33 protein-coding genes, 1 tRNA gene and 3 rRNA genes (2 of these 37 only partly in view) are annotated in these 57,671 nt (G+C 68.5%); 16 read left to right on the top strand and 21 right to left on the bottom strand.

The window, feature by feature from the left end; genetic code table 11:
- The 3 genes from DC008_RS25940 to DC008_RS25930 form a co-directional block, all read right to left on the bottom strand.
- Nucleotides 1-1,276: the 5' end (the start) of a DNA translocase FtsK gene (locus DC008_RS25940; RefSeq protein ID WP_244221418.1), read on the bottom strand. The gene continues 1,472 nt to the left of window position 1, outside the view; the window shows 1,276 of its 2,748 coding nt (coding positions 1-1,276); its start codon is at nucleotides 1,274-1,276; its stop codon lies beyond the left edge, outside the window.
- A 147-nt stretch (nucleotides 1,277-1,423) separates the two neighbouring features.
- Nucleotides 1,424-2,104 carry a response regulator gene (locus tag DC008_RS25935; RefSeq protein ID WP_108709002.1) on the bottom strand — a complete coding sequence of 227 codons (681 nt, stop codon included), beginning with the start codon at nucleotides 2,102-2,104 and terminating at the stop codon, nucleotides 1,424-1,426.
- Between the two features lie 244 nt (nucleotides 2,105-2,348).
- Entirely contained in the window at nucleotides 2,349-7,823 is a 5,475-nt protein-coding gene (locus DC008_RS25930) for a HAMP domain-containing protein (RefSeq protein WP_108709001.1), read from the bottom strand.
- A gap of 377 nt (nucleotides 7,824-8,200) precedes the next feature.
- On the opposite strand from DC008_RS25930, the gene DC008_RS25920 reads away from it, so the two are divergent.
- Nucleotides 8,201-10,945, top strand: a complete 2,745-nt coding sequence (locus tag DC008_RS25920) for a SpoIIE family protein phosphatase (protein WP_108709000.1) — start codon at nucleotides 8,201-8,203, stop codon at nucleotides 10,943-10,945.
- Between the two features lie 58 nt (nucleotides 10,946-11,003).
- On the opposite strand, the gene DC008_RS25915 is transcribed toward DC008_RS25920, so the two are convergent.
- The 8 genes from DC008_RS25915 to thyX form a co-directional block, all read right to left on the bottom strand.
- Nucleotides 11,004-11,079 (bottom strand) — tRNA-Thr (locus DC008_RS25915).
- Between the two features lie 75 nt (nucleotides 11,080-11,154).
- Nucleotides 11,155-11,817, bottom strand: a complete 663-nt coding sequence (locus DC008_RS25910; protein WP_108710855.1) for a DegT/DnrJ/EryC1/StrS family aminotransferase — start codon at nucleotides 11,815-11,817, stop codon at nucleotides 11,155-11,157.
- Between the two features lie 113 nt (nucleotides 11,818-11,930).
- Nucleotides 11,931-12,047, bottom strand: a 5S ribosomal RNA gene (rrf, locus tag DC008_RS25905).
- Nucleotides 12,048-12,132: 85 nt separating this feature from the next.
- A 23S ribosomal RNA gene (locus tag DC008_RS25900) occupies nucleotides 12,133-15,255 on the bottom strand.
- Between the two features lie 314 nt (nucleotides 15,256-15,569).
- Nucleotides 15,570-17,095: ribosomal RNA gene (locus DC008_RS25895) — 16S ribosomal RNA — on the bottom strand.
- The 16S, 23S and 5S rRNA genes sit together here, the layout of an rRNA operon.
- Nucleotides 17,096-17,589: 494 nt before the next feature.
- Nucleotides 17,590-19,275, bottom strand: coding sequence for a ribonuclease J (locus DC008_RS25885; RefSeq protein WP_108708998.1), 1,686 nt, complete (start codon nucleotides 19,273-19,275; stop codon nucleotides 17,590-17,592).
- Between the two features lie 153 nt (nucleotides 19,276-19,428).
- On the bottom strand, nucleotides 19,429-20,328 hold the full coding sequence (gene dapA, locus DC008_RS25880) for a 4-hydroxy-tetrahydrodipicolinate synthase (RefSeq protein WP_108708997.1): 900 nt from the start codon (nucleotides 20,326-20,328) through the stop codon (nucleotides 19,429-19,431).
- 214 nt (nucleotides 20,329-20,542) lie between these two features.
- Complete coding sequence (gene thyX, locus DC008_RS25875) at nucleotides 20,543-21,283, bottom strand: FAD-dependent thymidylate synthase (protein WP_108708996.1); 741 nt, start codon at nucleotides 21,281-21,283, stop codon at nucleotides 20,543-20,545.
- 226 nt (nucleotides 21,284-21,509) lie between these two features.
- Here thyX and DC008_RS25870 point away from each other — a divergent pair, with 226 nt between their 5' ends.
- Both DC008_RS25870 and DC008_RS25865 read left to right on the top strand, forming a co-directional pair.
- Nucleotides 21,510-21,746, top strand: a complete 237-nt coding sequence (locus tag DC008_RS25870; protein ID WP_055623174.1) for a hypothetical protein — start codon at nucleotides 21,510-21,512, stop codon at nucleotides 21,744-21,746.
- 91 nt (nucleotides 21,747-21,837) lie between these two features.
- The gene (locus DC008_RS25865; protein WP_108708995.1) at nucleotides 21,838-22,392 is read left to right on the top strand and encodes a hypothetical protein; all 555 of its coding nucleotides are present in this window, start codon (nucleotides 21,838-21,840) and stop codon (nucleotides 22,390-22,392) included.
- A gap of 59 nt (nucleotides 22,393-22,451) precedes the next feature.
- Here the strand turns inward: DC008_RS25865 and DC008_RS25860 are convergent, their stop codons facing one another.
- The 6 genes from DC008_RS25860 to eccD form a co-directional block, all read right to left on the bottom strand.
- Nucleotides 22,452-22,904, bottom strand: a complete 453-nt coding sequence (locus DC008_RS25860; protein ID WP_108708994.1) for a tetratricopeptide repeat protein — start codon at nucleotides 22,902-22,904, stop codon at nucleotides 22,452-22,454.
- Nucleotides 22,905-22,917: 13 nt separating this feature from the next.
- Nucleotides 22,918-23,670, bottom strand: a complete 753-nt coding sequence (gene dapB / locus DC008_RS25855; RefSeq protein WP_108708993.1) for a 4-hydroxy-tetrahydrodipicolinate reductase — start codon at nucleotides 23,668-23,670, stop codon at nucleotides 22,918-22,920.
- A 29-nt stretch (nucleotides 23,671-23,699) separates the two neighbouring features.
- Nucleotides 23,700-25,079 (bottom strand): M16 family metallopeptidase, encoded by a 1,380-nt coding sequence (locus tag DC008_RS25850; RefSeq protein WP_108708992.1) that lies wholly within the window; start codon nucleotides 25,077-25,079, stop codon nucleotides 23,700-23,702.
- Entirely contained in the window at nucleotides 25,076-27,295 is a 2,220-nt protein-coding gene (locus DC008_RS25845) for a polyribonucleotide nucleotidyltransferase (RefSeq protein WP_108708991.1), read from the bottom strand. Before DC008_RS25845 ends, DC008_RS25850 begins: the two co-directional genes overlap by 4 nt.
- A 338-nt stretch (nucleotides 27,296-27,633) precedes the next feature.
- Nucleotides 27,634-27,921 carry a 30S ribosomal protein S15 gene (gene rpsO, locus DC008_RS25840; protein WP_030046008.1) on the bottom strand — a complete coding sequence of 96 codons (288 nt, stop codon included), beginning with the start codon at nucleotides 27,919-27,921 and terminating at the stop codon, nucleotides 27,634-27,636.
- A gap of 196 nt (nucleotides 27,922-28,117) precedes the next feature.
- Nucleotides 28,118-29,575, bottom strand: a complete 1,458-nt coding sequence (gene eccD, locus DC008_RS25835; RefSeq protein ID WP_108708990.1) for a type VII secretion integral membrane protein EccD — start codon at nucleotides 29,573-29,575, stop codon at nucleotides 28,118-28,120.
- Between the two features lie 266 nt (nucleotides 29,576-29,841).
- On the opposite strand from eccD, the gene eccCa reads away from it, so the two are divergent.
- The 7 genes from eccCa to DC008_RS25795 all read left to right on the top strand — a co-directional run bounded on the left by eccCa (nucleotide 29,842) and on the right by DC008_RS25795 (nucleotide 43,693).
- The gene (gene eccCa / locus DC008_RS25830; protein WP_108708989.1) at nucleotides 29,842-33,786 is read left to right on the top strand and encodes a type VII secretion protein EccCa; all 3,945 of its coding nucleotides are present in this window, start codon (nucleotides 29,842-29,844) and stop codon (nucleotides 33,784-33,786) included.
- 149 nt (nucleotides 33,787-33,935) lie between these two features.
- On the top strand, nucleotides 33,936-34,322 hold the full coding sequence (locus tag DC008_RS35500; RefSeq protein WP_164492380.1) for a hypothetical protein: 387 nt from the start codon (nucleotides 33,936-33,938) through the stop codon (nucleotides 34,320-34,322).
- Nucleotides 34,323-34,453: 131 nt separating this feature from the next.
- Nucleotides 34,454-34,774 carry a DUF397 domain-containing protein gene (locus tag DC008_RS25820; protein ID WP_055623182.1) on the top strand — a complete coding sequence of 107 codons (321 nt, stop codon included), beginning with the start codon at nucleotides 34,454-34,456 and terminating at the stop codon, nucleotides 34,772-34,774.
- 123 nt (nucleotides 34,775-34,897) lie between these two features.
- A complete protein-coding gene (locus tag DC008_RS25815; RefSeq protein WP_108708988.1) occupies nucleotides 34,898-36,859 on the top strand; it encodes a hypothetical protein in 1,962 nt (653 codons plus the stop codon).
- 90 nt (nucleotides 36,860-36,949) lie between these two features.
- Nucleotides 36,950-38,281, top strand: coding sequence for an SUKH-4 family immunity protein (locus DC008_RS25810; protein ID WP_108708987.1), 1,332 nt, complete (start codon nucleotides 36,950-36,952; stop codon nucleotides 38,279-38,281).
- Between the two features lie 858 nt (nucleotides 38,282-39,139).
- On the top strand, nucleotides 39,140-41,122 hold the full coding sequence (locus tag DC008_RS25800; protein ID WP_164492379.1) for an SUKH-4 family immunity protein: 1,983 nt from the start codon (nucleotides 39,140-39,142) through the stop codon (nucleotides 41,120-41,122).
- A gap of 378 nt (nucleotides 41,123-41,500) precedes the next feature.
- Complete coding sequence (locus DC008_RS25795; protein ID WP_108708984.1) at nucleotides 41,501-43,693, top strand: SUKH-4 family immunity protein; 2,193 nt, start codon at nucleotides 41,501-41,503, stop codon at nucleotides 43,691-43,693.
- 60 nt (nucleotides 43,694-43,753) lie between these two features.
- Here the strand turns inward: DC008_RS25795 and DC008_RS25790 are convergent, their stop codons facing one another.
- Together DC008_RS25790 and DC008_RS25785 are read right to left on the bottom strand one after the other, a co-directional pair.
- Nucleotides 43,754-44,179 (bottom strand): hypothetical protein, encoded by a 426-nt coding sequence (locus DC008_RS25790; protein WP_108708983.1) that lies wholly within the window; start codon nucleotides 44,177-44,179, stop codon nucleotides 43,754-43,756.
- A 281-nt stretch (nucleotides 44,180-44,460) separates the two neighbouring features.
- On the bottom strand, nucleotides 44,461-44,679 hold the full coding sequence (locus DC008_RS25785; RefSeq protein ID WP_108708982.1) for a hypothetical protein: 219 nt from the start codon (nucleotides 44,677-44,679) through the stop codon (nucleotides 44,461-44,463).
- A 568-nt stretch (nucleotides 44,680-45,247) separates the two neighbouring features.
- On the opposite strand from DC008_RS25785, the gene DC008_RS25780 reads away from it, so the two are divergent.
- The 6 genes from DC008_RS25780 to DC008_RS25755 all read left to right on the top strand — a co-directional run bounded on the left by DC008_RS25780 (nucleotide 45,248) and on the right by DC008_RS25755 (nucleotide 56,293).
- Nucleotides 45,248-49,672 (top strand): toxin glutamine deamidase domain-containing protein, encoded by a 4,425-nt coding sequence (locus DC008_RS25780; protein WP_244221510.1) that lies wholly within the window; start codon nucleotides 45,248-45,250, stop codon nucleotides 49,670-49,672.
- Between the two features lie 79 nt (nucleotides 49,673-49,751).
- A complete protein-coding gene (locus DC008_RS25775; protein ID WP_164492378.1) occupies nucleotides 49,752-51,923 on the top strand; it encodes an SUKH-4 family immunity protein in 2,172 nt (723 codons plus the stop codon).
- Nucleotides 51,924-51,990: 67 nt separating this feature from the next.
- On the top strand, nucleotides 51,991-52,263 hold the full coding sequence (locus DC008_RS25770) for a hypothetical protein (RefSeq protein ID WP_164492377.1): 273 nt from the start codon (nucleotides 51,991-51,993) through the stop codon (nucleotides 52,261-52,263).
- Between the two features lie 100 nt (nucleotides 52,264-52,363).
- Nucleotides 52,364-52,522: a hypothetical protein gene (locus tag DC008_RS36355; protein ID WP_341867301.1), complete on the top strand. Its 159-nt coding sequence runs from the start codon at nucleotides 52,364-52,366 to the stop codon at nucleotides 52,520-52,522.
- 117 nt (nucleotides 52,523-52,639) lie between these two features.
- A complete protein-coding gene (locus tag DC008_RS25760; RefSeq protein ID WP_108708977.1) occupies nucleotides 52,640-54,889 on the top strand; it encodes an SUKH-4 family immunity protein in 2,250 nt (749 codons plus the stop codon).
- A gap of 252 nt (nucleotides 54,890-55,141) precedes the next feature.
- On the top strand, nucleotides 55,142-56,293 hold the full coding sequence (locus DC008_RS25755) for an SUKH-4 family immunity protein (RefSeq protein WP_123954038.1): 1,152 nt from the start codon (nucleotides 55,142-55,144) through the stop codon (nucleotides 56,291-56,293).
- A gap of 93 nt (nucleotides 56,294-56,386) precedes the next feature.
- Here the strand turns inward: DC008_RS25755 and DC008_RS25750 are convergent, their stop codons facing one another.
- Both DC008_RS25750 and DC008_RS25745 read right to left on the bottom strand, forming a co-directional pair.
- Nucleotides 56,387-56,671 carry a hypothetical protein gene (locus DC008_RS25750; RefSeq protein WP_108708975.1) on the bottom strand — a complete coding sequence of 95 codons (285 nt, stop codon included), beginning with the start codon at nucleotides 56,669-56,671 and terminating at the stop codon, nucleotides 56,387-56,389.
- A 23-nt stretch (nucleotides 56,672-56,694) separates the two neighbouring features.
- Nucleotides 56,695-57,671: the 3' portion of a hypothetical protein gene (locus DC008_RS25745; RefSeq protein WP_108708974.1), read on the bottom strand. The gene runs 139 nt beyond the window's last position; 977 of the gene's 1,116 nt are visible here — the last part of the coding sequence; its start codon lies off the right edge, out of view; its stop codon occupies nucleotides 56,695-56,697.

Below are 57,671 nucleotides of genomic sequence, written 5' to 3'. Positions count from 1 at the left end.
CGGACAGCTGCAGCTGCTCCGCGCGCGGGGGCAGATCGCGGATCTCGTCGGGGACCGGCGCGGCCTTGGTGAGGTCGGGGACCTCGCTCTTGGTGAGATCGGCGGCCTTCGGCTTGGGCAGCCGGTCCTGCTGGGGCCGCGCGGCCGGGACCGGCGTCGGCACGGGCGTGGTCTCCTCGCGGTCGCCCACGCTGACGCCCTGGGTGAGGTCGGCGACGATCGGCGAGGGCGGCATCCCGTGCATCACGGCCCCGTCGAGCGCGGCCGCCGCGGCGGCGGCGACGTCCACGGCGTCCATGGGACGGTCCATCTCGGGCTGGGGCACCGCGGAGCGCCTGGGACGCCCGCGACGCCGCGAGAGGGCCTCCTGCTCGGCGTCCTCGGGGTCGTACGGCTCACGGGCCCGGCCCCGCTTGCGCCCGCGCGCGGCGGGCAGCGCCTCGCGCCACTGCTCGTCGTAGCGCTCGTCGTCCTCGGTGAAGTCCTCGTCGTCCTCCGGGTCGGGCAGCAGCCCCAGCTTCACCCCGAGCAGCCGCAGCCGCTGCGGGATGGCGTTGACCGGGGTGGCCGTGACCACCAGCAGACCGAAGACCGTCAGCAGCACCAGCAGCGGTACGGCGAGGACGTCGCCCATGGTGTACGTCAGCGGGGTCGCCGCGCCCCAGCCGATGAGCCCGCCGGCGTCCCTTATGGCCTGCATGCCAGCGCTGCGGGCCGGCGATCCGACGGCGATGTGGACCTGCCCGAGCACGCCGATGACGAGCGCGGACAGGCCGATGACGATCCGGCCGTTGGCCTCGGGCTTCTCGGGGTGCCGGATGAACCGCACGGCGACGACCGCGAGCAGGATCGGCACCAGCAGGTCGAGCCGGCCGAAGGCGCCGGTCACGATGATCTCGACGAGGTCCCCGACGGGGCCGCGCAGATTGGACCAGGTCCCGGCGGCGACGATCAGGGAGAGGCCGAGCAGCAGGAGGGCGACGCCGTCCTTGCGGTGGGCGGGGTCGAGGTTCTTCGCGCCCTGCCCTATGCCGCGGAACACCGCGCCGACGGCGTGCGCGAGCCCGAGCCAGACGGCGCGCACGAGCCGGTACACGCCCCCGGTGGGGCTGGGCGCCGGCTTGGCCGGGGGCGCGGCTTTCCTGGCCGCGGCCTTCTTCGCCGGCGCCTTTTTCGCGGGGGCTTTCCTGGCGGCGGCCTTCTTCGCCGGAGCCTTCGCCGAAGCGGCCGCCTTCTTCGCGGGCGGCTTCTTGGCTGCGGAGGAACGTGAGGCCATGGAGGTGAGGTTACCGGTGGAGGAGACAGTGGACACGTGTGCCCACTGCTTCACCCGTTCGTGTCGCCCGTGCGGAGGCGGTGAACTGACGCCGGCTCACACATCGGGACATAGCGCCACCGGTCACCAACGGGGCCCGTCTCGCGGTCAGTTCTGCGACGACACCGACGACGCGCTGCCGGCGCCCGGCTCCAACGCGTCCAGCGCCCGCCGCAGTCCCGTGAGTTTGCGTTCGAGATGGGCCGCGGTGGCCACCGCGGCCGCGTCGGCCGAGTCGTCGTCGAGCTGCTTCGAGAGCGCCTCGGCCTGCTCCTCGACGGCGGCCAGGCGCGCGGACAGCTCGGCGAGCAGCCCGGCGGGCTCCTTGGACTCGGCACCGGCGGCCTTGCCGCCGCCCTCCAACTGCAGTCGCAGGAGTGCCGCCTGCTCGCGCAGCTGGCAGTTCTTCATGTACAGCTCGACGAACACCGAGACCTTGGCCCGCAGCACCCACGGGTCGAACGGCTTCGAGATGTAGTCCACCGCGCCCGCCGCGTATCCGCGGAAGGTGTGGTGCGGACCGTGGTTGATCGCGGTGAGGAAGATGATCGGGATGTCCCGGGTCCGTTCCCGTCGCTTGATGTGCGCCGCGGTTTCGAAACCGTCCATTCCCGGCATCTGGACGTCCAGCAGAATGACCGCGAAGTCGTCCGTCAGCAGTGCTTTGAGCGCTTCCTCCCCGGACGATGCCCGCACCAGGGTCTGATCGAGCGCAGAGAGGATCGCCTCCAGCGCCAGCAGATTCTCCGGCCGGTCATCGACCAGGAGGATCTTGGCCTTCTGCACCATGGCCCGCCCTCCTCGCCCCGGCAGTGCACCGGGCTCCGCCCCAGGGGACGGCTCCCTTACGCCGCCCGCCCTCGTGCCGGTCATGGTAACCGCACCCCGCCTGTCGCCACACCCTGTCACCGCGATGTCACTGTGCACGTAGCAGAAACGTAGCGGGAGACCAGAAGGTTCCCCGAATCCCGCACTTCTACACAGCTTCGAGCACCCTGAGTCAACAAATTCACGGCACCCGGGTTCGTTCCTGTCACTGCTCCCTCATCCACTGGTTCATCACCGTGAGCAGATGATCGGGGTCCACCGGCTTGGTCACGTAGTCCGAGGCGCCCGACTCGATCGCCTTCTCCCGGTCGCCCTTCATGGCCTTCGCGGTGAGCGCGATGATCGGCAGCCCGGCGAACTGCGGCATCCGCCGGATCGCCGTGGTCGTCGCGTACCCGTCCATCTCGGGCATCATGATGTCCATCAGGACGACGGCCACGTCGTCGTGCTGCTCCAGGACCTCGATGCCCTCCCGGCCGTTCTCCGCGTACAGCACCGACAGCCCGTGCTGCTCCAGCACGCTGGTCAGCGCGAAGACGTTGCGGATGTCGTCGTCCACGATCAGGACCTTCTCGCCGCCGAAGCGGATGCCCCGCCGCGACCGGGCCGACGGACCCTCCTCGGCGACCGCCGGCCGCAGCTCCGGCTGCGTCGGCCGCTGCTCCAGCTCCGCCGCCCGGCGCCGACGCCGGAAGAGCGCCGCGGCGCCGTTCTGGGTCTCCCGGTACGACCGCACCTCGGCCGGCGTCTCGATCTCGGCGTCCGACAGCTCCGACAGATCGGCCGCCGACGCCACCAGGTCACCCGGGTCCAGCGGCGGCAGCTGCTGCTGGTACCCCTGCGGAGGCAGTTCGCTGGGGTGCAGAGGCAAATACAGCGTGAACGTCGAGCCGCGCCCCGGTTCGCTCTGCGCGTGGATCTCACCGCCGAGCAGCTGGGCGATCTCCCGCGAGATCGACAGCCCCAGCCCCGTACCGCCGTACTTGCGGCTCGTGGTGCCGTCGGCCTGCTTGAACGCCTCGAAGATCACCCGCATCTTGCTCGCCGCGATCCCGATGCCCGTGTCGGTCACCGAGAACGCGATCAGCGGGGCGTCGGCCTCGGTCAGCGACCCCGCCTCCAGCAGCTGCTCCCGGATCGACGGCGGCACATCCGAGCCCGCGGGCCGGATGACCAGCTCGACCGACCCGGAGTCGGTGAACTTCACGGCGTTCGACAGCAGGTTCCGCAGCACCTGGAGCAGCCGCTGCTCGTCCGTGTGCAGCGTGGCCGGCAGCTCCGGCGACACCCGTACGGACAGGTCCAGGCCCTTCTCCGCGGTCAGCGGCCGGAACGTCGCCTCGACGTAGTCGACGAGCTGGACGAGCGCGATCCGTGTCGGCGAGACGTCCATCTTGCCCGCCTCGACCTTCGACAGGTCCAAGATGTCGTTGATCAGCTGGAGCAGGTCGGAACCGGCACCGTGGATCGTTTCGGCGAACTCGACCTGCTTCGGCGAGAGGTTCCCCTCGGCGTTGTCGGCGAGCAGCTTCGCCAGGATCAGCAGCGAGTTGAGCGGCGTGCGCAGCTCGTGCGACATGTTGGCGAGGAACTCGCTCTTGTAGCGCATCGACACCGCGAGCTGCTCGGCGCGCTCCTCCAGGACCTGCCGCGCCTCCTCGATCTCGGTGTTCTTCACCTCGATGTCGCGGTTCTGCTGGGCCAGCAGCTCGGCCTTCTCCTCCAGTTCGGCGTTGGACGCCTGGAGGGCCTTCTGCCGGTTCTCCAACTCCTCCGACCGCTCCCGCAGTTGCTCGGTCAGCTCCTGCGACTGCCGCAGCAGCACCTCGGTCTTGGTGTTGACCGAGATGGTGTTGACGCTGGTCGCGATCATCTCGGCGATCTGGTTGAGGAAGTCCTTCTGGATCTGCGTGAACGGTGTGAACGAGGCCAGCTCGATCACACCGAGCACCTTGCCCTCGAACAGCACCGGCAGCACGATCACCTGCGCGGGCGGCGCCTCACCGAGCCCGGAGGAGATCTTCAGATAGCCGCTGGGCGCGTTCTCCACCAGGATCGCGCGCTTCTCCAGGGCGGCCGTCCCGATCAGCCCCTCGCCGGGCCGGAACGAGGTCGGCATCGACCCCATCGAGTAGGCGTACGACCCCAGCATCCGCAGCTCGTACTGGTCCTCGCCCTCGGCGCTGATGTCCTTGCCGTCCACCAGGGGCATCGCCAGGAAGAACGCGCCGTGCTGCGCCGAGACGACCGGCGTCAGCTCGCTCATGATCAGCGAGGCCACGTCCTCCAGGTCCCGGCGGCCCTGCATCAGCGCCGAGATCCGGGCGAGGTTGCCCTTGAGCCAGTCCTGCTCCTTGTTGGCGATCGTGGTGTCGCGCAGGTTGGCGATCATCTTGTTGATGTAGTCCTGCAGCTCCTGGATCTCGCCGGACGCGTCGACGTCGATCTTCAGGTTCAGGTCGCCGCGGGTCACCGCGGTCGCCACGCGCGCGATGGCGCGCACCTGCCGGGTCAGGTTCCCGGCCATCTCGTTCACGGACTCGGTCAGGTCCCGCCAGGTGCCGTCGACGTCACGTACGCGTGCCTGGCCGCCGAGCTGCCCCTCGGTGCCCACCTCGCGGGCGACGCGGGTGACCTCCTCGGCGAACGACGACAGCTGGTCGACCATCGTGTTGATCGTGGTCTTCAGCTCCAGGATCTCGCCCCGGGCGTCGATGTCGATCTTCTTCGTCAGGTCGCCCTTGGCGATGGCGGTCGTGACCATGGCGATGTTGCGGACCTGACCGGTCAGGTTCGACGCCATCTGGTTCACGGACTCGGTGAGGTCCTTCCAGGTGCCGGCCACGCCCGGAACGTGCGCCTGACCGCCCAGGATGCCGTCCGTGCCCACCTCACGGGCCACCTTGGTGACCTGGTCGGCGAACGAACTCAGCGTCTTCACCATCGTGTTGAAGGTGTCCGCGAGCTGCGCGACCTCGCCGCGCGCCTCGATCGTCACCGTCCGCGTCAGATCGCCGTTGGCGACGGCGGCCGCGACCTGCGAGATGTTCCGCACCTGCATGGTGAGGTTCTTCGCCATCAGGTTCACATTGCCGCTGAGGTCCTTCCAGATGCCCGTGACACCCGGGACGTGCGCCTGACCGCCCAGGATGCCCTCGGTGCCCACCTCACGGGCCACCCGGGTCACCTGCTCGGCGAACGACGACAGCTGGTCCACCATCGTGTTCACCGTCGTCACCAGTTCGAGGATCTCGCCCTTGGCGTCGACGGTGATCTTCTTCGACAGATCGCCCTTGGCGACCGCCGTCGTGACCTCGGCGATCTGGCGCACCTGGATGGTCAGGTTGTTCGCCATGAAGTTCACGGACTGCGTGAGGTCCTTCCAGGTGCCGGAGACACCCTGCACCTCGGCCTGACCGCCCAGCTCACCCTCGGTGCCCACCTCGCGGGCGACCCTGGTGACCTCCTCCGCGAACGACGACAGCTGGTCCACCATCGTGTTCAGCGTGTTCTTCAGCTCCAGGATCTCCCCGCGCGCGTCCACGGTGATCTTCTGCGAGAGGTCACCGCGCGCCACCGCCGTCGCGACCTGCGCGATGTTGCGCACCTGGGCCGTGAGGTTGCCGGCCATGCCGTTCACGGAGTCCGTGAGATCCCGCCACACACCGGCGACACCGGGCACCTGCGCCTGACCGCCGAGCCGGCCCTCGGTGCCCACCTCACGGGCCACCCGGGTCACCTGGTCGGCGAAGCCGGACAGCTGGTCGACCATCGTGTTGATGGTGTTCTTCAGCTCGAGGATCTCCCCGCGCGCGTCCACGTCGATCTTCTGCGACAGGTCACCGCGCGCCACCGCCGTCGTCACCTGGGCGATCTGCCGCACCTGCGACGTCAGGTTCCCGGCCATGAAGTTGACGGAGTCCGTGAGCTCCTTCCAGGTGCCCGACACCCCCGGTACGACGGCCTGACCGCCCAGGCGGCCCTCCGTACCCACGTCCCGGGCCATCCGCGTCACCTGGTCCGCGAACGACGACAGCTGGTCCACCATCGTGTTCACGGTGTTCTTCAGCTGGAGCATCTCACCGGAGACGTCCACCGTGACCTTCTGCGACAGATCGCCGTTGGCGACCGCCGTCGTCACCTGCGCGATGTTCCTCACCTGCCCGGTGAGGTTCCGGAACGCCGTGTTGACGGAGTCCGTCAGGTCCTTCCACGTCCCCGCGGCCCCCGGCACCTGCGCCTGGCCGCCCAGCTCACCCTCGACACCGACCTCACGGGCGACCCGGGTCACCTCGCTGCCGAACGACGACAGCTGGTCCACCATCCCGTTGACGGTGTTCTTCAGCTCCAGCATCTCGCCGGCCACGTCGACCGTGACCTTCTGCGAGAGGTCACCACTGGCCACCGCGGTCGTGACGGCCGCGATGTCCCTCACCTGAATGGTCAGATTCCGGAACACCGTGTTGACGGAGTCCGTCAGGTCCTTCCAGGTGCCGGCCGCGCCCGGCACATTCGCCTGACCGCCGAGCTGCCCCTCCGCGCCGACCTCGTTGGCCACGCGCGTGACCTCGTCCGCGAAGATCCGCAGCGTCTCGGTCATCTGGTTGATCGTGTCCGCGAGCTGGGCGACCTCGCCCCGCGCCGACACCGTCACCTTCTGCGACAGATCACCGTTGGCGACCGCCGTCGTCACCTGTGAGATACCCCGCACCTGGGCCGTCAGGTTCCCAGCCATCAGGTTCACCGAATCGGTGAGGTCCTTCCACACACCCGCCACACCGGGCACCTGCGCCTGGCCGCCGAGCTCACCCTCGGTGCCCACCTCGCGGGCGACGCGCGTCACCTCGGACGAGAACGACGACAGCTGGTCCACCATCGTGTTGACGGTGTTCTTCAGCTCCAGCATCTCGCCGGCCACATGCACCGTGACCTTGCGCGACAGATCGCCCTTGGCCACCGCCGTCGTCACCAGCGCGATGTCCCGCACCTGCGCGGTCAGCCGGTACGCCATGGTGTTCACGGAGTCCGTCAGGTCCTTCCAGGACCCGGACATACCGCGCACCCGCGCCTGCCCGCCGAGCTTGCCCTCCGTGCCCACCTCGCTGGCCACACGCGTGACCTCGTCGGTGAACGTCGACAGCTGGTCGACGAGATTGTTGACGGTGCGGCCGACCTTCAGGAACTCGCCCCGCAGCGGATGCCCCGTGCCGTCCGGGGCCTGCGTCCGCAGCTCCATCCGCGGCGACAGATCACCCTCGGCGACCGCCGACAGCACCCGCCCGACCTCGGAGACCGGCCGGACCAGGTCGTCCACCAGCGCGTTCGAGTTGTCGATCGCGACCGCCCAGGAGCCCTCACAGGCCCCGGTCTCCAGCCGCTCGGTCAGCTTGCCCTCCCGGCCGACCATCCGGCGCACGCGAGCCAGCTCACCCGTGAGGTGGAGATTGCGGTCGGCCACCTCGTTGAAGACGGCCGCGATCTCCGACATCACGCCGTCGCCGGACACCGTGAGCCGCTTGCGGAAGTTCCCGTCGCGCATCGACACCAGGGCCGCCATCAGGCGGTTCAGGGCCGCCGTGTCCACGGCGGTGGTACCGCCGCGGCTCTTGCGTTCGCTCCTCAGGGACTGTCCGCCTTTCGCGCGCGTCTTCGTGCCCCGCGTCGCTGCGCCAGACTCCACTGTGTCCCTCCCGCAGGGGTCGACCATCACTGTCGTGCTCGGTGCTGCTGCTTCCGCGTACCCGTTGTCCACCGGGTGGCCCGCCCGGACCGACCGGGCCGCCCACGGGCTGCTGCCCACCGGACGCGCCTCACACTCGGCCTGCCCGGACCTTCATCAGAAGCCTGCCCAGTGTTTCACCCCGGCTGAACCCGGCCATAACAGTTCGGCAGCTTCGCACATCGTCCGCACACCCTCCGGACGGAAACACTGCAGACCGGCATCCGCAGGGACCGCGAAGGTAAGTAACCTTGCATGCGGCTGTCCAGCCGCGCCGGTCCGTCCGGCCTGGGCGGTGGCAGGAGGAGCACGAGCGGGCAACGGAGGGGCAGCCGGACATGACCACCGGACTGATTCCGGGGGCACCGACCCCGGACGGGCCGACGGGCGGACAGATGCCGCACCAGCGGCGCGACCCGGCCCGCCGCGAAGCCCTGCACGTCGACGACCCGACGAGGAGTTCTGTGATCACCGCGCGCGCGGCAGCCAGCTTCGAGCCTGTCGGGCGGTCCGTCGCGAGCGCCCGCTCCTTCGTCCGCGACACCCTCCAGGGCTGGGGCTTCGCCGACATCGTCGACGACGCCGTGGTCCTCACCAGCGAGCTGGTGACCAACGCCGTCGTCCACGCGGGCACCTCCGCGGACGTCCTGTGCCTGCGCAGTGAGGACGGCGTACGGATCGAGGTGGCCGATCGCTACCCGGAGCGCGAGATCCCGCTCCAGGGCTCCCCCGTCAACATGGGCAGTCCCGACCGCGAGGGAGGCCGCGGCCTCCAGCTGTGCGCGGCGCTCGCCGGCCGCTGGGGCGTCGACTACTCCCCCACGCACAAGCAGGTCTGGTTCCAGCTCGACCTGCCCGAGCGCCCCGTCGGCACCCGCGCCGCCGGACCCTCGCTCCCCCTCGACCTCCTCCCGCTCGCCGACGGCCGCGTCCGCGTCGCCGTGGTCCAGATCGACCGCACCGGCGCCATCTCCTCGTGGAACGAGGACGCCGAGGACCTCTTCGGCTACGCGGCCGATCAGGTCGTCGGCAAGCCCCTCACCGACTTCGCGGCCTGGCCGCACACCCCGGGCACCAGCACCGGCATCGCCGAGGCCCTCCAGCTCTCCCGCTGGGAGGGCAGCTACGGCATAAGGGGCGCCGACGGCCGCGTCACCCCCGTGTACGCCTCCCACCTCCGCGTCCGCGACACCGAAGGCGAGCCCTCCACGGTCTGCCTCCTGGTCCGCAACCACGAGCGCGCCGTCCTCCAGACGCCCCTGCGCATGCCGGCCGGCGACGCCGCATCCGAGTCCTCGAGCACCGACCCGTTCGAGGTGTTCATCGGCTCCCCCGCCCCGGACGACCTCGACGGCCTGCTCCAGCGCACCGTGGAGCGCGCCCGCGACATGCTCGACGGCGACTCCGCCTTTCTGCTGCTCGCCACCGACGACGAGACGGAACTGGAGGTCCGGGCCTCCACCGGCCTGCCCTCCGCCCGTCAGCGCTTCGCCCGCGTCCCGGTCGAGGCCGGCCCCGGCCGCTACGGCTCCGCCCGGATGCCCGCCGTCCACGAGGACCTCACGATGGTGCCCGGCGCCGTCCCCCTGCTGCGCGGCACGGGCATGCGCTCCGTCGTCACGGTTCCCCTCAAGGTCGAGGGCCGCCTCACCGGCTCCCTCGGCGTCGCCGCGGAGGCACCCGGCCGGTACTCCAACGAGGAGGCCCTGCGCCTCCAGTTCGCCGCCGACCGCATCGCCCTGGCGGTCGAGTCCGCCCGCCTCGGGGAGCTCGAACGCCTGCGCAGAGGCTCCCTCAGCTTCCTGGTCGAGGCGTCCGACCTGCTCGCCGGCACCCTGGACCGCGACCAGACCCTGGCGCTCATGGCCCAGATGACGGTCCCGACCCTCGCCACCTGGTGCGCGGTCTACACGATCGCCGACCAGGCCTCCGAGCCGTACCTGTCGTACGTCCTGCACGAGGACGAGGAACTCATCGACGGCATCAAGTCGTTGCTGTCGAAGATCCCCCCGCCGGACCCGGTACCCACCCCCGGCGCCCGTGTCTGGTCCGCGCCCGCCGAGTCGGCGCACCAAGCCGCCCTGCGCACCTCCATGCGCAGCCTCGGCCTCGGAGAGCCCGTCGGCCGCGTCAGCGCGGGCATCGGCCCCACCCTCGCCACGGCCTCCGCCGTCGGCGGCGAGACGGTGGTCCTGCCCCTGGTCGCCCGCAACCGCGTCATCGGCATGCTGACGCTGGGCAAGCCGACCGACGAGCACTTCCGCCAGGAGATCCTCGAGCTCGCCGAGGACCTGAGCCGGCGGGCCGCCCTCGCCCTGGACAACGCCCGCCTCTACTCCGAGCGCACGGCCATCAGCCAGTCCCTCCAGCGCAGCCTGCTGCCGCCGGAGCTGCCGCAGATCGACGGCGTGGAGGTCGAGGTCATCTACCGCGCGGCCGGCGAGGGCAACGAGGTGGGCGGTGACTTCTACGACCTCTTCCCCATCAGCGACGGCGCCTACGGTTTCGCCATCGGAGACGTCTGCGGCACCGGCCCCAACGCCGCCGCGGTCACCGGCCTCGCCCGGCACGCCCTGCGCCTGCTCGCCCGCGAGGGCCTCAGCGGCCCCGCGGTCCTGGAGCGCCTGAACTCCGCGATCCTCGACGAGGGCGCCCGCAGCCGCTTCCTGACCCTCCTCTACGGCGAGATGCGGCCGCAGGAGGACGGCAGCGCGGAGCTGAAGGTGGTCTGCGCCGGCCACCCGCTCCCGCTCCGCCTGCGCCAGGACGGCACCGTCGAACCGGCCGCCGAACCCCAGCCGCTGCTGGGCGTCATGGAGGACCTGGAGCTCTACGAGCAGACGGTCACCCTCGACCCCGGCGACGTTCTGCTGTGTGTCACCGACGGCGTCACCGAACGCCGCGAGGGCACCCGCATGCTGGGCGACGACGGCCTCGCCGATGTCCTCACGACGTGCACAGGCCTGACGGCCGGCGCGGTCGCGGCGCGCATCATGCGCGCGGTCGAACGCTTCGCCTCCGACGCCCCGTCCGACGACATGGCGATCCTGGCCATGCGCGTCCCCGGAATCCACCAGGACTGAGGGAACAGGAAACAAGGGCATGAAAAAGGCCCCGCCCGAAGGGGCGGGGCCTTTCCAGTGGAGCCCCCAAACGGAATCGAACCGTTGACCTTCTCCTTACCATGGAGACGCTCTACCGACTGAGCTATAGGGGCCGGCTGCCTTGCGGGGTTTCCCTCGCGGCAACGAAAGAGATCCTACCCCGAACGCGCCCGTGCTCCCAAATTCCGTCAGAAGGCCGGCTGAAGCAGTCCACCGAGCGCATTGCAGGCCGCCACCACACGCTGCATGTCCCGCTTGGTGAGGGCGGCGTCGACCGGCAGCGCCAAGGTCTCGTCGGCGGCCCGCTCGGTCTCGGGCAAGGCCACACACCGCCGGTACGCGGGCAGTCGGTGCACCGGCGTCTTCACCGGCACCCGGCACTCAACTCCCTTGTGTCGCAAGGCCCATGCGAACGCGTCCCGGTCGGGCCGCCCGTTCCCCGGCACCCGCACCACATACTGCTGATACGTGTGCCCGTCACCCCCGTCGGGCGTCAGCACACCCTTCAACTTGGCGTCCAGATAGGCCGCCCGCTCCCGGCGCCGCGCGACCTCGTCGTACGGCACCTCGGACTCCCCCTGCTCCAGGACCAGCAGCCCACGCCGCTGCCCAATTCCCCGTACTCGCGCGACATCTGCAAGGCGCCCGAAGCGGTGCACGACGACGACAGCGGCCGTCCGCGGACCGACCACGGCGTCCACGGCAGCGGCATCCAGGCAGTACGTCACCGGATCGATGTCGGCGAACACCGGCAGCGCGCCCGCCAGTACGACGGCCTCAGCGACCTCGACGTTTCCGAAGGCCGGCACGACGACCTCGTCACCGACGCCTATGCCGGCGGCCCGGAGCATTGCGGCAATACCCATGCCTTGGATGCTGCGCGCGGCACGTGAACGCCAGATGAAGAGCAACAAAAAAGGGCTGGACCCGAAACCTAAGTTTCGGATCCAGCCCTCTAATAATTGTTCGGCGGTGTCCTACTCTCCCACAGGGTCCCCCCTGCAGTACCATCGGCGCTGTAAGGCTTAGCTTCCGGGTTCGGAATGTAACCGGGCGTTTCCCTCACGCTATGACCACCGAAACACTATGAAACTGTTCAACCGCACCATGTGTGGCACATGGGGTTGTTCGTGGTTTCAGAACCAACACAGTGGACGCGAGCAACTGAGGACAAGCCCTCGGCCTATTAGTACCGGTCACCTCCACACGTTACCGTGCTTCCAGATCCGGCCTATCAACCCAGTCGTCTACTGGGAGCCTTACCCCATCAAGTGGGTGGGAGTCCTCATCTCGAAGCAGGCTTCCCGCTTAGATGCTTTCAGCGGTTATCCCTCCCGAACGTAGCCAACCAGCCATGCCCTTGGCAGGACAACTGGCACACCAGAGGTTCGTCCGTCCCGGTCCTCTCGTACTAGGGACAGCCCTTCTCAAGACTCCTACGCGCACAGCGGATAGGGACCGAACTGTCTCACGACGTTCTAAACCCAGCTCGCGTACCGCTTTAATGGGCGAACAGCCCAACCCTTGGGACCGACTCCAGCCCCAGGATGCGACGAGCCGACATCGAGGTGCCAAACCATCCCGTCGATATGGACTCTTGGGGAAGATCAGCCTGTTATCCCCGGGGTACCTTTTATCCGTTGAGCGACGGCGCTTCCACAAGCCACCGCCGGATCACTAGTCCCGACTTTCGTCCCTGCTCGACCCGTCGGTCTCACAGTCAAGCTCCCTTGTGCACTTACACTCAACACCTGATTGCCAACCAGGCTGAGGGAACCTTTGGGCGCCTCCGTTACTCTTTAGGAGGCAACCGCCCCAGTTAAACTACCCATCAGACACTGTCCCTGATCCGGATCACGGACCCAGGTTAGACATCCAGCACGACCAGACTGGTATTTCAACGACGACTCCACCTGAACTGGCGTCCAAGCTTCACAGTCTCCCAGCTATCCTACACAAGCCGAACCGAACACCAATATCAAACTGTAGTAAAGGTCCCGGGGTCTTTCCGTCCTGCTGCGCGAAACGAGCATCTTTACTCGTAGTGCAATTTCACCGGGCCTATGGTTGAGACAGTCGAGAAGTCGTTACGCCATTCGTGCAGGTCGGAACTTACCCGACAAGGAATTTCGCTACCTTAGGATGGTTATAGTTACCACCGCCGTTTACTGGCGCTTAAGTTCTCAGCTTCGCCCGACCGAAATCGGACTAACCGGTCCCCTTAACGTTCCAGCACCGGGCAGGCGTCAGTCCGTATACATCGCCTTACGGCTTCGCACGGACCTGTGTTTTTAGTAAACAGTCGCTTCTCGCTGGTCTCTGCGGCCACCCCCAGCTCGAGGAGCAAGTCCTCTCACCGGATGTGGCCCCCCTTCTCCCGAAGTTACGGGGGCATTTTGCCGAGTTCCTTAACCATAGTTCACCCGAACGCCTCGGTATTCTCTACCTGACCACCTGAGTCGGTTTAGGGTACGGGCCGCCATGAAACTCGCTAGAGGCTTTTCTCGACAGCATAGGATCATCCACTTCACCACAATCGGCTCGGCATCAGGTCTCAGACTATGTGCAAGGCGGATTTGCCTACCTTGCGTCCTACACCCTTACCCCGGGACAACCACCGCCCGGGATGGACTACCTTCCTGCGTCACCCCATCACTCACCTACTACCAGCTCGGGTCACCGGCTCCACCACTCCGACCTCGTCCGAAGACTCAGCCGGCGGCTTCACGGGCTTAGCATCACTGGATTCGATGTTTGACGCTTCACAGCGGGTACCGGAATATCAACCGGTTATCCATCGACTACGCCTGTCGGCCTCGCCTTAGGTCCCGACTTACCCTGGGCAGATCAGCTTGACCCAGGAACCCTTAGTCAATCGGCGCAAACGTTTCTCACGTTTGTATCGCTACTCATGCCTGCATTCTCACTCGTGAACCGTCCACAACTACCTTCCGGTGCTGCTTCACCCGGCACACGACGCTCCCCTACCCATCCACACAGGCGTTGGCCCTATTGTGTGAATGACACGACTTCGGCGGTACGCTTGAGCCCCGCTACATTGTCGGCGCGGAATCACTAGACCAGTGAGCTATTACGCACTCTTTCAAGGGTGGCTGCTTCTAAGCCAACCTCCTGGTTGTCTCTGCGACTCCACATCCTTTCCCACTTAGCGTACGCTTAGGGGCCTTAGTCGATGCTCTGGGCTGTTTCCCTCTCGACCATGGAGCTTATCCCCCACAGTCTCACTGCCGCGCTCTCACTTACCGGCATTCGGAGTTTGGCTAAGGTCAGTAACCCGGTAGGGCCCATCGCCTATCCAGTGCTCTACCTCCGGCAAGAAACACACGACGCTGCACCTAAATGCATTTCGGGGAGAACCAGCTATCACGGAGTTTGATTGGCCTTTCACCCCTAACCACAGGTCATCCCCCAGGTTTTCAACCCTGGTGGGTTCGGTCCTCCACGAAGTCTTACCTCCGCTTCAACCTGCCCATGGCTAGATCACTCCGCTTCGGGTCTTGAGCGCGCTACTGAATCGCCCTATTCGGACTCGCTTTCGCTACGGCTTCCCCACACGGGTTAACCTCGCAACACACCGCAAACTCGCAGGCTCATTCTTCAAAAGGCACGCAGTCACGAGGCAAGCACAAGTGCTCGCCCGACGCTCCCACGGCTTGTAGGCACACGGTTTCAGGTACTATTTCACTCCGCTCCCGCGGTACTTTTCACCATTCCCTCACGGTACTATCCGCTATCGGTCACCAGGGAATATTTAGGCTTAGCGGGTGGTCCCGCCAGATTCACACGGGATTTCTCGGGCCCCGTGCTACTTGGGTGTCTCTCAAACGAGCCGCTGACGTTTCGACTACGGGGGTCTTACCCTCTACGCCGGACCTTTCGCATGTCCTTCGCCTACATCAACGGTTTCTGACTCGTCGACCAGCCGGCAGACTGATCAAGAGAGATCCCACAACCCCGAATGCGCAACCCCTGCCGGGTCTCACACGCATACGGTTTGGCCTCATCCGGTTTCGCTCGCCACTACTCCCGGAATCACGGTTGTTTTCTCTTCCTGCGGGTACTGAGATGTTTCACTTCCCCGCGTTCCCTCCACTTGCCCTATGTGTTCAGGCAAGGGTGACAGCCCATGACGACTGCCGGGTTTCCCCATTCGGAAACCCCCGGATCAAAGCCTGGTTGACGACTCCCCGGGGACTATCGTGGCCTCCCACGTCCTTCATCGGTTCCTGGTGCCAAGGCATCCACCGTGCGCCCTTAAAAACTTGGCCACAGATGCTCGCGTCCACTGTGCAGTTCTCAAACAACGACCAACCACCCATCACCCCGAGCAGAAGCTCGAGTTCACTGGGGCCGGCACTGAAGGCGACCATACGGCCGTACCTTCAGACACCCAACAGCGTGCCCGACACAGTCAGTTGACCAGATCAGCGTTCCACGCCCCGAAGAGCAGTACTAGCGCCTGGTCCATCCTGGACCGTGCCGAGTAGTCAACGTTCCACCCATGAGCAACCAGTGCGAGACGTTCGCTCGCATGCTGGCCTCTGACCTCGTCCCGAAGGACTCGGTGAGAAGTGCTCCTTAGAAAGGAGGTGATCCAGCCGCACCTTCCGGTACGGCTACCTTGTTACGACTTCGTCCCAATCGCCAGTCCCACCTTCGACAGCTCCCTCCCACAAGGGGTTGGGCCACCGGCTTCGGGTGTTACCGACTTTCGTGACGTGACGGGCGGTGTGTACAAGGCCCGGGAACGTATTCACCGCAGCAATGCTGATCTGCGATTACTAGCGACTCCGACTTCATGGGGTCGAGTTGCAGACCCCAATCCGAACTGAGACCGGCTTTTTGAGATTCGCTCCACCTCGCGGTATCGCAGCTCATTGTACCGGCCATTGTAGCACGTGTGCAGCCCAAGACATAAGGGGCATGATGACTTGACGTCGTCCCCACCTTCCTCCGAGTTGACCCCGGCGGTCTCCCGTGAGTCCCCAGCACCACAAGGGCCTGCTGGCAACACGGGACAAGGGTTGCGCTCGTTGCGGGACTTAACCCAACATCTCACGACACGAGCTGACGACAGCCATGCACCACCTGTACACCGACCACAAGGGGGCGCCCATCTCTGGACGTTTCCGGTGTATGTCAAGCCTTGGTAAGGTTCTTCGCGTTGCGTCGAATTAAGCCACATGCTCCGCCGCTTGTGCGGGCCCCCGTCAATTCCTTTGAGTTTTAGCCTTGCGGCCGTACTCCCCAGGCGGGGCACTTAATGCGTTAGCTGCGGCACGGACAACGTGGAATGTTGCCCACACCTAGTGCCCACCGTTTACGGCGTGGACTACCAGGGTATCTAATCCTGTTCGCTCCCCACGCTTTCGCTCCTCAGCGTCAGTATCGGCCCAGAGATCCGCCTTCGCCACCGGTGTTCCTCCTGATATCTGCGCATTTCACCGCTACACCAGGAATTCCGATCTCCCCTACCGAACTCTAGCCTGCCCGTATCGACTGCAGACCCGGGGTTAAGCCCCGGGCTTTCACAACCGACGTGACAAGCCGCCTACGAGCTCTTTACGCCCAATAATTCCGGACAACGCTTGCGCCCTACGTATTACCGCGGCTGCTGGCACGTAGTTAGCCGGCGCTTCTTCTGCAGGTACCGTCACTTTCGCTTCTTCCCTGCTGAAAGAGGTTTACAACCCGAAGGCCGTCATCCCTCACGCGGCGTCGCTGCATCAGGCTTTCGCCCATTGTGCAATATTCCCCACTGCTGCCTCCCGTAGGAGTCTGGGCCGTGTCTCAGTCCCAGTGTGGCCGGTCGCCCTCTCAGGCCGGCTACCCGTCGTCGCCTTGGTGAGCCATTACCTCACCAACAAGCTGATAGGCCGCGGGCTCATCCTGCACCGCCGGAGCTTTCGAACCACTTGGATGCCCAAGTGGCTCAGTATCCGGTATTAGACCCCGTTTCCAGGGCTTGTCCCAGAGTGCAGGGCAGATTGCCCACGTGTTACTCACCCGTTCGCCACTAATCCCCACCGAAGTGGTTCATCGTTCGACTTGCATGTGTTAAGCACGCCGCCAGCGTTCGTCCTGAGCCAGGATCAAACTCTCCGTGAATGTTTACCCGTGATCGGGTGCACACATCACGAGAGCGGAACATCGGGAGGAATAATCCCGACGTTCACAGCGTCCTCGCTGTGTTTTTCAAAGGAACCTCGCCCCAGCAGATGCTGGAGACGGGGTATCAACATATCTGGCGTTGACTTTTGGCACGCTGTTGAGTTCTCAAGGAACGGACGCTTCCTTTGTACTCACCCTCTCGGGCTTTCCTCCGGGCGCTTCCCTTCGGTCTTGCGTTTCCGACTCTATCAGATCTTTCCGATCCGATTTCCTCGGTGCTTTCCAGGTTCCCGCTTCCGCGTTTCCCTTTCCGGCGCTTCCGACTTTATCAGAAGTTCTGAGTCGGATTTCCCGCCCCCTGCGGGGCGGTCCGGGCACGTGAAGTGGCCGGGTTCCCCTCGGGCGGAGCCGTAAACGTACTGGAGCGGGGCGCCCCGATGCAAATCGAGGCGCCCCGCTCCTGAAGCACGCGGCCGTGGGCCGACGGGTCGTCAGACCTCCACGACCACCGGCAGGATCATCGGCCGGCGACGGTAGGTGTCCGAGACCCACTTGCCGAGGGTCCGGCGCACCAGTTGCTGCAGCTGGTGCGGTTCGACCACACCGTCCTGGGCCGAGCGTTCCAGCGTCTCGGTGATCCTCGGGATGACGTCCGCGAAGGCCGAGTCCTCGATACCGGAGCCGCGGGCCTGGATGTGCGGGCCGCCCGTGATCTTGCCTGTGGAGGAGTCCACCACCAGGAAGACCGAGATGATGCCCTCGTCGCCGAGGATCTTGCGGTCCTTCAGGGCCGGCTCGCCGACGTCACCGACGGAGAGGCCGTCGACGTAGACGTATCCGGCCTGGACCTTGCCCGCGATCTTCGCCTTGCCCTCGACCAGGTCGACGACGACGCCGTCCTCGGCGATGACGATCCGGTCGTGCGGGACGCCGGTCAGGGCGCCCAGCTCGGCGTTGGCGCGCAGATGGCGCCATTCGCCGTGGACGGGCATCAGGTTCTTCGGGCGGCAGATGTTGTAGAAGTACAGCAGCTCGCCGGCCGAGGCGTGGCCCGAGACGTGGACCTTGGCGTTGCCCTTGTGGACGACGTTGGCGCCCCAGCGGGTCAGGCCGTTGATCACGCGGTAGACCGCGTTCTCGTTGCCCGGGATGAGCGACGACGCCAGGATCACCGTGTCGCCCTGGACGATGCGGATCTGGTGGTCGCGGTTGGCCATCCGGGACAGGGCGGCCATCGGTTCGCCCTGGGAGCCCGTGCAGACCAGGACGACCTCGCTGTCCGGGAGGTCGTCGAGCGTCTTGACGTCGACGACCAGGCCCGGCGGGACCTTGAGGTAGCCGAGGTCGCGAGCGATCCCCATGTTGCGGACCATCGAACGGCCGACGAAGGCGACCCGGCGGCCGTACTCGTGGGCCGCGTCCAGGATCTGCTGGATGCGGTGGACGTGGCTGGCGAAGCTGGCCACGATCACGCGCTTGCGGGCACCGGCGAAGACCTGGCGCAGGACGTTGGAGATGTCCCGCTCGTGCGGCGTGAAGCCCGGCACTTCCGCGTTCGTGGAGTCGGAGAGAAGGAGGTCGATGCCCTCTTCGCTCAGACGCGCGAAGGCGTGCAGGTCGGTCAGGCGGTTGTCCAGCGGGAGCTGGTCCATCTTGAAGTCGCCCGTGTGGACCACCATGCCCGCGGGGGTGCGGATGGCCACGGCGAGGGCGTCCGGGATGGAGTGGTTGACCGCGACGAACTCGCAGTCGAAGGGGCCGATGCGCTCGCGGTTCCCCTCGGACACCCCCAGGGTGTACGGGCGGATCCGGTGCTCCTGGAGCTTGGCCTCGATCAGGGCCAGGGTCAGCTTGGAGCCGATCAGCGGGATGTCCGGCTTCTCGCGCAGCAGGAAGGGCACACCGCCGATGTGGTCCTCGTGACCGTGGGTGAGGACGATGCCCTCGATGTCGTCGAGGCGGTTCCTGATGGACGAGAAGTCCGGCAGGATCAGGTCGATTCCGGGCTGCTCCTCCTCGGGGAAGAGCACTCCGCAGTCGACGATCAGCAGGCGGCCGCCGTACTCGAAGACGGTCATGTTCCGGCCGATCTCGCCGAGGCCGCCGAGCGGGGTGACCCTCAGCCCGCCTTCGGCAAGCGGCGGGGGCGGGCCCAGTTCAGGATGCGGATGACTCAAAAGACTCTCCTCACCACACGCGCCACGTACCGGTTGGGCACGTGGCGCGCATGACGTTCGTGCAGAAGCAGTTGTCGTTGTGGGGTGCAGGCACCGGTGGCCTGCTTATTCAGTTGTGAAGTCAGGTGCGCGGCTCGCGCGCGAAGTCTGTGTTTAGAGCTGTACCCCGCCCGCGGCAAGATCGATCTTGAGCTGCTCGATCTCCTCGGGGGAGCACTCCACCATGGGGGCGCGCAGGGGTCCGGCGGGGAGCCCCTGGAGGGCGAGCGCCGCCTTGGTCGTCATGACGCCCTGGGTGCGGAACATGCCGGTGTAGACCGGGAGCAGCTTCTGGTGGATCTCCGTGGCCTTCTGGACGTCGCCGGAGGTGTACGCCTCGATGAGTGCGCGCAGGTCCGGGGTCACAAGATGGCCGACGACGGAGACGAAGCCCACGGCGCCGACGGAGAGCAGCGGCAGGTTCAGCATGTCGTCGCCGGAGTACCAGGCGAGCCCGGAGCGGGCGATGGTCCAGCTGGCACGGCCGAGGTCGCCCTTGGCGTCCTTGTTGGCCACGATGCGCGGGTGCTCGGCGAGCCGGACGATCGTCTCGGTGCTGATCGGGACGCCGCTGCGGCCGGGGATGTCGTAGAGCATGACGGGCAGGCCGGTGCTGTCGGCGATGGCCTTGAAGTGCCGGTACAGGCCCTCCTGCGGGGGCTTGTTGTAGTACGGCGTGACGACCAGCAGGCCGTGCGCGCCCACCTGCTCCGCGTCGTGGGCGAGCTCCAGGCTGTGCCGCGTGTCGTTCGTGCCGACCCCGGCCACCACGTGGGCCCGGTCGCCGACGGCGTCCAGCACGGCGCGTACGAGATCCTTTTTCTCCGCGTTGCTGGTGGTGGGCGACTCGCCGGTGGTGCCGTTGATGATCAGGCCGTCGTTGCCTGCGTCCACCAGGTGCGTGGCGAGCCGCTGCGCGCCGTCGAGATCGAGTACGCCGTCCGCCGTGAAGGGCGTGATCATGGCGGTGAGGACCCGCCCGAAGGGGGTCTGCGGAGTCGAGGTCGGAGCCATGGGTTACACGCTACTCGTTGTGCACGGCCGGGTCTGCCCTCGGGGGGTGCGGCAAAGTCAGGACAAATAAGGAGCCCGGCACTGCCTGCTCGGGGGTTCAAGCAGTGCCGGGTCCGTTTGATCAGGCTAGATGAACTTCTCTAAATGCCGCAATACGGACACTTCGCGAGGCTGACGCCCCGCGTGCCGTGCCGGCCGCCGCAGAGCGGTCGGGTCAGGGCGCCACCCGGCCGTTGGCGTTGAACGCGGCGTACGTGAGCGGCATGAGCTTGGCCCACTCGGCCTCCATGCGCTCCCCCACCATCTCGATCTCGCGCTGCGGGAAGGACGGGACCTTCGCCAGCTCGTGCTGGGTGCGCAGGCCGAGGAAGTGCATGAGCGAGCGGGCGTTGCACGTGGCGTACATCGAGGAGAACAGGCCGACCGGGAGGACCGAGCGGGCGACCTCGCGGGCCACGCCGGCGGCGAGCATCTCCTGGTACGCCTCGTACGCCTGCCGGTAGGAGTCCTCCATGACCCGGCCGACGAGCTCCTGCTGGGCCTGGGTGCCCTCCACGAAGACGTACTTGCCGGGGCGGCCCTCCTGCACGAGCTTGCGGGACTCGTCGGGGACGTAGAAGACGGGCTGGAGCTCCCTGTAGCGCCCGCTCTCCTCGTTGTACGACCAGCCCACGCGGTGGCGCATGAACTCGCGGAACACGAAGATCGGGGCGCTGATGAAGAAGGTCATCGAGTTGTGCTCGAAGGGGCTGCCGTGCCGGTCCCGCATCAGGTAGTTGATCAGGCCCCGGGAGCGCTCCGGGTCCTTCTTCAGCTCGTCCAGGGACTGCTCGCCGGCGGTGGAGACACGGGCGGCCCACAGCACGTCGGAGTCGGCCGCGCTGTGCTTGACCAGCTCCACGCTGACATCGCTGCGGAAGCTGGGTTTGAGGTCGGCGGCGGGGGTGTCGGTCACGGCTCGGGAGGTCCTTCCTTCACGGCTTCGGGCGGCGCCCACTCTACGGCCCGGCACTGACAACGGGGCGATCGGTGCCGGGTCGCGACATACGACGGCGAATTTCTGTGAATTCGGTGAAACCGGGCACCGATTGGTGCGTTCGCTCGTCTGTCTTCATGACGGGTCACCCCCCGCGAACCCCCTCACCGACACCCTTACCAACCCCAGAGGAGACGACGTCCCCATGTCCCGCCGGCGCGAGCCCGTTCCCTTCGCCTTCGTCGCCGAAGCCGACCGGTTCCGCAGCAATGTCACTCCCCCGCCCCGTGAGCGGCCCTCCCTCGGCCGGCTGGCCGGGCGCGCGCTGCTCGGTCTCACCATCGTCGCCGGTCTCGTCGGCTCGCTGGTGATCGGTACGCCGGCCCTGTCGACCGACACCGACGCCGGCACCTCGCAGTCGCAGGCGTCCGACGGGCGCTGAACCCCTTCGGACCCCCGAGGGTGGTGAGTGGTCTCACGTCTCGGTAGCCTCACCGGTCACAGCCCATGCATGGATTGAGTGAGGACCAGCCGTGCCCCTGCCCTTCCTGACGGCCGACCGCGCGTTCGAGGCAGCCGACGACGTCGCGCTGCCCTTCGACGACCACGAGCGCTGGCGGCGCCCCTACCGTCCCGGGCCGTGGCGGGTGGGCGCGGCCGCGCTGTGGCTGCTCCTCGCCTCCTACGTGCTGTTCGCCGCGGTGATCATCGCTCTCACCGGCACGCTGAGCGCGGCCGCGACCGTGTTCGGGATCGCGCTGGTCATCATCGCCGGGGCGCTGCGCCTGCTGCGCCTGGGTGTGTGGGTGAGCGCCCACGGGCTGCGCCACGCCCGGTTCCTCGTCACGCGTACGGTGCCCTGGCAGCAGGTCGCGGCCGTGCGGACGGTGCAGCAGCCGGTGCGCTGGTTCGGGTTGCCCCGGACCGTGCAGGGGCAGGCGCTTCTGCTTGTACGCCGGGGTCGTGCGGGCGATGAGCTGCCGGTGCTGATGACCACGCACAACGCGGACTTCCTGGCCCGTCCCGCCGCGTTCGACCGGGCCACCGACGCCGTCGAGGCCTGGGCCGCGGAGAACGCGCGCGGCTGAGCGATGACATGCGTGAGGGGCCGGTCCAGGGTGCTGGACCGGCCCCTCACGTCTGCGGGTCAGGCGTCGACGGTCCTGCCGTCGTGCAGGGCGATCGCGCGCTGCATGGCCTTGCGGGCCCGCGGGGTGTCGCGGGCGTCGTGGTAGGCGACGGCGAGGCGGAACCAGCTGCGCCAGTCCTCGGGCGCGGCCTCGGTCTCGGCCTTGCGCCGGGCGAAGACCTCGTCGGCGGAGTCGCGGTCGATACGGCCGCCGGGGGTACGCCGCAGTTCGTCGACCGGCAGGCCGCCCTCGGCGTCGAGTTCGGCGGCCAGGGCGTTGGCCCGGCGGACGAACTGGGTGTTCTTCCACAGGAACCACACGCCGATGACCGGCAGGATCAGCACGGCGACACCGAAGGTGACCGTGATGACGGTGCCGGACTGGATGAGCATGACGCCCCGGCTGCCGACCAGGACGAAGTAGACGACCAGGACGGCGGCCGTCACTACGTAGGAGATCTTCGCGCGCATCAGGTGTCTCGTGTCAGCTCAGGTCCAGGAAGTGTTCCAGGCCGAACGTGAGGCCCGGAGTGGTCACCACCCGCCGCGCGCCGAGCAGGATGCCCGGCATGAAGCTGCTGTGGTGCAGGGAGTCGTGGCGGACGGTGAGGGTCTCGCCCTCGCCGCCGAGGAGGACCTCCTGGTGGGCGAGCAGGCCGCGCAGCCGGACCGCGTGGACGGGCACCCCGTCGACGTTGGCGCCGCGGGCGCCGTCCAGGGCGGTCTCCGTGGCGTCCGGAGCCGGTGCGGTGCCGGCGGCCCGGCGCGCCTCGGCGATGAGCTGTGCGGTGCGCGTGGCGGTGCCGGAGGGGGCGTCGACCTTCTTCGGGTGGTGCAGTTCGACGACCTCGACGGACTCGAAGTAGGGCGCGGCGATCTGCGCGAACTTCATCGTCAGGACGGCGCCGATGGAGAAGTTCGGCGCGATGAGCACGCCCGTCGTCGGCGAGGCGTCGAGCCAGCCCCGCAGCCGCGCGAGGCGCTCGTCGGTCCAGCCGGTCGTGCCGACGACGGCGTGGATGCCGTGGCCGACGCAGTACTCCAGGTTGGCCATCACCGAGTCGGGCGTGGTGAGTTCGACGGCCACCTCGGCGCCGGTCTCCGCCAGGGTCTCCAGCTTGTCGCCCCGGCTCAGGGCGGCGACCAGCTCCATGTCCTCGGCGGCCTCGACCGCCCGTACCGCCTCGGAGCCGATCCGGCCCTTGGCGCCGAGGACCGCCACGCGCAGCTTGCTCATCTTCTGTGCTTCCTTCAACCGGGGGATGGTCAGGCGACGGCGTCGTGCAGCCGGGCCGCCTGCTTGTCCTTCAGCGGGCCGATGACCGACGGCGAGGGCCGTACGCCCAGGATGTCGCGGGCGACCGCGCGCACGTCGTCGGGGGTCACGGCCGCGATGTGGGACAGCATGTCGTCGACGGACATCTGCTCGCCCCAGCACAGCTCGCTCTTGCCGATACGGTTCATCAGCGCGCCGGTGTCCTCCAGGCCGAGGACCGTGGAGCCGCGGAGCTGGCCGATGGCGCGGTCGATCTCGTCGTCGGACAGACCGTGCTCGGCGACCTGGTCGAGCTCGTCCCGGCAGATCTTCAGCACGTCGTGGACCTGCGAGGGCCGACAGCCCGCGTACACCCCGAACAGTCCGCAGTCGGCGAAGCCGGAGGTGTACGAGTACACGCTGTAGGCCAGGCCGCGCTTCTCGCGGACCTCCTGGAAGAGCCGGGAGGACATGCCGCCGCCGAGGGCGGTGTTGAGGACGCCGAGCGCCCAGCGGCGCTCGTCGGTGCGGGCCAGGCCGGGCATGCCGAGGACGACATGGGCCTGCTCGGTCTTGCGGCCGACCAGTTCGACGCGGCCGGCCGCCCGGATGGACCGCCGTCCGTCGCGCGGGGCGACGGGGGTGGCGGCCGGGTCCTTGAAGGCGCCCGCCTTCTCGAACGCGGCGCGGACCTGCCGGACGACCTTCTGGTGGTCGACGTTGCCCGCGGCGGCCACGACCAGGTGTGTCGGGTCGTAGTGCTTCCTGTAGAAGCGCCGTATGCGGTCCGCGGTGAGCGCGTTGACCGTGTCGACGGTGCCGAGGACGGGGCGGCCGAGGGGGTTGTCGCCGAACATGGTGTGCGCGAACAGGTCGTGCACACAGTCGCCCGGGTCGTCCTCGGTCATCGCGATCTCTTCGAGGATGGCGCCGCGCTCGACGTCGACGTCCTCCTCACGGATCAGCGAGCCCGTCAGCATGTCGCAGACGACGTCGATGGCGAGCGGCAGGTCGGCGTCGAGCACGCGTGCGTAGTAGCACGTGTACTCCTTGGCCGTGAAGGCGTTCATCTCGCCGCCGACCGCGTCGATCGCGGCCGAGATGTCCAGGGCGGACCTGCGGTCGGTGCCCTTGAACAGCAGGTGTTCCAGATAGTGAGTGGCGCCGTTCAGCGTGGGCGTCTCGTCGCGGGAGCCGACGTGGGCCCAGATGCCGAAGGTCGCGGAGCGCACCGAGGGCAGGGTCTCGGTGACGATGCGCAGGCCGCCGGGGAGGGTGGTCTTGCGGACCGTGCCGATGCCGTTGCGGCCCTTGATCAGGGTTTGGGTACGGGCGACGGCCCGCGCCTCCGAGGAGGTGCGGGCCGTCGTCGTGGAGCTGATCGACGTCACTTGTCGGCGTCGTCCTTCTGGTCGGCGGAGTCCTCTTCGCCCTCGATCACGGGGATGAGGGAGAGCTTGCCGCGGGAGTCGATCTCGGCGATCTCGACCTGGACCTTCTGGCCCACGCCGACGACGTCCTCGACGTTCTCCACGCGCTTGCCGCCGGCGAGCTTGCGGATCTGCGAGATGTGCAGCAGACCGTCCTTGCCGGGCAGCAGCGAGACGAACGCGCCGAAGGTCGTCGTCTTCACGACGGTGCCCAGGTAGCGCTCGCCGACCTCGGGCATCGTCGGGTTGGCGATGCCGTTGATCGTGGCGCGGGCGGCCTCGGCGGCCGGGCCGTCGGCGGCACCGATGTAGATGGTGCCGTCGTCCTCGATCGTGATCTCGGCGCCGGTGTCCTCCTGGATCTGGTTGATCATCTTGCCCTTGGGGCCGATGACCTCACCGATCTTGTCGACGGGGATCTTCACGGTGATGATCCGCGGCGCGTTCGGGGACATCTCGTCCGGCGTGTCGATCGCTTCCATCATCACGTCGAGGATGTGGAGGCGGGCGTCACGGGCCTGCTTCAGAGCGGCGGCCAGGACGGAGGCCGGGATGCCGTCCAGCTTGGTGTCGAGCTGGAGGGCGGTCACGAACTCCTTGGTGCCGGCGACCTTGAAGTCCATGTCGCCGAAGGCGTCCTCCGCACCGAGGATGTCGGTGAGGGTGACGTAGTGCGTCTCGCCCTCGATCTCCTGGGAGATCAGGCCCATGGCGATACCGGCGACGGGGGCCTTCAGCGGCACACCGGCGTTCAGCAGCGACATGGTGGAGGCGCAGACCGAGCCCATGGACGTCGAGCCGTTGGAGCTCAGCGCCTCGGAGACCTGGCGGATCGCGTAGGGGAACTCCTCGCGGGTCGGCAGGACCGGGATCAGGGCGCGCTCGGCGAGGGCGCCGTGACCGATCTCGCGGCGCTTCGGGGAGCCGACGCGGCCGGTCTCGCCGGTGGAGTACGGCGGGAAGTTGTAGTTGTGCATGTAGCGCTTGCGGGTCACCGGGGAGAGGGTGTCCAGCTGCTGCTCCATGCGGAGCATGTTGAGGGTGGTGACGCCCAGGATCTGGGTCTCGCCACGCTCGAACACCGCGGAGCCGTGCACGCGCGGGATGGCCTCGACCTCGGCGGCGAGCGTACGGATGTCCGTGACGCCGCGGCCGTCGATGCGCTTCTTCTCCTTGATGACGCGCTCACGGACCAGGGTCTTGGTCAGCGAGCGGTACGCGGCGGAGATCTCCTTCTCGCGGCCCTCGAACTCCGGGAGGAGCTTCTCGGCGGCGAGCGCCTTGACGCGGTCCAGCTCGGCCTCGCGCTCCTGCTTGCCGGCGATGGTCAGCGCGGAGGCGAGCTCCGGCTTCACGGCGGCGGTGAGGGCCTCGAGGACGTCGTCCTGGTAGTCCAGGAAGATCGGGAACTCGCCGGTCGGCTTGGCGGCCTTGGCGGCGAGGTCGGCCTGGGCCTTGCACAGGACCTTGATGAAGGGCTTCGCGGCTTCCAGACCGGCGGCGACGACCTCCTCGGTCGGCGCCTCGGCGCCGCCCTTGACCAGCTGGATGGTCCTGTCGGTGGCCTCGGCCTCGACCATCATGATCGCGACGTCGCCGTCCTCCAGGGTGCGGCCCGCGACGACCATGTCGAAGACGGCGTCCTCGAGCTCGGTGTGCGTGGGGAACGCGACCCACTGGCCGTTGATCAGCGCGACGCGGACGCCGCCGATCGGGCCGGAGAAGGGCAGGCCGGCCAGCTGCGTCGACGCGGACGCGGCGTTGATCGCCACGACGTCGTACAGGTGGTCGGGGTTGAGCGCCATGATCGTGGCGACGACCTGGATCTCGTTGCGCAGGCCCTTCTTGAAGGAGGGGCGCAGCGGGCGGTCGATCAGGCGGCAGGTGAGGATGGCGTCCTCGGAGGGGCGGCCCTCACGGCGGAAGAAGCTGCCGGGGATCTTGCCGGCCGCGTACATCCGCTCCTCGACGTCCACCGTGAGGGGGAAGAAGTCGAGCTGGTCCTTGGGGTTCTTGGAGGCGGTGGTGGCCGACAGCACCATGGTGTCGTCGTCCAGGTACGCCACGGCGGAGCCGGCGGCCTGCTTGGCCAGGCGGCCCGTCTCGAAGCGGATGGTGCGGGTGCCGAAGGAGCCGTTGTCGATGACGGCCTCGGCGTAGTGGGTCTCGTTCTCCACTAGCGTTTTCTCCGTTACTTGTCGTCTTTCGTCCGCCGGCTGCCCGTGTGGCAGGGGGACGGTGGCGGAGAAGCGCTCCGTGCGGTGCGGGCCGGTCTTCGATCGAAGCACCCGGGGATCGCTTCCCCCGGGGGCCACTACCGAGGACCGGCGGCGGCTACGCGCGCTTCTCCTCGTGCTGTGGACCACATCGTTCCGTGTTCCACGTCATGCGTTGTGCTACCACACTACAAAGCGTGAGTGACAGTCCGCATGTTTCCGCACGTGCGGGCGGTTTCCCGCATGTACGGCAAAGGGAGCGGCCCCCGATTCACGGGAACCGCTCCCCTCATGGCGTCCTACTTGGCGCCCGCCGCACCGCGGCGGATGCCGAGGCGGTCGACCAGCGTACGGAAGCGCTGGATGTCCTTCTTGGCCAGGTACTGCAGAAGGCGGCGACGCTGACCGACCAGGATCAGCAGACCACGACGGGAGTGGTGGTCGTGCTTGTGGGTCTTGAGGTGCTCGGTCAGGTCGGAGATCCGACGGGAGAGCATGGCGACCTGGACCTCGGGGGAGCCGGTGTCGCCCTCCTTCTGGCCGAACTCGCTGATGATCTGCTTCTTCGTAGCGGCGTCGAGCGGCACGCGTACTCCTTGGGTGTCTTCTGTTGCCACCGAGTGCCCCTGGTCTGCATCTCAGGGGAGCTTCCGTGACTCGGGAGGCGGGGATCCGCTGGGCGCTGCCCCCAGGTGGACCGGGGGCGCGTACACAAACGGCCGTCACACAGCGTACCAGCACCGGGGCACACCCCGGACGGGGGCCGCCCCGGCGGGAACGGCGTCAGAATCCGCCGCGGACCTCGGCGTACACGTCGAGGACGGCGAGGCAGATCGGCACCAGGGAGAGCAGCACCAGGGAGTCGGCGAGGTCGAGCATGCGGCCCCAGAAGGGGGACAGCCCCTTCTGCGGGACGATCAGGGCGATCGCGATGAGCAGCAGCACACCGGCGCCGACGGAGGCGCCGAGCCACAGGGTGCGCACGTCGACCGGTCCGGAGTTGCCCTGGAGCAGGTCCATGATGATGTCGGCCGGCGGGGAGATCGCGAGGCCGAGGACCAGCAGGGCGAGGGTGACGATGCCGGCCACGAACAGGCAGGTGACCTGTGCGGTGTAGCGGAAGAGCCGGGCGCGCAGCATGGCGGCCAGGCCGGTGCACAGGGCGAGCAGCTGGGCCCAGCCGCTGGCGCTGAAGCCGAGCACGGCGCCGGCCGAGCCGACGATGACCGCGGCGCAGCCGCCGACGAGGCCGAGCAGCAGTTCGTGGCCGCGGCTGGTCTGGGCGACGATCCGCTGGACGTCGACGGCCTCCAGGTCGCCGTCGCGGCCCTCGCGGCGGGCGCGGGCCAGGTCCTCGGGGTTGCGGAAGCCGATGGGGAGCTTGGCGAAGCGGGCGGACCAGCCGGGCAGGAAGCCGACGACGGCCAGGGCGACGACGGCGGTGCCGGCGGCGATCTCGCGCGGCTCGGCCTCGGTGAGCACCCCGCAGAAGACGGCGAGCGTGCCGATCGCGGAGGCGAGGGCGGCGGCCACGAACGGGGCGTCGCCCTGCGGCAGCAGCATGATCAGGACGACGGAGACCAGGAGGACGGCGACACAGCCGACCAGGAACTGGATGCGTCCGGGGCCCTCCCCCGCGTCCTGCGGGATGGCGCCGGAGCCGGCGATCAGCGCGTGCGGCAGCGCCGAGATGCCGAGGGCGACGGCGGAGCCCCGGTCGTCGTAGACCCGGGCCCGGACGCCGGCGAGGGCGGTCAGGGCGATCGCGGTGACGCCGGCGAGGATGCCCTGCAGTCCGTGCATGTCGTGCCGGACCGGGTCGGCGAACCAGAACACGAAGCCGAGCATGACCAGCAGCAGGGACCCGGCGACGAGACCGGCGAGCCGCATCAGGTTGTCGTTCCAGCTGCGCAGGTCCTGCTTGACCGCGGCGGCGATGGCGTCGACCACGTCGTCGTGCACGGCCGGCGGCAGCGAGTCCGCGAAGGTGCGCAGCAGCAGCACCTCACCGTCCCTGACCCGGTGCTCCAGCAACGAACGGCTGGCGTCGAGCACCTGGCCCTCGCGGGTCACGAGGTGGTAACCCGACGGGCCGGCGTCCGCCTGGACCAGGCCCGAGAGCCTCACGATCTCGGGAAAGAGGTCCTGGATCGGCAGGTCCTCGGGCAGCGCGACGTCGACACGGCTGTCCGGTGCTGCGATGGTGATTCGGCAGAAACCTGTCGAAGTCCCCGTGCTCACCTGGTGTTCCCCCTGCTAGACAAGGCTTCTTCGCGTCGCTCGTACGACGCGGTTGGCCACCCTATCCGTTGTGGCACCCGCCTCAGGGGGCACCTCCCGCATTCCTCCCAGGACCTGCGCCGCATCTCCATCCTCCTGGCTCCCGGGGGCCCGGCCCGCATCAGTAGGATCGACGCCTACGCGAACGACGCCTACGCGAACAGAACGTCGCGGTACACGGGGGCGTCAATGCCAGGACGTATCAATCGCGAAGGATGAGTGCATCGGTGAGCGTCGTCATCATCAAACGACCACCGCGGACAGTGCCCCCGGCCGTCCCGGACGGCGAGGTCAAACTCGAGACGCCGCCCGAGATTCCGCGCGAGGGCGACGAGAGCATGCTGATGAACCTGCTGCCCATGATGGGCATGCTGGGTTCGGTCGGCTTCTTCTTCATGCCCAACCTGCCCTCGTACATGAGGGTGGTCGGTGGTCTGATGCTGGCCTCGACGGTGGCCATGGCCATAGCCCAGTTCGCCAAGTCCCGCCAGGGCGGCGGCGCGGGCATGGCGCAGGACCGGCGTGACTACTTCCGCTATCTGGAGCAGGTCCGCAAGGACGTGCACAAGACGGCCGAACTGCAGCGCAAGAGCCAGCTGTTCCAGCATCCGGACCCGGAGCAGCTGTGGGCGGTGGCGGCCGACAGCCGGCGTCTGTGGGAGCGTCGCCCGACCGACGGCGACTTCGCCTCCGTGCGCATCGGTCGCGGTGTCCAGCAGCTCAACACCCCGCTGGTGGCGCCCGAGACGGCGCCGAAGGAGGAGCTGGAGCCGCTGACGGCGGCCGCCATGAAGGCGTTCCTCGACGCGCACGGCAGCCTGTCCGACCTGCCGGTCGCGGTGTCGCTGCGCGCCTTCTACCACGTGACGGTCTGCGGCGAGACCGAGACGGTCTACGGCAACGCCCGTGCGGCCCTGGCCCAGTTGGCGACGCTGCACTCGCCCGAGGACATGATGATCGCCGTCGTGGCGCATCCGTCCTCGGCGGCGGAGTGGGACTGGATCAAGTGGCTGCCGCACAGCCAGCACCCGAAGGCGAAGGACGGCGCGGGCTCGGCCCGGCTCCTCTTCGACGACCTCGGTGAGCTGGAGGACGCGCTGGCCGACCAGCTGGACGACCGGCCGCGCTGGAACCGCGAGGCGAACCCGGTCTACGACCAGCCGCACCTGATCGTGATCCTGGACGGCGGCACCGTGCCCCCGGACTCCGAGCTGGCCAGCAGCGAGGGCCTGCAGGGCGTCACCTTCCTGGAGATCGCCCCCCGTGAGCTGGAGGAGGAGCTGCGGGCCGGCCTCACGGCGTATGTGAAGCCGGAGCGGATGCGGCTGTTCGTCGGCCACGAGTCGGCGTACACCGGCAGGCCGGACATCCTCAACGTGGCGCAGGCCGAGTCCCTGGCGCGTCAGCTCGCCCCGTTCCGGGTCGGCTCGGCGGAAGAGGGCGAACCCCTCCTGTCCAACCTGGACTTCACCGACCTGATGGGCATCGGCGACGCCGGCACGGTCGACGTCTCCCGCACCTGGCGGCCGCGCACGCTGCACGAGCGGCTGCGGGTGCCGATCGGTGTCGGCGAGAACGGCGAGCCGGTCATGCTGGACCTCAAGGAGGCCTCCCAGGAGGGCATGGGCCCGCACGGCCTGTGCGTCGGCGCCACCGGTTCCGGTAAGTCCGAGGTGCTGCGCACCCTGGTGCTCGGTCTCGCGGTGACGCACTCCTCGGAGACGCTGAACTTCATCCTCGCGGACTTCAAGGGTGGCGCCACCTTCGCCGGTATGGCGGACATGCCGCACACCGCGGCCGTCATCACCAACCTGGCCGACGACCTCACGCTGGTCGACCGTATGCGCGACTCGATCATGGGTGAGACGCAGCGCCGCCAGGAGCTGCTGCGCTCGGCGGGCAACTACGCCAACCTGCACGACTACGAGAAGGCGCGGGCCGCGGGCGCCGCCCTCGAGCCGATGGCCTCGCTCGTGATCGTGCTCGACGAGTTCTCCGAACTCCTCACCGCCAAGCCCGACTTCATCGACATGTTCATCCAGATCGGCCGTATCGGCCGGTCCCTGGGCATCCACCTGCTCCTGGCGTCCCAGCGCCTGGAGGAGGGCAAGCTGCGCGGCCTGGACACCTATCTGTCGTACCGGATCGGTCTGCGGACGTTCTCCGCCGCCGAGTCCCGTACGGCGATCGGTGTGCCGGACGCCTACCACCTGCCGTCGATCCCCGGCTCGGGCTATCTGCGCTACGACACCGACACCATGGTCCGCTTCAAGGCCGCGTACGTGTCGGGTCCGTACCACGGCGAGGGCCCGTCCCGGGTGAGCCGTTCGACGCAGCTGCGGCCCGCGCTGTTCACCGCCGAGCAGGTGGCGCTGCCACCGCAGCCGGTCGTCGAGGAGCCGGAGCCCGACAACCGGGTCGACGACGCCCTCGCCGACACCGTCCTCGACGTCCTCGTCAGCCGCATGATCAACCAGGGTCCGCCCGCCCACCAGGTGTGGCTGCCCCCGCTGGAGGAGGCGCCGTCGCTGGAGCAGCTGCTCCCGCAGCTCGCCGTCACCCAGGACCGCGGTCTGACCGCGCCGGACTACACGGCCCTCGGCCGCCTCAACGTCCCGGTCGGCCTCGTCGACAAGCCGTTCGAGCAGCGGCGTGACGTGCTGTACCGGGACTTCTCCGGCGGTGCCGGTCACGGTCTGTTCGTGGGTGGCCCGCAGTCCGGCAAGTCGACGCTGCTGCGCACGCTGATCTCGTCGTTCGCGCTCACCCACACACCGTCCGAAGTGCAGTTCTACTGCCTGGACTTCGGTGGTGGCGGTCTGATCTCGATGGAGGACCTGGCGCACGTCGGCGGCGTGGCCAACCGTCTGGACGCCGAGAAGGTGCGCCGTACGGTCAGCGAGGTCGAGGGCATCCTCAACGCCCGCGAGGAGTACTTCCGTGCCCACAACGTCGACTCGATCGCCACGTTCCGTCAGCGCCGGGCGTCGGGCCAGCTGCCCGACCAGCCCTGGGGCGACGTGTTCCTGGTCATCGACGGCTGGGCCACGTTCAAGACGGACTACGAGCAGCTGGAGTCGTCCGTCACCGAGATCGCCACGCGCGGCCTCGGCTTCGGCGTGCACGTCGTCCTCACCGCGAGCCGCTACACCGAGGTCCGGCCCGCGCTGAAGGACATGCTCCAGAACCGCATCGAGCTGCGGCTCGGCGACCCGACCGAGTCCGAGATCGACCGCAAGGTCGCGCAGAACGTCCCGGCGACCGTGCCCGGCCGCGGTCTCACCCAGGACAAGCTGCACTTCATGGCGGGTCTGCCGCGCGTCGACGGCTCCTCGGAGACCGACGACCTGTCCGAGGCCACGTCCATCCTCATCGGCGGCATCAACGAGAACTGGCAGGGCAGCCACGCCCCGGCGGTGCGCCTGCTGCCCACGATGATGCCGGCGGACCGGCTGCCCAAGGGCTTCGAGCACCCGGACCGCGGTGTCGCCATCGGTATCGACGAGTCGTCGCTGTCGCCGGTCTTCGTCGACTTCGAGACCGACCCGCTGTTCATCGTGTTCGGTGAGAGCGAGTCCGGTAAGTCCGCGATGCTGCGGCTGCTCATCAAGCAGATCACCGAGCGGTACACGCCGGAGCAGGCGAAGATCGTCATGGGTGACTACCGGCGCGCCCACCTGGAGGGCGTGCCCGAGTCGCACCTGTCGCGCTACTGCGCGGCGGCGCCGGCCCTGACGGAGACGCTGGAGGGCCTGGCCGGCTCGATGCACCGCCGGATGCCCGGCCCGGACGTCACGCCCGAGCAGCTGCGCAACCGCAGCTGGTACAGCAGCCCGGACGCGTTCGTCATCGTCGACGACTACGACCTGGTGGCGACCGGCGTGAACCCGCTGGCGCCCCTGCTGGAGTACCTGCCGTTCGCCCGGGACATCGGTCTGCGCGTGATCATCGCGCGGGCGTCGGGCGGTGCCAGCCGGTCGCTGTACGAGCCGGTGATGCAGCGGATGCGGGAACTCGGCGCCCAGGGTGTCGTGCTCTCCGGCGACCGGTCCGAGGGCGCGCTCCTCGGCAACATCACGGCGACGCAGCTGCCGCCGGGGCGTGGGTACTTCCATACGCGTCGGCGGGGTGGGCAGTTGATCCAGACGGGGTGGCTGCCGAACCGGTTCTGAGCGCTGTCGGTTCTTTTGTGTGGGGCGGTACCCGATGGGGTGCCGCCCCTCCGGCGTCCCGGGGGCTGGGTCTGTGGCCGGGGCCCCGGTTATGGTGGCGGTGGGACAGAAATGCCGAGCCACGGGGGGCAGTTGTGTCATCGGACTACATGGACTCCGATCCCGCGGTCCTCAAGAGCGAGGGCTACACGATGTTCAGCGTCGGCGTGGACTTCGCCAAGGCCGTGAAGGAGCTCCAGACCGGCCTGACCGCGCTGGAGAAGGGCGACACCCCGCCCTGGGGCGACGACGACATCGGCGAGAAGTTCGGCGTCGTCTACGAGGGCCTGCGCGACGGCATGTACGAGTCGATGGGCAGCCTCTCGGAGCGCATCGCCGGGATGGGCGTCGCCTTCACGAAGATGGGCCTGGCTCACGAGAAGAACGAGGCCGACCAGGACGCCATCTGGCGCGACACGATGGCCGACTACGACGGCCAGGTGAAGGTGCCGTCGGGGGTGGCGCAGGGGCAGCTGCACACACGGCCCTCGAACTGACTCCGGACCGGCGCCTTTCACGCCGGACCACTCCCCCGGGGGACGCCCGCGCGACCGCCATGTGGGGGACCCCTGGCGTCAGTAGGGTGAGGGCCGTACGTCGTTCGCACGTCAGGAAGAGGCCCAGCGGCATGACCGAGGCACGCAACAACGAGGCCGGTACCGAGGCCGAGGACACCAAGGCGCGCAAGGATCGGGAGCGGGACGAGCTGTACGCCCTGGACATCTCCGGCGTCGAGTGGCACTGCGCGCCCGGCACCGAGCAGGACGAGGAGCGCGTGGAGATCGCGTATCTGCCGAACGGCGCGGTGGCGATGCGGTCCTCCCTGGACCCCGGGACGGTGCTGCGCTACACCGAGGCGGAGTGGCGGGCGTTCGTCCTGGGCGCACGGGACGGCGAGTTCGACCTGGAGCCGGCGCCGGGGGGCGGCGGGGCGGTGGCGGGCGAGTAGCGGGGCGGGTACGCGGGCTGGGTGCCCCTCCTCGTCTGACCCCGCCCTCCTGTTCGTCCTCCGTCCGGCGCCTAAGATCGGGGCCGTATCGATTGCGTCCGCGACGGCGGAGGACGGGGATCCATGACCGGCACGACCGAGGACTACGCACCGCACCCCCACATAGGCGGCCGTACGGCGGCGTTGCGCGCGCTCGCCGCGTGGCGGGCGGCGGCGCCGGGCGCTCCGCGCGTGGTGGTGCTCACCGGGGACGCGGGCAGCGGGCGTTCGCGACTGCTCACCGGGTTCCTGATGCTGTGCGAGCCGGAGTACCGCAAGCGGCTTCCGCTGGACGCGATGGACCCGTCGACGGTGCCGCCGGAGCTGCCGCCGCCCGCGGTGCCGAGCGCCGAGGGGCTGACCGCCGCCCAGGTCCTGTGGCTGATCGCCGACCACTTCGGGCTGCGGGCCACCGGTGTCGAGGGCGTGTACGCCGAACTGGCCGCTCTGGAGGAGCCGGTGACCGTCGTCGTCCCGGACGTCGACCGGGCGGGCCCGGTGCGGGCCGCCGACGAACCGGCCCGCCTCGTACGGGAGGTGCTGGCCCCGCTGGCCGCCACGGAGACCGTACGGCTGATGGCGGAGGTGCCGCGTCCGCTCGCCGCCGAGCTGGTGCAGGGTCTGCCGCCGGGCACCGCGCAGATCATCGACCTCGACGAGCCGGAGTGGGCCGATCCGGACGTCCTCGTGCGCTTCGCGCAGGCCGCGCTGAACCCGGAGTTCGGCGCACCGGAGCTGCCGTTCACCGTGGACCCGGCCATGCGTCTGGCCCTGGGGGCGGCGATCGGGCGGCGGGGGGGCAGCCCGCTGGTCGTCCAACTCGCCGTCAACTGCGTCCTCATGGCCCCAGAGGGGTTCGACCCGGCCGACGAACGGTTCCTGCCGACGTCGGTCGGCGCGGCGCTGGATCTGCACGCCAGGCGGCTCGGCACCGACTCGCAGACGCTGCGGATGCTGCTGGCGCCGCTGGCGCTGGCCGAGGCGGAGGGGATACCCGTCCAGCTGTGGGCCCGGCTGGCGAGCGCTGTCGCCGGGCACGACATGAGTCCGGCGATCGCGGGGGGTCTGCTGCTGGCGGGGCCGTTCGTGCAGCCGGAGTCCCAGGAGACGGGGTCCGAGGGAGGGGGTGAGGCTGACGAGGGGCGCACGTTGTTGCGCTTGCTGCATCCGGCGCTCGCCGAGGAGATCCGCGCCGGGCTGCCGAACGTCGCCGCCGCCCAGACGCAGATCGCGATGTCCCTGCTGGAGGCCGTGCCGGAGCAGGACTGGGGCAAGGCCGACCCGTACGTCCGCGACCACATCGCCGGCCACACGCTGGAGGCGGGGTTGCTGCCCCAACTCCTGACCGACCCGGGCCTGTTCGTGCACGCCGATCCGGTGCCGCTGCGGGCCGCCGTCGAGGCCGTACCGCTGGAGCAGCTGGGCGCACCGGCCCGGACGTATCTGCGGACGGCTCCCCTGCTGACCCGCACGCAGGCGCCCGCCGAGCTGCGGGCCGCCTTCCTGGAGACGGCGTTCGTCGAGGACGGGCTGCCCGAGTACGCCGAGGCCATTCGCGAGCGGCTCGGTCTGGAACTGCCCTGGCAGACGCTGTGGAGCCTGCCGGTGGCGGGCGTGAGCGCGGTGACGGTGGGCACGCTGCCCGGCACGGAGGGGGCGGCGGCCACGCCGGTCGCCGTGCTGGTCGTACCGCCGGGGACGCCTGGTGCACGGCCGGTCGGGGCGGCCGGTGCGGAGGGCGGGGAGTCCGGACCGGCGGCGCTGGTCCACGGCCTCGTGCAGCCGGGTCTGCTGGACGACGCCGACCTCGGGCGGATCGTCCGCCCGTCCGAGGAGGAACGTGCCGCCGCACCGCTCGGGCTGAGCCGTGGCGGGGACTATCTGCGGGTCTGGAACCGGGCGGACCAGGAGGTGGTGGCCGCGCTGATCTCGGACACGCCCTTCACCGCGGCCGACCTGTCCCCCGACGGCATCCTGCTCGTGGCGACGGAGCGGGGGGCGAAGGCCCTCCGGATCCGGGCGGCGGGCGCGGAGATAGCCTCGTAGGCAGCAGACACGACGACCTCGGACGCAGCCCCGTCCCCTACTTCCATTTCTGCTATCCCCAGTGCATCGACCCATCGAAGGAGCCTCCCCGTGACCAGCCAGGAGCAGGCGCTCGCCGTCGCCGACCGTTGGCTCAACCCGGAAGGGTCGACGGAGCCGCGCCGCGAGGTCCGGATGCAGGAGTTCGACCTGGGCTGGGTCGTATGGGCGGCACCCGCGGCGCCCGAGCGCGACCCGGAGACCGGGGAGCGGCGGCCGCCCGCCGAGATCGGTGACGCGTGCGGTGTCGTGGACCGCCGTACCGGCGAACTGACGGTCTGGCCGTCGGTGCCGGTCGAGGAGGTCGTGCGGATGTACCGGGAGAAGCATGGGGGTGCGGGTGCCGCCGGTGGCCCCGAAGCTGCCGGTGCGCGCCCGGTAGTAGGTCCCGGCAACACGGCGGTGTTCACGTACACCGACCCCGCTAACGGTGAGGAGACCACCCTCTTCCGCACCTCCGCCCCGGGGCTGCCCCCGGCCGAGTACCAGGCGTGGGCCGAGCTGCGGCGCATGGAGGTGCCCGCGGAGAGCGTGCTGGCCGTCCATACCGACCTGCGCCCCAGCCTGCTGCCCGGCGGCTACACCGCCGAGCTCCTCAACACCTTCCGCAACGCCCACCTGTCCTGCTCGCAGACGTACGGGGCCCGTGCCGAGACGCGGGCCGAGGGCATCGCGGCGCTGGTCGAGCAGGTCGAGACGATGCACCGGATCGCCGGCCAGCAGCCGCCGCCCCGCCCGCACCGGGTGCCGGTCCCGGCCCAGGTGACGCCGACCGCGCCGATGTCCGACGAGGAGCTCGGGCGCCATCTCGTCGAGGTGTTCGGCACGGAGGGCGTACGCCGATACGCCGCCGACGAGGTCGCGGGCACCGCGCTGCCGGAGACCGCCGCGTCGACGCTGACCTCGGCGGGGCTGCCCGCCGACCTCCCGCTCTTCTTCACCGCCGACCGGCCCGACGCGCCCCCGGCCGGCGGCCTGTTCACGGACGTCTCGACCAACCTGCGCGAACGGCGCAGCCCGGCCGGCGAGGAGAAGATCGCCGCGCTGTCCTACCTGGTCCGTATCGGCTTCGACGGCGTCGCGGTCATCGCAGTGCAGTGCCTGCCCGGCAGCGGCCAGCCGGACGGCCTGGGCGCGCTCTGGGCGGTGGACCCGGTCACCGCGACGGCCCGCTACGTCAACGTCTCGACAGCCGCGTTCGCCCGTTCTCTGGCCCTCCTCGCGACGGCACGGCAGCGGATGCGGGGCCTGGACCCGGTGGCGGCGGGCGCCGAAGTGGCCGTGCTGCAGGAACAGTTGGTGGCGGTGGACGCGTCGGCGCTGACGGACCCGGACGCGTGGTGGTCGCTGGTGGTCGAGCAGATGTGGCATGGGTTGTTCTGAGGGGTGGCGGGATGCGTTCATGGTGCAGGGGGGCCATGTCGGTCTCGGGTCCGGCATCGGAAAGAGGATCGTCTTGCTCCGGATCAGGTGGTCGCGCCGGTGTGCGACTGGTGGGGTGAGGGGTAACCACGCAGCAACGACGAAAGCGGCCTCGACGGGTACCTCGTCGCCACAGACCTCGACCGCTTCCTCGCCATGGTCACCTGGTGGATCACCGGCCGCCGCATCCTCAACACCATCGAGAACCGCGACGAGAAGAGCACCCCTTCCGCAGCACATCGAAGACGCCGACTGGATCATCGACAAATGCCGGTGCCCGAGCCCAGATCTGGACCTACGCCCTCTACAACGACTGATCAGGAGGCGCGAAGGCTGTAGCGAGGAGCGGAGTGGGAGTCACACGCGAGCGGGCACGCGAACAGTCCGAAGCCTGGCCGGCCGAGCCAGACTCACTCCTGACCGGCCCCTTCCACTACCGAACGCGGAGACGCGTCGCAGCCAGCGGCAATGGACGGAGGACATCGACCCGGTGACGGAGGACGCGGATCACTGGGAGCAGGTCTTCGACGGAGATCTGGACTTCTATGGCAGGGAATAGGGTTTCCGTTCGACCACATGCTCGGTCCACGGCCGGCACGCACTTCCCACACGATGAAAGGACGTCATGGCTCTCGAGCCCACCGGCTCCGCATCCCCCGCGGGCTCCGTCGCGTCCGCGGATCAGTGTGTGTCCCGGATTCAGTCGTGGTGGCAGGACCCGGGGCCCGAACGGTCGGTGGAAGTCTTACCGGAGCTGTCGGCTCCGGTAAGACCGGGGTTCTTCTGCGCCTTCGGGAGGCCTTGCCGGACCCTGCGTGGGTGGACGCCACGGGGCTCACTGCCGAGGAGGTTCTGGGAAAGATCCTCGACGCCTTTGAGGTGCCCGATGTGTGGCCCCACCGGGTGGACTGGGCGTGGCGGCTCCAGCGGGCGGGGGTGGGGAGCAGGCCGCTTCTCATCGCCAACTCCCATCGGGCCGGGCCCACGCGTCGGTCGGCGCAGCACAGCCGCGTCCTCAAGCGCATGCTCGCCCCGCTGCTGACGCGCGCCGGGGCCAGGGTGATCGTCGAGTCCGGTTCAGGGGTGGACGGTTCTCAGCGGAACTGGCTGTCCCTTCACCTGGAGACATGGGCTGGTGCCGTCCCTGGCCTCAGTGCCGCGCGCAGCCGACCGGCTCTGCGGGCGCTCGCCTTCGCCGAGTCGCGGTGGACACCACTCCCGGTGTGGTCGACGTTGGTGCGGGCCACCGCCGCGGGTATTCGTAGCGATGAGGACGCCCTGGTCGCTCTGGCTCAGGAACTGCCCGACATCGTCGAACTCGCCGGTGGACGGGTCCGGTTCACGGACGAGCGGATCGCCGAAGCACTGCGCGAGGAGACGCCCGCCTCGGACAGGCGCCGGATACACGCGCGGGTGATGACGGAGTTGCTGTTCCTCGTAGAGCATCTGACCGCCCCGGAGGGTTGGGCGGCCACCGGACCCGTCGGGCACTACCTGGCTCACGCTCTGCCCGCGCATGCGCTGCAGGCCGAACGCCTTGAGGAAGTGCAGAGTGATGGACGTCTGGTCGCGCACATCGCTCCTGCAGCACTCCTCGACGCGGCGAATCTGCAGGCCGCAGCGATCCCCAACGAGACGCTCGCCGGTGACGCGGCCTCGCTGTGGGTGGCGGGGGTGGGTTCGGTCAGCCAGCCCGAATGGGCGGCTTGGCTCCACCTCATGGCCACCGTGCGCGGCGATGCGCGAACCTCCGTAGCGTTGGAGCACTCGGGGATCGTGCTGCCGTGGCGGACACGGTGGGCGCACTGGCGCCCGCCCTACGGCTGGCGAGCGAGGCACATCCGCGACGCCGGTCCTGTGGCGGAGATCAGCGAGGTCGAGGTCGGCGGACGCGTCGCCGTAGCCGGGAAAGGCCGATGGGACCGGCGGGTACGAGTGTGGGACGCCCAGTCGGGTGAGCTGATCGCCGGGCCGTGGAGCGACGGGATTCCAGCACCAGGGCAGTCGGAGCCGCTCTGGCCGCGAGGTCGGGACAACCAACTGGCACAGGCCTGGTCGGAGCTGAACGCGGTCGGCAGCAGTCTGGCCGGCCCCCAGTTCACCGAGGTCGTGCGAGTGGGCGACGGCTTCGCCCTGGCCGGGATCGGCGGAGTGGTCATGGTCGCCCCGCGCGAACCCGAAGCCTTCAAGGGGCTGGAGCGGAACTACGGCGCGGCACTGCTCGGCCACTTCGGGCTGGTCGACAACAACGCACACGACTTCTGGGAAGAACCGGATCGCGCGGTTCTCGAAGACCTGTTCGAGCCCCAGGCCGTCCAACGGCTCGATCCGGCGAAGTTGCCGCCGGGGCTACGGGACGACGATGCCCGGCACGTTCTCTGCGAGGTCGGCCTGCCCGCCTTCACCGGCGCAGAGATGAGTCTCGTCGCCGTGGCGGAGGAAGGGCTCACCGAACTGACGGCCGAGGAGGTGTGGGGCGAAGACGACGGTGCCGGTGCGTCGTACTACCACCTCGGAACCTGGCTGGACGGCCGTATCGTCGTCCACGGCCACAGTGGCACCGTCCTCCGCCTCCCGGCGGAGGGCGAGGAGAACGACTCGGACCCCCAGGTGGCCGCGACCTTGGGACAGTTCGTGACCATGCTGCAGAACTACGTGCTGGGACGATGCCTGCTGCCGATGGCCTCGAGCCGCACGGAACGCGAGGATGTCCGCGACGAGATCGAGGACTCGCTGACCGCGATCGACGAGGACGGCGGAGCCTCCCGAGCCTGGACGTATGCCCTCTATGACAACGACTGAAGCATTCCCCTCCCCTTCGCCCGTGTCCACCGAGCGAGCGCCTGGAGAGCCGAATCGGCCGCGTCCTGCTCGCCTCGGCCGCCGGCACCGAACTCCTGGGAGGCACTCTGGCCCAGTTCACGACCCTGGTCGGCCTGTACCGCCTCGTCCCCTTGAGCGGCTTCCGCGTGGGAGCGCTGAGAAGACCGACGCTCACTGGAGCGTGAAAGCCTGGGCCAAGGAAGTCGACCCAGAAGCCGCCGCATCATTCAGCTGGCAAACAGCACAGGGCGGATACCTGGACGACCCGGAGTCGCTGTGACGCCCGGACGCCAGGGCGGCGAGATCAAAAAAAGCCACCGAGGTCTCCGACCCGATCATGGAAGGATTTCACTGCCTGTGCATTCTCACCTCAACCGGGAGGAAGCCTCGGAGCAGATCACTTCGCAGCTCGCGAATCTTCCGCCCAAGCGGGGCATCGTCTACGTCGACGGGCCCTCGGGAGCCGGAAAGACTGCACTTCTGGCAGAGTTCTCCGCCACCACTGGGGCCGTACTGATCGATGCCACGGGCTGCTCAACCGAAGAGGTGGCAGACCGCATGATGCAGGCCATCGGCGTGCCATACGGCAACGTCCGCAGCATGCGTACATTCACGACTCTCGTGAAGGATCGCGTGTTCAACCGGGATTTCGAACTCAGAACCGTTGTTGTCACCAATACTCAATGGGCCGGGAAAACCCGATTCACGCACGAACCAGTCGCTGTGGCCACCGAGGGAATCGTCCATGAGTTCAGTAGGCTGTCCAAGGCAATCAACATCAAACTCGTGGTGGAAATCGATAGCGAGGTGTGCGACCTCAGCCCTCGAAACAGGAACGCCATCCTGCTCGCCCCCGCCCACGACGTCGTAGAGCTGTCCCCCGAGTCGCTACCGGCGCGCCAGCGCATCGCGATGACAGCCTTGGCCCTGTCTGAGCTTCACCAGGTGAGCTTCGTGGAGTGGCAGGCACTCTGCGCCGCGCTGGCAACGGACCTCGATGGGGCGGAACTGCGCGCCATCGGCGAGGAATCTGCTTTCCTCACGGTTGATGCGGCGGACGGTCTATCGGTTGCGTTCGGGCATGAGCGGGATGCCCGAAAATTCCGCAAAGCACTCCCTGACAGCACCTTTCAGGATTTCCAACAGGCAATCACGACACGCCTGCTCGCTTGCACAGAAGGCGACCCACTCGTTTCCTACCTCGCCCATTCCCTTCCCGCCCACGCCGCAGCCGCCGGCCGCCTTGAGGAACTTCTCGCCGATCCCCGCACACTGGTTAAGTGCACTTATACCGCCCTTTTCGGAGCGTTTCACGCTGCTTTGCCTCACAGCATCCCGGCCGACAGTTTCGCCACCGAGCTGTATTATCTCCACAATCTGGAACTGGCGCCGTCCTCGCAGGCGGAGTGGGTTTCTTTGCTGCATCTCGTGGCACTCAGTCGCGGGGACACGGAGCGCGCGGACGCCCTGACCGAAGCCGCCGGCCCCCTGCCGTGGCGCACCGTGTGGACCCACTGGCGAGCCCCCGGCCACGTCCGGCCCCTCCTGCCCCAGATCGACGTAGTCGAAGAGCTGCAAGCCGCAGCGGACGGCACCACCGTGACCAGCCGCACCCTGGACGGGGCCGAGCAGACCTGGCACGCCGCCACCGGCCGACTCCTCGCGGTCACAGGGGAAATGAACGGGGCCAAGGGACCGTTCATCGAGGAAGCCCCACCCACGCCTTCGACGCCGGCCCGCTGGGAAGCTGAGAGGTCCTGGGACCTGATCCGCGCGGCAGCCGTCGGCGACGCCTCCGCTCCCCGAGTGATCCAAGCCCCCACGGTCAACGCCGTGGCCTGCGCCGGGGACCTCATCGTCCTCGGCGGCAAACGAGGCATCTACGCGATCAAACCCAACCCGGACTACGTCGACGAGACCCCACTGCCCGCACTCCCTACCGACACCTGGTACAGGGAAGTCACCCCACGCCCGTACGACGAAGCCGTCTGCCGCCCCACCCGCGACCTCGTACTCGACGTGTTCGACGCGGAAAACGCCCCACTCCTGACCGAGGAACAGCTGCCCGCCGGCCTCACCCACGAACCGACCCGCCGTTTCCTCACCGAAACGGGCTTCCCCGCAATCAGCAACTTCCTGAGCCTCAACACCCACAACCTCGTCGGCACCGGCCTCACCGAACACACCTGGGGAGGCACCAAAGACTTCGAAACACCCGTCGGAGACGGCCCGTTCTACGAACTCGGCACCTGGATCGGCGGCGTCCTCCTCCTCGACGGCCCCACCGGCCGCGTCCTACGCCAATCCCGCCCGAACGCAGTCGACGGCGACCGCCCCGGCGACCCCCTCGCCGGCACCAGCCTCGCCCAGTTCACCGCCATGGTCTGCCAGCAATGGAAATACATGCAGGCCTACGTCACAGGCGGCGCCCTCGACGGAGACGACCTCATCGAAGAACTCAAAACCTGGATCGCAGGCATCGACCCCGCCGCCGCAGCCACCCGCAACTGGGGACACGTCACAGAAACCGACGAGTTCTACTACCTGTAAGCATCCAGGCAACTGAGCCGCTGGAGAGACGTCCCCCGTGACGGGCCTACGGGGCGGCCATCAGTACAGCGAGAAACCACCGCTGTGCCGGCCACCCCCAGGCTTCTTCCCCTCCGGCTCCGAAGGCTTGCCCTGAGCGTCCTTCTGCCCGGCATCGGCGTCACCCTGCAAGGGCTCGCCGTGCCTGAGGCGGTCGCGCTCCTCCTCGGGCAGGGACTCCCACTGGCCGCGCAGGGATGCCAGTCCCCCGCTGCCGAAGGCCCGGGCGAACGCCGGGTCGTCCAGGGCGTCCCGCAGGGCCAGGCGTCCGGACAGCATCCGCTTGGCGGCCTCCTGGAGGTCCTTGCTCACGTTGTCCGTCTGCGACAGCTTGCGCAGCGCGGAGTTCAGGGACTTGACCTGCTCGGGCTCGAGGGCCTCGTCGAGCACGCCGCGCTCGGGCGAAGCACCCTGCGGGTCGGAAGGGTTGTCAGGCTGCCGTGCCATGTCGCGTCTCCTCGCTGTTCCGGTCGTCGGCTCATCGGCTCATAGGCTCGCCGCTCGTCGGCTCCCGCAGTATCTCGTGATGACGTACGGGACGTTCCGTGTGACCGCATGGCTGCAGTAGCCACCCCCACCGTACGGCCACCGCCGCGGGCAGCCGTACGACCTTCCACAACAGCCTTACAAGCAGGCACAGCAATCTCACGACACGAGGCGAGGCAGGGCAGGGCGGGGCGGCAGGCGTACGCCCATCACCACAGACGATGCGGCCGCGCGGCGGTCGGTCAGGGCAGCGCGTTGCCCAGGGTCGCGCCGACCGCTCCCATGACCGTCGCCATGAGGGCCCAGCGGGTGCGTCCGCGCCGGGCCAGTTCCACGCCCGGGGTGGCGGACGCGAGTCCGATCGCGTACGCCACGGTCCAGGCGCCCGCCTCCGTACCGCCGTTGAGGCGCCCGATGATCGCGAAGAGACAGGCCACCGCTACCAGCGCGCCTATGGCCATCAGCCCGCCACGAGCGCTCCGCGCCTGCTGTGAGCGCTCACTCGGAGTGCGTGGCTCCGTCGGCCTCTGAGGACGCGCCCGCAGTTCCCTTACGTCATCCCGGACCGGACTGTCCGCGCCGCGTTCCGCCAGCATTTGTTCCCCATCACGCGTCGTCATGTGCAGGCAGCGTAGCGCCCGTCGCCCGGTACGCGAAGGTCGGGAGAGTCCCGTGAGATGGGACCTCGGACGGCCGTCGCACAGCGGGTCGCAGTGGGCGGTCGGCGCCGCTTCCCGGACGGGTCCGACTCGGACCGTTCGCGCGCCCCGTGACGGCGATCGACGCTACGGAGCACAGGCCTCCGGAGGGCGAGGGAGGGGACCAGGCGACGCGCCTCGCCGGCGCCTCGAGCCGAGCCGTCCCGTCAACGTCGGCGACCTGAAACGGACTTGTGACAGCACCACCCTGAGGCGGTTCGACGGTGATTCCGTAAACTTTGCGGACGGCTGTACTCCTGTGTGATTTCCCTGGACGGGTGAGGGAGTTGTACGGCCGTTCGGTCTGACGGGGGTGCTTTCTGCTGTGTCGATGATGCTGCCGGACGAGCTCGAGTGGGTTCTCGAGATGCTGGGCTACCGATGGCCCACGGCGGACGAGGACAAGCTCAGAGACTGCGCCGAGGTGTGGCGGAAGTTCGGCGAGAAGGTCACCGAGCTGCACGGCACGGCGAACGGCGCCGCCCGCCAGGTCACCGCGCACAACGCCGGTGAGTCGATCGACAAGTTCGTCAAGACGTACGAGAAGTTCGACGGCGGTGGCGGAGGGGACGGATACCTCCGCAACGCCGCCGAGGCCGCGTTCCTCATCGCGAATGTGCTGGAGGCCTGCGCCTACCTCGTCGAGTTCGCCAAATGGGCGGTCATCGCCCAGTTGATCGCCCTGGCGATCGAGATCGTCGCCGCGCACGCCGCCGCCCCGTTCACCTTCGGCCTGTCCGAGGTCGCCGGCCTCGGCGCCACCCAGGTCACCCGTCTCATCGTCCGCCGCCTCCTCGACGAGCTGAAGAAGGCCCTGCTCGAGGCGATCGTGGAAACGATGAAGGAACCAGCCATCTCGGCGATCGAGGCCATCATCACCGACCTCATCCGCCAGACGGTGAACGTCGGCTTCGGCGCACAGGAGGGCTACGACGTCGGTGCCACCCTCAAGGCCGGTGGCACGGCGGGGCTCGACGCGCTCAAGCAGAGCCCCCAGACCTTCGCCGAGGGCGTCCGCGACAGCCTCGGCCAGAAAGCCGGCAGCCGCGCCCGGCACGCGATCGACAGCCGCCTCGACGGCTACGACGGTACGTCGGGGCTGCCCAGCGGAGACGTCGGCAGTGACCCCGGGACCGACAGCTCGAGTTCCTCCTCGTCGTCCTCGGACTCCTCGTCATCCTCCAGCTCCAACTCGAACTCAAGTGGCAGTGACTCGTCGAGTTCGAACGGCTCGGACTCCTCCACGTCCACGCGTTCGAGCAACGGCAGCAACCTGCCCGGCACGAACATAGGCAACGGCATATCCGCCGACACCGGCGGCAACGACATCGGCGGTCCGAACCTGGGCCCGGGCCCCGACTCCGGTTCCGGACCGGGTACGGACTCCAGCAGCCCGACCTCCTCGGACACGCCGTACTCCAGGCCGACGCAGTCGCCGACGGACTCGTCCCTGTCCGACTTCGACGACCCGTCGCCGGGCGGCCGTTCGCCCAGCGGCTCCGACAGCCCCACCAGTTCAACCGGCTCGCCGAGCACACCGGGCCCCTCCCACAACGGCGGCGGCCCCTCCGTATCGGGCCTGTCGTCGCCGTCTCCGCAGTCGACACCCACGCACACGTCGTCCCCGGGTACGTCCTCCACACCCTCGGGCGGTTCGATCGGCACCCAGGTCGACAACCTGGCAGCCACCGCGCCCACGCAGTCCAACGCGGCGCCGACACCGACGACCGGCGACGCCTCCCCGAGCGGCTCCGGAGGCCGTTCGGACGGCGGTTCCGGCATGCCTACGTCACCCACGGCAGCCGCCGCCACCGCTACGGCACCCGGCACGAGCCACAGCGGCGGCCCGTCGGGCGGCAGCCCGTCCGCCACGAGCCCACAGCCCAACTCGGGCCCGGCGAGGAATCCTTCCTCCGGCACACCCGGCACCGCGCCCGCCGCAGGAACGGGGCCCGCTTCCACGCCGCGCCCCACGTCCCCGACGGTCCCCCGCAGCACGCCCGCTCCGACACCGGACGGCCGCACGCCCGCAACCGGGGACAGCCGTACGCCGGGCACGCCGGACAACCGAATACCGGCGCAGCGCCCCGGAGGCACCCCCACGGGAGACGCCGGCACCACGCCACGGAACACCCCGGGCACGTCGCCCGCCGACCGCACCTCACCGCGCACCAACCCCACCACGGCGGGGGACGGCAACACGCCCCGCCCCCGCCCAGGCACCCCAACACCGAACGACGGCACGACGCCGCGTACGGCTCCCAGTACGACACCGAACGACAGCGCGACCTCCCGGAACAACCCCGGTACGACGCCTAACGACCGCGGAGACCGCACCCCGCCCCGCACCGACACCCCCGGCAACCAGAACACCACTCCCCGGGGCGACAGCACCCCACGCCCAACCTCCGACCCGTCCGGCAACGGCCGTACGTCCACGCCGGGCCAGAGCCCGAGCCAGTCGCCGTCTTCCCAGTCCACACCTCCCAGGTCGACGCCAGCGCCCTCCAGCACACCCACGACATCCCCGTCCGCGTCGACACCGGGCGGCACCACTCCCCACTCGACCTCCCCCGGGCTGGCCACGCACACTGCCACGCCCCAGAGCAGCACACCCGGCACCCCGAACCAGCCGAACTCAGGCACCCCGTCCCGGCCGCCCCAGCAGCCCGCGGGCAGCCCACCGAACCAGCCCGGCCCCCAGACCCAGCAACCTCCGGCGAGCCCCCCGAACCATCAGCAGCAACAACAGCCGCAGGTCACCCCGGTCCCGATCCACCACGTGACCACCACACCCGCCGGACAACCCACTCCGTCCGGCCCCCACACCCCGGACTCCGGCCACACCACCACGCCGGACCAGAACAACAACGCGTCCGACAGCCCCAAGCCGAGGGAAGCGCCGACCCCGGCGTCGCAGACCCGCAACAGCAACCCACCGGGCGGTGTGACCGACCCCTCCCGCGCGGAGCAGGACGCCCTGGAGAACTCCGTCCCCCGAGACGAGAACGGCGACCCGACGCGTCCGCCGGACCCGGCGGACGGCCCGTGGGTACAGCGCATCAACGGCGACGGCCCGGATGCGCCGGGCCGGAGCAACAACTGTGTCGACACGGCCCTGTCCACCGTCGACACGTACGCGGGCAACCCGACGGCCGCCGGCGCCCGTACCCCCGATCTGGACCCGGACGGCAACCCCTCGGACCGCGGCGAGAGGGGCGGCCGCGACCGCATCGAGAGCACGCTCGGCGCCCGCTTCAACGACATGGGCAACGGCCGCGATGCCTTCAACCGCCTGGAGAACACCCTCCGCGACAGCGGCCACGGCTCTCAGGCCGTCATCATCACGCAGGACGCCAACGGCCGCGCCCACGCCTGGAACGCCGTCAACCACAACGGCAAGATCACCTACATCGACGCCCAGACGGGCCAGCAGAGCCGGAACCCGCTCCACAGCGGCGACCACGGCGTCTTCGCGATCCCCCTGGACTCGAACCGCCAGCCGGTCACGCCGAAGCAGCCTGCCACCACGACCTCCGACAGCCGCGATGCTGACCGCGGCACCCCTCGGACCACTCCTGAACAGTCCCCTGAAACAGCGCGGAGGCCTGCTGCCGAACCAGCCGGCCAGCCGTCCGACTCCCAAAACGGAGACGGCCAGAACCCGAAAGATCACGAGAAGAACGACGAGACGGACAAGAAAGCCGGACTGGAACCCCACCCGGACGACTCCCACCCACGTCTCAGCCGCGAGTTCGGTGACAAGAAGGAGCAGCAGGGAAACCTCGACCCGGACGATTCCCAGCAGCGGGTCCGCCAGACCAATCCTGTCTTCCGCTTGCAGCAGGACCACGTCGACCAACAGCTTCGGGACTGGGCCAAGAACGGTCAGCTCGCTCATGTCTTGCAGGTGGCCGCAGGTACTGAGTCAGACGCCAATGCCTCCCCGGATCGACCGCGCACTTTCACATCTGACGGCTTGAACAAGGCCCTTCCCGGATTCGATAAGTTGAACCGGGGAGAGAAAATGCTGGTGATCTCCACATTGGCCCGGCTCAGCCAGTCGGCACATGAGCAGTACGGCGTGAACAGCAACCCGTTGAACACCGCTGCGGAATCGGAGGGTGCGGCGAAACACAAGACTCCCGGCGAGCGCGTCAGGAAGTTGATGACGAAGCTGATGGTGCCGGAAGCACACACGCCGGACCTGACGCAACGGAACTTCGCCGTAGTTGAGTTGCAGCGGGACGACGGCACTATCGAATACGTGACGGACTCGTCGTTCCCGAGTCGGGCGGGAGTTACCGGTCTCCACTCGGAACGACACCTCTCCGACTGGATAAACGACGTCAACGAGGCACATGCGGGGACCGGGCGCAACTATACGATCACCGCCCTTTACACCGAACGAGAACCGTGTGGCGACAAGAAGGGCGGCCTCGGAAGTTCCAACTGCTCGAACCTGCTGGGGGAACGCCTAGCCGGCGCACCCGTGTACTACAGCACCACATATCGGGCCGACCCTGCCGACCAGCAGCGGGCCGAACTGACCAGGGAACTCCAGAAACAGCGTCGTGCCAAACTCGGACTGGACCCGAGAGCAGCTCTTCCAGACGAAGAGAAGAAGAAAATCACAGCCAAGGTGAAGCAGACATTCCCGGTCACCGTCGATGAGAAGAATCGGGACCGAGAGATGGTCAGACATGTCAGGAAGGTCGAGGACCTGTGGAAGTCGATCGCACCGCAGCTAAAGTAGCCCTCAGTCCACCCATGCATGCACACACCGAAGGTCAACAGATTCAGCGATGAGCCCTCAGTCAAGCACCCCTTCGCCGGTGACCCTCGAGCAAGCCCTGGCCGAGCTCCTGGAGTGGTCGGAGAACGGGACCGAGAGTGTGGCCGAGGTGACCGGCCCTCCTGGGTCCGGGCGGACGGAGACGCTGCTGCGGCTGAGTGAGGCCCGCAGCGAGACAGTGGTCGTGGATGCCACGGGGCTGACGTGTGAGGACGTCATCGAACGGGTCATGAGCGCCGCAGGATGCGCTGCTCTGCCGGAGAAGCGGGCGGACTGGGGGTGGGAGCTGGAAGGCTCCCCGCTCGCGGGCGGGCTGGTCGTCATCCTCAACGCCCACCGGGCGGGCCGTACTCGGCGCTCCAGTGAGCCGGAGCGCATGGTGCACCGCTTCACCGTCGAACTGGCTGTGGCCGGCCGTCTCAAGGTCCTCATCGAGCGGGACCTGCCGGATGTCCGTCGGGCGCATGGTCACCTGGTCGTGGCACTGCGGCCCAACACCGCCGACGGCCCGGTGGGACTCCTGCCGGACGGCTTGGACAGCGAGGCTTTGCGTGCCCTCGCGCTGGCCGAGGTCCGTCGTGCTCCGATGCCCGTCTGGACCGCCCTGGCGCAAGCATTGGCACCTCACGTGGGTCGATCTCTGGATGTTGCCGCAGCGCTGGAGGCTTCCGGGGACCTCCTGGAGGTGGACGGAGAAGGCTGGGTCCGCTTCCGCGACGAGCGCCACGCCGAGGCGCTGCGTCGGAGCACCGCCGCCGAGGTCTCACGGGCTGTGAATGGGGAGTTGGTCGCATGGTTGGGCGACCAGGCTGCGGGCGGGCCGACGGGCCAGTACCTGGCACAAGGGCTGGCGATGCACGCCGTACAGGCAGGCGAGTTCGACGCGGTTCAGCGCTCCGGCAGGCTTGTCGCCCGGATCGATCAGGTCCCCCTGATCGACGCGGCTCACGCCGACGACGCATATGCCGTCAGCGGAACGTCTCCAGCCGGTGACGCCGTCAACTTGTGGATGTGCGGGGTCGATTCACTCGCGCAGGGTGAGTGGGCGTCGTGGCTGCACCTGATGAGTACGGTGCGGGGCGACGCGGAGACCGCCACCGAGATCGCCTCGTCCGGCGTGCCGCTGCCGTGGAAGGTGCGCTGGGCGCACTGGCGGCCGCCGGGTGCCCTGAGCGCCACGTACGTACGGCCCGGGCCACTGGGCGACCCCGTCATCGCTCCCGAGGACTACCTCCCCGGCCGCCACGCCGTTGCCGCTCCGGGCGAGTGGGACGGGCGGCACCGCGTCTGGGACGCGAAGACCGGCGAGGAACTGGCCGGACCCTGGCCGGAGCCCCTCCCGGCACCGGGGCAGCGCGAGCCGCTCTGGCCCACCGACGCCGAACGCAACGTCACACCCGACTGGGACGACCTGACCGTCTTCGAAACCCTGGAACCCCCCTTCGTGTCGGGGCAGGTGAGGGTCGGCGACCTCCTGATCGTGACGGGGCTCGGCGGCATCTTCGCGGTCGAGATCCACGACCCGTCCGTGAGCGAGGGCATCAGCAAGGTGCACGGGGAACCGCTCTTCGACGACTCCGGTCTCGTCCCCGCACTGCACCGGGGCCTGGCAGCACAACCCAGAGGCACATACGACCACCACCTCTTCGAACCGGGCGTCGTACGCCGCCTGCCCGCCACCCTGCTGCCCGACGCCGTGACAGACCCCGAAGCACGCCGCGTCCTCACGGACGTCGGACTACCCGCCTTCCAAGGCGCCTCGCTCCGGATCGAGGCTCTGGACAAGGTGGGCCTACCCTTGCTCTCCCTCGACGACCAGCAGGAAGACAGCGCCGCCACCGCTGGCCCGTACTTCCGAATCGGTGCGTGGGGCGACGGTGACCTGGCCACGGAGGGCGCCACGGGGCGGGTCGTCGTATTGGGCGCCGCCGACTGGGGCCATGTGGAGGACGACTTCGACTCCTACTTCGATGACGAGCCCGACGAGGCCGAAGACGAGGAGCAGGAGGTCAGCGCTGTGGTGGTCGCCGGCAGCCTGGTCTCGTTCATCGACCGGCTCCAGCACTACCTCGTTGCCCGCTGCATGCTGGCCTCGGCGGGGAGCCGTATCGAGCGCACCGCGATCAGAGACGACCTCGAGTCCTCGCTGCCCGACGACGGCCCTGCCACAGACATGTCCTTCTGGACGGCAGCGCTGAGATCTACCGACTGACCTTGCCCTAAAGAGACTGGTGGGCACCGACCCGACTCTCGCTCCGGCACCCTTGCCGGCCGAGGCCATGGCCCCCACCACCGACTGGCTGACGGACATCTGGGACGCTGCGGCGATCAAGCGTTTCCCACAAGGGACTCTGCCGTCGACGCTCTCCGACGTCGGCGCGCGCCAGTTCCTCTCCTCGGTCGGCTTCCCCTGCGTCACCGACTTCCTCGAACTGGACACCACCGGCCTCGCGAGCGCGGGCCTGCACCCCGTTGCCGACGTCGCCGAGCCCGTCGATGATCCGGCCGAGGCGCACCCCCACGTACTGCTCCCTCGGCTGGTGGCAAGATGAGCGCCTGCTCCTCGACGGTCGCGACGGGCGAGTGCTGCTGGACGGTTCGTCGGGGAATGACGATGCCCTGGGCGGTAGCAGCCTCAGCCAGTTCGTCGCCATGGTCCGTCTCTACTACTGGTGGTTCGCCTCCGACTGGTCGATCGAGGACACCGAGTCGGGCGTACGTCACTGGCTGAGCCTCATCGATCCCCAGACTTACGGGACACAGGCGTGGCAGAGAGTCTTCGAGGACTACAACTTCGGAGACCGAGTCTGAGGGGCCGCGCCTGAGCGACCCGAGCCTCAGGAACCAAAGCGACCCCAGGTCACGTCGACAACTCAAACCTCAGTAACGTCACGGCCGTCCCGCCGCTCATGGAAGGAACCCATCCGAGTGCCCGAGATCAACGCTGACGACTGGGCTCGTATCGAGGCTTGGCGGGAGCTGTCCACTCGGGACCGGAGGGTGTTCTCCGTCCTCGGCCCCGCGCAGAGCGGCAAGAGCGCGTATCTCCTCGCGGTCCGGGACCGCTGGCCCAGCGCCACACTGATCGACTGCCGTGGCCTGAGTGCCGACGCGGTGGCCACGCGCATGCGCGAAGAGTGCGGTGCGGCCCCTGCCGGTCGTCCCTGTGTCCTCCTCCTCGCGAACGTTCAGTACGCGGGCGAGGTCCTGACGTCGACCGAGCCGACCCGCGTCGCGGAGACCCTGGCTCCGGGATTCAGGCGGTTCCAAGGCCGTGAGGTATGGGTCATGGCGGAGTACGACCTGGACCTGGTGGCTTCTCCTCGACATGCCGAGTACGAAGTCAACCATCCCGTGCCGACCATGACCGCCGTGTCAGCCGAGGCGGAGGCCGCCACAGCCAGCCGGCTGAGCGCGCTGGCCGCTGCCGAGCTGCGACAGGTGCCTCTTCCCGTCTGGCAGTTGCTGTGCTCCGCGAGCGGGGCGCCTTCGGATGTGCCGACTCTCCTCCAGTTCGCGGAGGAGCACCCGGATCTCCTGGTTCTGGAGGACAAGGGCCATGCAGCCGTCGCTTTCCGATCCGAAGCACTGCTCCATGCATGGCGGCGCAGGCAACCCTGGGATGCGGCGGCCCAATCCCGCGCCGTCGAGGCGCTGGTGTCCGCGGCGACGGACGGCGGGCCGGGGCCCTGGTCCGAACAGGGACCGGTGAGGCAGTACGCCGCTCAGGCCCTCCCCCCGCACGCCGCGCTGGCCGGCGCCCTCCCTCAACTCCTCAGCGACGGGCGGCTACTGGCCCATTTCTCGGTCGGCGCCCTCCGTGAGGCCCTCGCCCTCGCGTACCCCGACGGCGTGCCGTACGGAAGTGCGGCCTCAATGCTGCACTATCTGGAGATCCAGGGCGTCTCCCCCTCATCCCAGGGTGAGTGGGTCGCCTGGCTCCACCACGCCGCGCTCAGTTCAGGCCGTACGGAGCTGGCCGACGGACTGCTGGCCGCGGGCGTCCCGCTGCCGTGGCGGACGACGTGGTCGCGCTGGCGCCCATCCGGCATCTTCGGTCGCATCGAGGGCGACGCCGGCCGTGTCCACGAACTCGGCGTGCTGACAGGAGAGTCGGGCCCGACGGTTGTTACGGCCCGGGACGTGACGACCGGCAAGATCGCTCACCCGAAGTCCAAGTACCTCCGCCAGGAGTGGAGCCCGACGACCGGGGACCCTGTCGCGGCTCCGGTCGAGGTCCACGCCTCTCTGTCGGACGACCATCTCCCCTGGAGCAGCCCGCGACGCTCCGAGGGTCACGAGGTACCGGACGTCGCCTTCGCCGAGCACACGGACGACGGCTGGAAGCTGGAAACGCACACCGTCCCTCGCCCGCCCGCCTGCCCCCAGGCCGTGATCAAGGGCCTCTACGTCGACGGGCACTGGGTACTCGCCGGCACCGCAGGCCTCTTCGCTGTATCCGTGGAGCCGTCGGCAAGCACCACACAGGAGACGACATACCCCAAGGGGCCCCTGATCGCCGCACACACCCGCCCCGCCCCCTGGCCGCTACCCCCGTCCGCAGCTGCTGCCTTGCGCGACGAAGGCATGCGGGGCTGGCTCGAGGAGACCTTCGGCGCGGGGGCCTGTCACCCCCTCGCCGAGGAACAGCTTCCCCACGGCCTCAAGCACCCCGCAGCACGGGATCTCCTCACCCGGACGGGTCTGCCGGAGATCGGCGACTTCCTCCACCTCGACATCACCGCGCGCGGGGACAGCCCACTGGTCGAGGTGGCCTGGCCCGGCCGGGGACGCGACGTCCCTCGGCAACGCCGCGCAAAATGCGAGGCGCCCAGCAGCGGCCCTTTCTACGAGCTCGGCACATGGATGTACTCCAGGCTCCTGCTCGACGGCAGCACCGGCCGGCTCTTCCGGGACACCACGGGCGGCTCCCCCGACCCCATCGCCGGCAGCAGCCTCCCCCAGTTCTTCGCCATGGTCCGTCTTTACGACGAGTTCCGCAGGACTCACTTTCCCTACGTCACCGACCACAAGGACGCTCAGGAAAACCTCGCCAGGTGGTGCGAGCAGATCGATGGCACCGCCGCCCGGTCCGAGACCTGGACGCTCATCCTCGAGGGCTACGACTTCGAGGACAGCACGTGGGACCTGGCGTCGTGCGGGCTGGAATGGATCTGAACCAACCGTAGAGAGACACGCCACTTTGCATACTCCCCTCGCCCCGCAGGAAGCCGTCGCTCAGCTCCGCGAACGACTGGAGCAACTCTCGCCCAAGGAGGGCTACCTGTACCTGGACGGCCCTTCGTCAAACCGCGGTCGCAGCCCAGCGTGCTCGGGCCGGATCACGGCATCACCAGGTGGTCCCCCGGCTCGCTCTCGTCCCGTGAACGTGCAGCCCTGAACGCCCTGGCCCTGTCGGAGCGGCATCACGTGCGCTTCGGCGAGTGGCAGGCCCTGTGCTCCGTGCTCGGCGCCGACTTCGACGAGGCAGAACTGCACACCATCGCCACGGAGTCACCGCTCGTCACAGTCGCCCCCTCCGCGCACCGTCCAATCGGCTTCACCCACGAACGCGACGCCCGGACACTCCGGAGCGACATCCCCGCAACTGCCCGCCTGCCTCACCCACGAGCCGACCCGCCGCTTCCTCACCACAACCGGCTTCCCCACCGTCAACGACTTCCTCAGCCTCAACACCCACAACCTCGCCGGCACCGGCTTCACCGAACACGCTTTGGAAGGCACCAAAGACTTCGAAACACGCCCTATTACGGCGACCTTCCCGACGAAGTCACCAGCGCACTCACGTGGCCGATGGAAACAGGCCGGGCCCGGCCTACCAGCAGGCAGCAACTCCTCGCCCATGACGACACCCAAGAAGGACCCGACTTCCTCTTCCTCGGCGCCCTCCTGCGCACCGGCCAACTGACCGTACTCGCCGGACCCGGTGGACTCTTCGCCGTCCAAGGCACCGACCCCGCACCCCTGCCCGGACCACCGCTCCTGGGCACCAAAACCGCGGCCGGCCCCACCCTCCTCACGGACATCTCCGGCACGACCGCAGCCGACCTGCCACAACTTTTCCCCGACGCCAGCGCCTTGTGCACTCCGCTCGAGTCCCTGCCGCCAGGGTTGGCCGATGAGACGGCCCGCCGCGTTCTCACCGAGATCGGGCTCCCCGTCATGCAGGAAAAAGGCATCCGGCTGGAACCCGACTACGACAAGTTCCTGTTCGAGCTGCCCTGGACCAAAGACATCGAACCGCCGGCGGAAACCGGCCCGTTCTTCCAGATCGGCCTCTGGTCAGGCGCCGAACTCGTCATCGACGGCCCCACCGGCCACATCCTGCGCATGCCACGCAGCAACGACGAAAACGGCCTCGACGGCTACCTCGTCGCCACGAAGCTTGACCGCTTCCTCGCCATGGTCACCTGGTGGATCACCGGCCACCGCATTCTGGACACCATCGGCAACGGCGACGAAGAACACCTCTTCCGGCAGCACACCGAAGACGCCGTCTGGATCATCGACAACGCCGGCTCCCAAGCCCAGATCTGGACCTACGCCCTCTACAACGACTGAGCCGAACATTAGCCGCCTCGACGCCAGGCAGCCCGTCGAGGACCCCCGGCGCAAGGCGTGAGGGCAAGAGGCACCATTTGGAACGGGCCCGCCTCACGCCCCCTCGAGCAACGCCAGCCCGAACGCCAGCGGCAAGGTGCCCACAGCGAGGACCAAGCCGATCGCCGCCAGCCCGGCCCGGATCTCCCGGTGGCCCCGGAAGGCCAGGTAGGCGCCGATCGGCGGCAGGATGCAACACAGCAGCAGGCTGAAGCGCCAACCCTCTTCGCTGATGAAGAAGATCATGAGTGCCAGGCATACCGGGACCAGACTGATACTCATGATCCGGGCACGCCCGAGAAAGAGATCGAGGTCACCGGCACCGTTGAAGAAGCTCATTCCACCCGTCCAGTTCAGTTGTTCTAGACGGCCGCGTGGTCGTAGCCGCCGGTACCCACCTGGGGGAATCCGTCCGCGGCCGCGAACCCGTTCACGGCCGTCGACATGACCAGACCGAGCGCACTCAGCGCCGAAGCGAACGTGTCGAACGCCTTCGACGCCTCGGCCCACAGCTGCATGAGCCGGATGGCCTCCGCCGCGGCCAGCGCGAACATCGCCGCCGAAGCGACCTGTCCGCCGACCGGGATGACGTTGACGGCCTGTGCCGCGAGCAGGTTGACCAGCCAGATGACGAGCAGGTCGCAGAACATCACCAGGAACGACTTCAGGAATTCCGCGAACTGGAACGCCATCTGCGCCGCCTGCGCATAACAGCTCTGCAGAGACTTGAACGTCTCCTTGATCTCCTCGAGCTTCTTGGTGAACTCGTCGAAGTACACGGTCGCCGCATTCGCGGCGTTGCCGTCCCAGGTCAGACCGACGTTCTGCGTGCCCTTGCGCACATTGGCGGACAGCGCGTCGCAGAAGGACGCGAGACTGCCCCAGACGTCGGAGCAGTCGTTGTACCCGTTCCAGTCCCCGAACACCCAGTTCGTCACTTCGGCGAAGGGGTCGAAGTCGAAGAGCAGCTTGGACGCCTCCACGGCCATCGCCGAGGGGCTGCCCAGGTCCAGGACGCTGCCCAGCGTCTTCTGCACCGGGCTCATCTGGTATTCGTCCGCGTGCCCGGACGCGTATTTCACAAAGGGATTGCTGGGATCCCCGGGCGCCTTCAGCAGGTCCACCGCGTCGCTGGCGTCGGAGAAGTCGTGCGGATCGCCGCCGGACTCCCCGCCCGAGACCTTGGAACCCGGGTAGGTGGCGTCGAGCTTGGCCGCCTCGTCCGTGTCGGTCGCCCTGTAGTACTTCGCCGTGCCGGTCAGCTCCTTCTCGGACGCCTCCAGCAGGCTCTTGACCTTCTCCAGCGCCTTCTTGGCCTCGCTGACGTACCGGTCGTGCT

The sequence above is a fragment of the Streptomyces nigra genome (assembly GCF_003074055.1).
GTDB classification, from domain to species: domain Bacteria; phylum Actinomycetota; class Actinomycetes; order Streptomycetales; family Streptomycetaceae; genus Streptomyces; species Streptomyces nigra.
This window is presented reverse-complemented; position numbering and strand designations above follow the sequence as displayed.

Bases quoted from the DNA above. Each gene is read 5' to 3' on its own strand.
- DC008_RS25780 (WP_244221510.1), top strand. From the start codon at position 45,248: ATGATGCTGCCGGACGAGCTCGAGTGGGTTCTCGAGATGCTGGGCTAC.
- DC008_RS36355 (WP_341867301.1), top strand. From the start codon at position 52,364: ATGGTCCGTCTCTACTACTGGTGGTTCGCCTCCGACTGGTCGATCGAG.
- DC008_RS25790 (WP_108708983.1), bottom strand. From the start codon at position 44,179: ATGGCACGGCAGCCTGACAACCCTTCCGACCCGCAGGGTGCTTCGCCC.
- DC008_RS25770 (WP_164492377.1), top strand. From the start codon at position 51,991: ATGGCCCCCACCACCGACTGGCTGACGGACATCTGGGACGCTGCGGCG.
- DC008_RS25860 (WP_108708994.1), bottom strand. From the start codon at position 22,904: ATGCGCGCGAAGATCTCCTACGTAGTGACGGCCGCCGTCCTGGTCGTC.
- DC008_RS25815 (WP_108708988.1), top strand. From the start codon at position 34,898: ATGACCGGCACGACCGAGGACTACGCACCGCACCCCCACATAGGCGGC.
- DC008_RS25870 (WP_055623174.1), top strand. From the start codon at position 21,510: ATGTCCCGCCGGCGCGAGCCCGTTCCCTTCGCCTTCGTCGCCGAAGCC.
- dapA (WP_108708997.1), bottom strand. From the start codon at position 20,328: ATGGCTCCGACCTCGACTCCGCAGACCCCCTTCGGGCGGGTCCTCACC.
- dapB (WP_108708993.1), bottom strand. From the start codon at position 23,670: ATGAGCAAGCTGCGCGTGGCGGTCCTCGGCGCCAAGGGCCGGATCGGC.
- DC008_RS25785 (WP_108708982.1), bottom strand. From the start codon at position 44,679: ATGGCCATAGGCGCGCTGGTAGCGGTGGCCTGTCTCTTCGCGATCATC.
- DC008_RS25820 (WP_055623182.1), top strand. From the start codon at position 34,454: ATGACCGAGGCACGCAACAACGAGGCCGGTACCGAGGCCGAGGACACC.
- DC008_RS25920 (WP_108709000.1), top strand. From the start codon at position 8,201: ATGACCACCGGACTGATTCCGGGGGCACCGACCCCGGACGGGCCGACG.
- DC008_RS25750 (WP_108708975.1), bottom strand. From the start codon at position 56,671: ATGAGCTTCTTCAACGGTGCCGGTGACCTCGATCTCTTTCTCGGGCGT.
- DC008_RS25910 (WP_108710855.1), bottom strand. From the start codon at position 11,817: ATGCTCCGGGCCGCCGGCATAGGCGTCGGTGACGAGGTCGTCGTGCCG.
- DC008_RS25935 (WP_108709002.1), bottom strand. From the start codon at position 2,104: ATGGTGCAGAAGGCCAAGATCCTCCTGGTCGATGACCGGCCGGAGAAT.
- DC008_RS35500 (WP_164492380.1), top strand. From the start codon at position 33,936: ATGGACTCCGATCCCGCGGTCCTCAAGAGCGAGGGCTACACGATGTTC.